At 54.4% G+C, this 57,671-nt stretch carries 49 protein-coding genes and 1 pseudogene (1 of these 50 running past the window's edge); 26 read left to right on the top strand and 24 right to left on the bottom strand.

What is annotated here, in order from left to right:
* On the top strand, positions 1–272 hold the 3' portion of the coding sequence (locus QWY30_RS12055) for an MFS transporter (protein WP_290241364.1). Its footprint begins 991 nt before the window's first position; only the last 272 of its 1,263 coding nucleotides appear in the window; the start codon falls outside the window, past its left edge; the stop codon is at positions 270–272.
* A gap of 73 nt (positions 273–345) precedes the next feature.
* Here QWY30_RS12055 and QWY30_RS12050 read toward each other — a convergent pair whose 3' ends face one another.
* Positions 346–639, bottom strand: coding sequence for a DUF1330 domain-containing protein (locus tag QWY30_RS12050; protein ID WP_290241487.1), 294 nt, complete (start codon positions 637–639; stop codon positions 346–348).
* A gap of 281 nt (positions 640–920) precedes the next feature.
* Here QWY30_RS12050 and QWY30_RS12045 point away from each other — a divergent pair, with 281 nt between their 5' ends.
* The 4 genes from QWY30_RS12045 to QWY30_RS12030 are packed head-to-tail and all read left to right on the top strand — an operon-like array spanning position 921 to position 7,862.
* Positions 921–2,183 (top strand): MFS transporter, encoded by a 1,263-nt coding sequence (locus QWY30_RS12045; protein ID WP_290241362.1) that lies wholly within the window; start codon positions 921–923, stop codon positions 2,181–2,183.
* Positions 2,184–2,227: 44 nt separating this feature from the next.
* On the top strand, positions 2,228–3,640 hold the full coding sequence (locus QWY30_RS12040; RefSeq protein WP_290241360.1) for an efflux transporter outer membrane subunit: 1,413 nt from the start codon (positions 2,228–2,230) through the stop codon (positions 3,638–3,640).
* Complete coding sequence (locus QWY30_RS12035) at positions 3,637–4,755, top strand: efflux RND transporter periplasmic adaptor subunit (protein WP_290241359.1); 1,119 nt, start codon at positions 3,637–3,639, stop codon at positions 4,753–4,755. The genes QWY30_RS12040 and QWY30_RS12035 overlap by 4 nt, the downstream gene beginning before the upstream one ends.
* A complete protein-coding gene (locus tag QWY30_RS12030) occupies positions 4,752–7,862 on the top strand; it encodes an efflux RND transporter permease subunit (protein ID WP_290241357.1) in 3,111 nt (1,036 codons plus the stop codon). Before QWY30_RS12035 ends, QWY30_RS12030 begins: the two co-directional genes overlap by 4 nt.
* Here QWY30_RS12030 and QWY30_RS12025 read toward each other — a convergent pair.
* Both QWY30_RS12025 and QWY30_RS12020 read right to left on the bottom strand, forming a co-directional pair.
* Complete coding sequence (locus QWY30_RS12025) at positions 7,859–9,439, bottom strand: ABC transporter substrate-binding protein (protein WP_290241355.1); 1,581 nt, start codon at positions 9,437–9,439, stop codon at positions 7,859–7,861. The genes QWY30_RS12030 and QWY30_RS12025 overlap by 4 nt on opposite strands.
* A gap of 35 nt (positions 9,440–9,474) precedes the next feature.
* A complete protein-coding gene (locus QWY30_RS12020; protein WP_290241352.1) occupies positions 9,475–11,160 on the bottom strand; it encodes an MBL fold metallo-hydrolase in 1,686 nt (561 codons plus the stop codon).
* A gap of 143 nt (positions 11,161–11,303) precedes the next feature.
* Between QWY30_RS12020 and phnD the strand changes: the two genes are divergently transcribed.
* The 4 genes from phnD to phnE (QWY30_RS12000) are packed head-to-tail and all read left to right on the top strand — an operon-like array spanning position 11,304 to position 14,701.
* Positions 11,304–12,269, top strand: coding sequence for a phosphate/phosphite/phosphonate ABC transporter substrate-binding protein (gene phnD, locus QWY30_RS12015; RefSeq protein WP_435433407.1), 966 nt, complete (start codon positions 11,304–11,306; stop codon positions 12,267–12,269).
* 4 nt (positions 12,270–12,273) lie between these two features.
* On the top strand, positions 12,274–13,044 hold the full coding sequence (gene phnC / locus QWY30_RS12010) for a phosphonate ABC transporter ATP-binding protein (RefSeq protein WP_290241350.1): 771 nt from the start codon (positions 12,274–12,276) through the stop codon (positions 13,042–13,044).
* Complete coding sequence (gene phnE / locus QWY30_RS12005) at positions 13,041–13,916, top strand: phosphonate ABC transporter, permease protein PhnE (protein ID WP_290241485.1); 876 nt, start codon at positions 13,041–13,043, stop codon at positions 13,914–13,916. Before phnC ends, phnE (QWY30_RS12005) begins: the two co-directional genes overlap by 4 nt.
* Complete coding sequence (gene phnE, locus QWY30_RS12000) at positions 13,913–14,701, top strand: phosphonate ABC transporter, permease protein PhnE (RefSeq protein ID WP_290241349.1); 789 nt, start codon at positions 13,913–13,915, stop codon at positions 14,699–14,701. The genes phnE (QWY30_RS12005) and phnE (QWY30_RS12000) overlap by 4 nt, the downstream gene beginning before the upstream one ends.
* Here the strand turns inward: phnE (QWY30_RS12000) and QWY30_RS11995 are convergent.
* Genes QWY30_RS11995 through QWY30_RS11985 form a run of 3 tightly spaced genes read right to left on the bottom strand, consistent with a single transcriptional unit; the run spans position 14,698 to position 16,036 of the window.
* A complete protein-coding gene (locus QWY30_RS11995) occupies positions 14,698–15,393 on the bottom strand; it encodes a nitrile hydratase subunit alpha (protein WP_290241348.1) in 696 nt (231 codons plus the stop codon). The genes phnE (QWY30_RS12000) and QWY30_RS11995 overlap by 4 nt on opposite strands.
* Entirely contained in the window at positions 15,390–15,713 is a 324-nt protein-coding gene (locus QWY30_RS11990; protein ID WP_290241346.1) for an SH3-like domain-containing protein, read from the bottom strand. The genes QWY30_RS11995 and QWY30_RS11990 overlap by 4 nt, the downstream gene beginning before the upstream one ends.
* A complete protein-coding gene (locus tag QWY30_RS11985; protein ID WP_290241344.1) occupies positions 15,710–16,036 on the bottom strand; it encodes an SH3-like domain-containing protein in 327 nt (108 codons plus the stop codon). The genes QWY30_RS11990 and QWY30_RS11985 overlap by 4 nt, the downstream gene beginning before the upstream one ends.
* 166 nt (positions 16,037–16,202) lie before the next feature.
* On the opposite strand from QWY30_RS11985, the gene QWY30_RS11980 reads away from it, so the two are divergent.
* Positions 16,203–16,832: a flavin reductase family protein gene (locus QWY30_RS11980; RefSeq protein ID WP_290241343.1), complete on the top strand. Its 630-nt coding sequence runs from the start codon at positions 16,203–16,205 to the stop codon at positions 16,830–16,832.
* 62 nt (positions 16,833–16,894) lie between these two features.
* Here QWY30_RS11980 and QWY30_RS11975 read toward each other — a convergent pair whose 3' ends face one another.
* On the bottom strand, positions 16,895–17,653 hold the full coding sequence (locus QWY30_RS11975) for a sulfite exporter TauE/SafE family protein (RefSeq protein WP_290241341.1): 759 nt from the start codon (positions 17,651–17,653) through the stop codon (positions 16,895–16,897).
* A gap of 89 nt (positions 17,654–17,742) precedes the next feature.
* Here QWY30_RS11975 and QWY30_RS11970 point away from each other — a divergent pair, with 89 nt between their 5' ends.
* Positions 17,743–18,798 carry a TauD/TfdA family dioxygenase gene (locus tag QWY30_RS11970; protein WP_290241339.1) on the top strand — a complete coding sequence of 352 codons (1,056 nt, stop codon included), beginning with the start codon at positions 17,743–17,745 and terminating at the stop codon, positions 18,796–18,798.
* Positions 18,799–18,808: 10 nt separating this feature from the next.
* Here the strand turns inward: QWY30_RS11970 and QWY30_RS11965 are convergent, their stop codons facing one another.
* Positions 18,809–19,576, bottom strand: coding sequence for a class II aldolase/adducin family protein (locus tag QWY30_RS11965; RefSeq protein ID WP_290241337.1), 768 nt, complete (start codon positions 19,574–19,576; stop codon positions 18,809–18,811).
* On the opposite strand from QWY30_RS11965, the gene QWY30_RS11960 reads away from it, so the two are divergent.
* Positions 19,575–20,924, top strand: coding sequence for a porin (locus tag QWY30_RS11960; RefSeq protein ID WP_290241335.1), 1,350 nt, complete (start codon positions 19,575–19,577; stop codon positions 20,922–20,924). The genes QWY30_RS11965 and QWY30_RS11960 overlap by 2 nt on opposite strands.
* Before the next feature lie 33 nt (positions 20,925–20,957).
* On the opposite strand, the gene QWY30_RS11955 is transcribed toward QWY30_RS11960, so the two are convergent.
* The 3 genes from QWY30_RS11955 to cuyA all read right to left on the bottom strand — a co-directional run bounded on the left by QWY30_RS11955 (position 20,958) and on the right by cuyA (position 24,312).
* Positions 20,958–22,217, bottom strand: a complete 1,260-nt coding sequence (locus tag QWY30_RS11955) for an MFS transporter (RefSeq protein WP_290241333.1) — start codon at positions 22,215–22,217, stop codon at positions 20,958–20,960.
* Positions 22,218–22,237: 20 nt separating this feature from the next.
* A complete protein-coding gene (locus QWY30_RS11950) occupies positions 22,238–23,203 on the bottom strand; it encodes a Bug family tripartite tricarboxylate transporter substrate binding protein (protein ID WP_290241332.1) in 966 nt (321 codons plus the stop codon).
* A gap of 92 nt (positions 23,204–23,295) precedes the next feature.
* Positions 23,296–24,312 (bottom strand): D-cysteate sulfo-lyase, encoded by a 1,017-nt coding sequence (gene cuyA, locus QWY30_RS11945; protein ID WP_290241329.1) that lies wholly within the window; start codon positions 24,310–24,312, stop codon positions 23,296–23,298.
* A 164-nt stretch (positions 24,313–24,476) separates the two neighbouring features.
* Between cuyA and QWY30_RS11940 the strand changes: the two genes are divergently transcribed.
* The 5 genes from QWY30_RS11940 to QWY30_RS11920 are packed head-to-tail and all read left to right on the top strand — an operon-like array spanning position 24,477 to position 31,318.
* Positions 24,477–25,418, top strand: coding sequence for an ABC transporter permease (locus QWY30_RS11940; protein ID WP_290241327.1), 942 nt, complete (start codon positions 24,477–24,479; stop codon positions 25,416–25,418).
* Positions 25,418–26,251 carry an ABC transporter permease gene (locus QWY30_RS11935; protein WP_290241325.1) on the top strand — a complete coding sequence of 278 codons (834 nt, stop codon included), beginning with the start codon at positions 25,418–25,420 and terminating at the stop codon, positions 26,249–26,251. The genes QWY30_RS11940 and QWY30_RS11935 overlap by 1 nt, the downstream gene beginning before the upstream one ends.
* A 1-nt stretch (position 26,252) precedes the next feature.
* Positions 26,253–28,148: a dipeptide ABC transporter ATP-binding protein gene (locus tag QWY30_RS11930; protein ID WP_290241323.1), complete on the top strand. Its 1,896-nt coding sequence runs from the start codon at positions 26,253–26,255 to the stop codon at positions 28,146–28,148.
* A gap of 24 nt (positions 28,149–28,172) precedes the next feature.
* The gene (locus QWY30_RS11925) at positions 28,173–29,771 is read left to right on the top strand and encodes an ABC transporter substrate-binding protein (RefSeq protein ID WP_290241320.1); all 1,599 of its coding nucleotides are present in this window, start codon (positions 28,173–28,175) and stop codon (positions 29,769–29,771) included.
* Between the two features lie 20 nt (positions 29,772–29,791).
* Positions 29,792–31,318 (top strand): M81 family metallopeptidase, encoded by a 1,527-nt coding sequence (locus QWY30_RS11920; protein ID WP_290241318.1) that lies wholly within the window; start codon positions 29,792–29,794, stop codon positions 31,316–31,318.
* Here QWY30_RS11920 and QWY30_RS11915 read toward each other — a convergent pair.
* Positions 31,315–32,859 (bottom strand): class I adenylate-forming enzyme family protein, encoded by a 1,545-nt coding sequence (locus tag QWY30_RS11915; protein ID WP_290241315.1) that lies wholly within the window; start codon positions 32,857–32,859, stop codon positions 31,315–31,317. The genes QWY30_RS11920 and QWY30_RS11915 overlap by 4 nt on opposite strands.
* An 85-nt stretch (positions 32,860–32,944) precedes the next feature.
* On the opposite strand from QWY30_RS11915, the gene QWY30_RS11910 reads away from it, so the two are divergent.
* The 6 genes from QWY30_RS11910 (at position 32,945) to QWY30_RS11885 (ending at position 38,895) form a co-directional block, all read left to right on the top strand.
* Positions 32,945–33,961: a Bug family tripartite tricarboxylate transporter substrate binding protein gene (locus QWY30_RS11910; protein ID WP_290241314.1), complete on the top strand. Its 1,017-nt coding sequence runs from the start codon at positions 32,945–32,947 to the stop codon at positions 33,959–33,961.
* A gap of 203 nt (positions 33,962–34,164) precedes the next feature.
* A complete protein-coding gene (locus tag QWY30_RS11905; protein WP_290241312.1) occupies positions 34,165–35,034 on the top strand; it encodes an FAD binding domain-containing protein in 870 nt (289 codons plus the stop codon).
* 3 nt (positions 35,035–35,037) lie between these two features.
* Positions 35,038–35,514 (top strand): (2Fe-2S)-binding protein, encoded by a 477-nt coding sequence (locus QWY30_RS11900; RefSeq protein ID WP_290241310.1) that lies wholly within the window; start codon positions 35,038–35,040, stop codon positions 35,512–35,514.
* Positions 35,515–35,516: 2 nt separating this feature from the next.
* Positions 35,517–37,793 carry a xanthine dehydrogenase family protein molybdopterin-binding subunit gene (locus QWY30_RS11895; RefSeq protein WP_290241308.1) on the top strand — a complete coding sequence of 759 codons (2,277 nt, stop codon included), beginning with the start codon at positions 35,517–35,519 and terminating at the stop codon, positions 37,791–37,793.
* Positions 37,783–38,076, top strand: coding sequence for a ubiquitin family protein (locus QWY30_RS11890; protein WP_290241306.1), 294 nt, complete (start codon positions 37,783–37,785; stop codon positions 38,074–38,076). Before QWY30_RS11895 ends, QWY30_RS11890 begins: the two co-directional genes overlap by 11 nt.
* Before the next feature lie 6 nt (positions 38,077–38,082).
* Complete coding sequence (locus tag QWY30_RS11885; protein WP_290241305.1) at positions 38,083–38,895, top strand: 2-keto-4-pentenoate hydratase; 813 nt, start codon at positions 38,083–38,085, stop codon at positions 38,893–38,895.
* A 37-nt stretch (positions 38,896–38,932) separates the two neighbouring features.
* Here the strand turns inward: QWY30_RS11885 and QWY30_RS11880 are convergent, their stop codons facing one another.
* The 7 genes and pseudogenes from QWY30_RS11880 to QWY30_RS11850 all read right to left on the bottom strand — a co-directional run bounded on the left by QWY30_RS11880 (position 38,933) and on the right by QWY30_RS11850 (position 50,282).
* Entirely contained in the window at positions 38,933–40,657 is a 1,725-nt protein-coding gene (locus tag QWY30_RS11880; RefSeq protein ID WP_290241303.1) for an N-acyl-D-amino-acid deacylase family protein, read from the bottom strand.
* A gap of 28 nt (positions 40,658–40,685) precedes the next feature.
* On the bottom strand, positions 40,686–42,155 hold the full coding sequence (locus tag QWY30_RS11875) for a M20/M25/M40 family metallo-hydrolase (RefSeq protein WP_290241301.1): 1,470 nt from the start codon (positions 42,153–42,155) through the stop codon (positions 40,686–40,688).
* The gene (locus tag QWY30_RS11870; protein WP_290241298.1) at positions 42,152–44,362 is read right to left on the bottom strand and encodes a malate synthase G; all 2,211 of its coding nucleotides are present in this window, start codon (positions 44,360–44,362) and stop codon (positions 42,152–42,154) included. The genes QWY30_RS11875 and QWY30_RS11870 overlap by 4 nt, the downstream gene beginning before the upstream one ends.
* Before the next feature lie 65 nt (positions 44,363–44,427).
* A pseudogene (locus QWY30_RS11865) lies at positions 44,428–46,590 on the bottom strand (cyanophycin synthetase); the annotation flags it as partial.
* Between the two features lie 106 nt (positions 46,591–46,696).
* Positions 46,697–47,716: an aldo/keto reductase gene (locus QWY30_RS11860; RefSeq protein WP_290241295.1), complete on the bottom strand. Its 1,020-nt coding sequence runs from the start codon at positions 47,714–47,716 to the stop codon at positions 46,697–46,699.
* A gap of 66 nt (positions 47,717–47,782) precedes the next feature.
* Positions 47,783–49,168: an MmgE/PrpD family protein gene (locus QWY30_RS11855; protein ID WP_290241293.1), complete on the bottom strand. Its 1,386-nt coding sequence runs from the start codon at positions 49,166–49,168 to the stop codon at positions 47,783–47,785.
* A gap of 130 nt (positions 49,169–49,298) precedes the next feature.
* Complete coding sequence (locus tag QWY30_RS11850; RefSeq protein WP_290241291.1) at positions 49,299–50,282, bottom strand: Bug family tripartite tricarboxylate transporter substrate binding protein; 984 nt, start codon at positions 50,280–50,282, stop codon at positions 49,299–49,301.
* Positions 50,283–50,432: 150 nt separating this feature from the next.
* On the opposite strand from QWY30_RS11850, the gene QWY30_RS11845 reads away from it, so the two are divergent.
* On the top strand, positions 50,433–51,641 hold the full coding sequence (locus QWY30_RS11845) for a pyridoxal phosphate-dependent aminotransferase (protein WP_290241289.1): 1,209 nt from the start codon (positions 50,433–50,435) through the stop codon (positions 51,639–51,641).
* A 29-nt stretch (positions 51,642–51,670) separates the two neighbouring features.
* Here the strand turns inward: QWY30_RS11845 and QWY30_RS11840 are convergent, their stop codons facing one another.
* On the bottom strand, positions 51,671–52,294 hold the full coding sequence (locus QWY30_RS11840) for an LON peptidase substrate-binding domain-containing protein (protein WP_290241287.1): 624 nt from the start codon (positions 52,292–52,294) through the stop codon (positions 51,671–51,673).
* Positions 52,291–52,695, bottom strand: coding sequence for an alternative ribosome rescue aminoacyl-tRNA hydrolase ArfB (arfB, locus tag QWY30_RS11835; RefSeq protein ID WP_290241285.1), 405 nt, complete (start codon positions 52,693–52,695; stop codon positions 52,291–52,293). The genes QWY30_RS11840 and arfB overlap by 4 nt, the downstream gene beginning before the upstream one ends.
* A gap of 60 nt (positions 52,696–52,755) precedes the next feature.
* Here arfB and QWY30_RS11830 point away from each other — a divergent pair, with 60 nt between their 5' ends.
* Complete coding sequence (locus QWY30_RS11830; RefSeq protein ID WP_290241283.1) at positions 52,756–52,905, top strand: hypothetical protein; 150 nt, start codon at positions 52,756–52,758, stop codon at positions 52,903–52,905.
* A 40-nt stretch (positions 52,906–52,945) separates the two neighbouring features.
* The gene (locus QWY30_RS11825; protein ID WP_290241281.1) at positions 52,946–55,006 is read left to right on the top strand and encodes an O-linked N-acetylglucosamine transferase, SPINDLY family protein; all 2,061 of its coding nucleotides are present in this window, start codon (positions 52,946–52,948) and stop codon (positions 55,004–55,006) included.
* Between the two features lie 6 nt (positions 55,007–55,012).
* Here QWY30_RS11825 and QWY30_RS11820 read toward each other — a convergent pair whose 3' ends face one another.
* The 3 genes from QWY30_RS11820 to QWY30_RS11810 form a co-directional block, all read right to left on the bottom strand.
* Positions 55,013–55,585, bottom strand: a complete 573-nt coding sequence (locus QWY30_RS11820) for a carboxymuconolactone decarboxylase family protein (protein ID WP_290241279.1) — start codon at positions 55,583–55,585, stop codon at positions 55,013–55,015.
* A gap of 72 nt (positions 55,586–55,657) precedes the next feature.
* Positions 55,658–56,632, bottom strand: coding sequence for a Bug family tripartite tricarboxylate transporter substrate binding protein (locus tag QWY30_RS11815; protein ID WP_290241277.1), 975 nt, complete (start codon positions 56,630–56,632; stop codon positions 55,658–55,660).
* 3 nt (positions 56,633–56,635) lie between these two features.
* Positions 56,636–57,544, bottom strand: coding sequence for a TauD/TfdA dioxygenase family protein (locus tag QWY30_RS11810; protein ID WP_290241274.1), 909 nt, complete (start codon positions 57,542–57,544; stop codon positions 56,636–56,638).
* Positions 57,545–57,671 lie beyond the last annotated feature (127 nt).

The raw sequence follows: 57,671 nt of genomic DNA, 5'->3' as shown, positions 1-57,671 counted from the left end.
TCGTGCAAAGTATTTGTCTTGTTCCGCTCGCTGCGGTGATGCTTCGCGCGATCGATCCTCAATACCGCGGCCGCGTCATGGGGCTACGTATTTTGGCAATCTGGGGTTTGCCAGTTGGCTTGTTGATCGCAGGCCCATTGATCGATACGATTGGCTTTGTCGCGACAACGCTTTTGTACTCGGGGCTGGGTCTTGCCGCAACGATTGGCATCGCCATCAAATGGCGCAACGCAATGTGGTGCAAGTCGGCGCCTGCCAACCAGCACGGTTAACGCACTGTTGGCTGACGCCGGGGTCTTCAGAAAGATATTGAAATGGGGTGAGTCAAAACACTTATCCGAATTCTTACACGCCTTCGACAATACGGATATCGCGTTCAACGGAACCCTTGCCGAGCGCGCGAACGGCTTCCTGGTAGGCCGGGCTGTTGTAGGCTGCAAGAGCGGCCTCCACGCTTTCAAACTCGATGAGCACGGTTCGTTGTTTGACACCGTCTTCCTTGACAGCAGCAGCTTCGTTGCGCGCCAGGAATTTTCCGCCCGCGGCGGTCAGTGCGGGCCCAGCAAGTTTGGCGTAGGCGGCTAGGGCCTCAGGGTTGGTGATAGAACGGTAGGCGCTGATCCAATATGCTTTTGCCACGATGACCTCTTTGAAGTTTGGGGGAGCAGACACTATATCAAGGGCCGTGCAAAGTACGGCGACCTTGAAGGCATTTTTCTTGCCCGTCCCTGCAAAAGATTTGTCTTTATGTTAGGGTTCATACTAATGCGGATCAATAATAAAAAAAGTTTGCAATGATCCGAGCTCAACAATAAAAGACTCAATGCTCAAGAATATTTAATGGTATTTGAGATTTAAGGCCGGAGACAAGTGGTGAAAAGTGTGGTGAGACAAATTTTCCAGCAAGCGGTATTGCGCGCATGAAGATTTTTTACGGTTGGAAAATGGTGTTCGCTGCGGCCTCGCTGCAGTTTATCCAGTCGATGATGCTGCATCAGGCTTTTGGTGCCTATGTGGCCGTGCTCATTCAGGACAAAGGGTGGAGCAAGACTTCAGTTTCAGGCGCCTCGGCCATGATGTCGATGGAAGCGGCAGTCATTGGTCCGATTTTGGGTTGGTTCCTCGATAAGTTCGGTTCCAGGGGTGTCATTAAAGTCGGTGTCGTGATGTTCGGTATCGGTTTTATGTTGTTGAGCCAAATCGATAGCTTGATGGGGTTTTACGGTGCGGTGATCGTCATTGCGATTGGGTCTTCCATGGCAGGATATTTCCCTCTCAACGTGGGTGTGATCCAGTGGTTTGAAAAAAAACGCGCCCGCGCCTTGTCGATGGTGGGACTGGGTTTGGCCCTTGGCGGGATGTTCGTTCCAATCGTGGCCTGGAGCATTGAAAGCATCGGTTGGCGGGAAACGGCTTTTGGTTGTGGTGTGGTCGCCATTGTGATCGGTTATCCGCTTGCCTGTGTATTTCGACGCCGTCCTGAAGATTTTGGCGAAACCGTCGATGGTGCGGGGGCGCAGAGAGGAACCGTTGACATCACAGGCACCCAAGCTTCGACTAAGCCTGAGCCCGAATTCACCGCCAAACAGGCGCTGCGCACCCAGGCTTTTTGGCTACTGTCAGCAGGTCATGGCGTCGCGCTGATTATCGTGACTGCAGTCAACACGCACGCGATCAATCACATGCGTATTTCTCTTGGTTACACCATTGCGCAGGCTTCTTTCTACATCACACTGATGACGGGCTTCCAGGTGATCGGGGTGTTGTTGGGGGGTGTGCTGGGTGACAAGTTGCAAAAGAATCGGGTGGCGGCGGTGTGCATGACGATGCACATGGTCGGGATGTTGATGCTGACCTACGCCCTGGGGCCCGTGATGCTGGTGCTTTTCGCGGTGTTTCACGGTTTGGCCTGGGGCATTCGCGGTCCCTTTATGCAGGCGATCCGGGCCGATTACTTCGGTCGAAAGTCCATCGGCATGATTCTCGGTCTCTCCGCCATGTTGACAGCCGTGGGGCAGATCTCCGGACCTTTGCTCGCCGGGATTATGGGGGATGCGACGGGTAACTACGATCTTGGTTTCACGGTTCTGGCTTTGATTGCCGGCGCCGGGACCTTTTTGTTCTGGTTTGCCAAGCCACCAAAGTTTCCAGGGGCACCCGCTGCGATGGCCCAAGCGGCATGAGGCGATGACAGCTTTTGCCAGTCGGGCTCTGTTAATCTTCGAGTATGACTTACTCAAGATTTTTAGTGTCTCCGCTGGTGCTACTGCTTTCGGCATGTATCACGCTCGGACCGGATTACGACCGTCAACAAGCCACGCAATGGGAAACTGAGCCTTCATCCTGGCAACAGCCCTTGCCTCATGAAGGTGATCCGGTTGAGCTGATCGCCTGGTGGTCCCAATTCAAGGATCCTGTTTTGCTCGAATTGGTCGAGCAGGCACAAAAGCAAAGCAACAATATGGCGCAAGCGGCCTTGCGCATTGCACAGGCGCGTGCCTTGCTGGTCACCGCTGATGCCGCTGCCGTTCCTGTGCTCAATGCCTCGGGTGGCGTGACGCGTGGCACATTCCAGCTGGGTGGTCCTGTGATCGTTGCCACGACTGCGCAGGCTCAGCTTCAGGCAGGTTGGGAAATAGACTTGTTTGGCGGCCTGGCCCGCGCGAGCGAAGCCGCGCGCGCACGGCTGGCCGCTCAGGTCGCAAACTGGCATGAGGCCCGAATCTCCGTGTCTGCCGACACAGCCAGTCTTTACACAAACTATCGCAGTTGTGAACAACTTGCCGAGCTCTCGAGTGCCGATGCGAAGTCACGCGCTCAAACTGCGCGACTGACCCAGGAGCTGGCACAGACTGGCTTTCAAGCGCCCGCGAACGCGGCGCTCGCGCGTGCAAGCGCTGCCGAAGGCCAAAGCCGAGCAGTTGCACAGCGCGCTGATTGTGACTTGTTGATTAAAGCGCTGGTATCCCTGACTGCAATCCCCGAACCAGAGCTCAGAAGCAGGCTCGCCCAAGGCTCGCGAGTCTTACCAAAGCCCGCATTGCCTGTCGTCAAGCGTGTTCCCGCGCAAGTTTTGCTCCAGCGCCCTGATGTCGCCGCTGCAGAGAGAGAGCTCGCAGCCGCGAGCGCTGATATTGGCGTGCGCGAGGCGGATCGCTATCCGAGACTATCTTTGCTGGGAAATATCGGCCCCTTGAGTTTTGAAAGTGGTGCGGGGTCCATCAGTGCGACCTCTTGGTCGATTGGACCATCGTTGAGTTTGCCGATTTTTGATGCGGGTCGACGAGCCGCTAACTTGGAGACGGCGAAAGTCGCATATGAGGTTGCCGCGACCCAGTACAGAACACAGGCTCGCCGCGCAGTCAGAGAAGTGGAAGAAGCGTTGGTGCGTCTCGACAGCCTGACTCAACGCGAAGCCGAAAGTCTGAAGGCTTCGAAAGGCTATCGGGAGTCGCTTCAGGCCGCTCAGGAGCGTTACAAGTTTGGTTTGGCCAGCATTCTGGACCTTGAAGAAACCAGACGCCTCTCTTTTAACGCAGACAATATTCTGGCGAATGTGCGTCGTGAGCGTGTCAACGCCTATATTGCGTTGTATCGTGCCGTCGGTGGCGGCTGGGACGCCAAGGATGAAACTAAATGAAACCAATGATTGATTCAACACGCGTCTCTTTGCTTGGCCTGACAATCATGTTGGCCGCTGCCACTGTTTGGCTGCCCACCCCTGTCTTTTCTGCTCAACCCGGCGCGGCTCGACCTGCTCTGACAGTTTCCGTCACCAAACCGGCGCTGACCGCGTTGCCCTCAACGATTCGCGCCAACGGGAATATTGCCGCGTGGCAAGAGGCGGCTGTGGGGGCGCAAGTGGGTGGTTTGCGAATCGCAGAAGTGCGCGTCAACGTCGGTGATCATGTCAAAAAAGGACAGGTACTCGCGGTCTTTGCCCAGGACACTGTATTGGCGGATCTGGCGGTTCAAAAAGCCCAAGAGTCCGAAGCGGTCGCCGCACTGGCCGACGCCGAAGCCAATGCGTCACGCGCGCGCAGTCTGAAAACCTCCGGAGCCTTGTCTGCCCAGCAGATTAATCAATATCTGACTGCGCAACAAACCGCCGCCGCCCGTGTTGAGGCGGCACGCGCACATCGTCAATCCCAGGAACTGCGCCTGAAATATACCGAGGTTCTTGCGCCTGACGATGGCGTGATTTCCGGGAGACAGGCGAGTGTGGGTGCGGTTGTACCGGTCGGTGCCGAGCTTTTTAAAATGCTGCGACAAAACCGTCTTGAGTGGCGCGCGGATGTGGTGTCCGAAGAGTTGAGTCGTATCAAGGCCGGTATGCCAGTGGATGTTTATCCCGCCAGCTTGCCCAAAGGTCAGCCTCCCGTCGTGGGCAAGGTTCGCGTGATTGGGCCGACGGTCGATTCGCAGGCGCGTACCGCCATTGTTTATGTCGATTTACCGATTAGTCAGAACGACGAGCCGCCTGTTCGCGCAGGCATGTTTGCGACTGGCACATTCAACCTTGGTGAGAGTCAAGGGCTGACGGTCCCGCAAGAGTCTGTGGTCATGCGCGATGGCTTTAGCTATGTGTTCAAACTTTTGGCAGATCAGCGCGTTGAGCAAGTCCGAGTGCAAATCGGTCGGCGGGTCGGTGCACGCGTCGAAGTGTTGTCTGGTCTGGAAGCGTCGGACACGATTGTCGAGTCCGGGGCCGGCTTCTTGACTAATGGCGACCTCGTTTCGGTTGAGCGGTCATGAACTTTTCCGCATTTTCCATCCGTCACCCGATACCGGCGATCCTGCTGTTCGTGTTGTTGTCGATCGCGGGAATTTTGTCTTTCCGCGCCATCGGTGTGCAGGATTTTCCGGATATCGAATTGCCGATGGTGACGGTCGAGGCATCGTTGCCCGGCGCGGCGCCGGCAACACTCGAGACTGAAGTCGCCCGAAAACTTGAGAATTCGATTGCGACCCTCCAGGGTATCAAGAATATGTACACCAAGATTCTTGAGGGCACGGTGGTTATCAACGTTGAATTCGTGCTTGAGAAAAACGCCATGGAGGCGGTGAACGATGTCAGGGACGCGGTCACGCGTGTTCGGGCTGATTTGCCTGCTGATGTGCGTGAACCCACGATTTTGCGGGCGACGACCGCGGGCCGTCCGTTGATGACGTATGCAATCACTTCGCCACGCATGGATCAGGAAGCGCTTTCCTGGTTCATCGACAACACGGTTGCAAAACAATTACTGACGGTCAACGGTGTCGGTCGAGTCAAGCGAATGGGTGGCTTGAATCGTGAGATCCGCGTGGAGCTCGATCCCGCGAGAATGGCCGCTCTGGGTGTGACGGCTGCGGATGTGTCTCGCCGTTTGAGATTGATCCAGCAAGAGGCGCCGGGTGGACGCGGGGATATCGGGGGCGCCGAGCAAGCGGTCCGTACAATCGCTACGGCTGAAACTGCGCAGGACTTGGGGAAAATCGACTTGTCTTTGCAAGACGGACGGCGCGTGCGTCTGGATCAGATCGCAACCATCACCGATACGACTGCCGAGCGTCGTTCCCTTGCACTGGTCAATGGTCAGCCCGTCGTGGCCTTTGAGATCATGCGCAGCAAAGGCGCCAACGAGGTCACGGTCGCGCGTGATGTCAGACAAGTCATCGATGGTCTTCAGGCTGCGAACAAAGATGTCGCTTTTACCGAGCAGATCGACAACGTCGCGATGACTGAGGAAAATTTTGACGCCTCCATGCAGCTTCTCTATGAAGGTGCGATTCTGGCTGTGTTGGTGGTCTGGTATTTTTTGCGGGACTGGAGAGCCACAATCGTATCGGCTGCTGCCTTGCCCTTGTCAATCTTGCCGGCATTTCTCGGGATTTACTTGTTTGGTTTCACTCTGAATATGGTGACGCTCACTTCCCTGGCGTTGGTGGTGGGGATATTGGTCGATGATGCGATTGTCGAGGTTGAAAACATCGCGCGACATTTGCAGATGGGAAAAACACCTTTCCAGGCGGCAATGGATGCAGCGGATGAAATCGGCATGGCGGTGATCGCGACGACCTTTGCGCTGGTCGCCGTCTTTTTACCCACCGCTTTCATGGATGGCGTGCCGGGAAAGTTTTTTAAACAGTTCGGTTGGACGGCCGTGCTCGCAATCCTGGCTTCATTGTTGGTCGCGCGTTTGTTGACCCCGATGATGTCGGCCTATTTGATGAAACCTTTAGGCGGCAAGCATGCTGAACCCAAACCCGATAGCTGGGTGATGCGTCACTATTTGAAGCTGGTGACTTGGTGCTTGAGTCATCGCCTGGCCACGATTGTGTTCGCGTTTGTTTTTTTTGTGGGATCACTCGCCTTGGTGCCCTTACTGCCCAAGGGGTTTGTGCCGCCTGCCGACCGCGGGCAAACCATGGTCAATATCGAACGCGCGCCTGGTAGTACGCTCGAGGACACGTTGCGCGCTGCGGAGCTGGCCAAGGAGAAACTGTCTCAGATTCCGGAAGTACGCAGCGTATTTAGCTCGGTGGGTGCGGGCGTTTCAGGTGATGTGTTCGCGCGTGGAAGCGCTGCCGAAGTCCGCAAAGCCAGTTTGACTGTGACCTTGAATCACCGCTCGGATCGCAGCAAGACTCAGCAAGAGGTTGAAGCGGATATTCGAAAAGTCTTGGCGCAGGAACCTGGTGTGCGGATTACTGTCGGCGCTCAGGATGTCGGTGTCAAAATGCAAATCGTGTTGCAGAGTGAGGATCCTGTTGCCTTGGGTAAAGCGGCTCAGGCGGCTGAGCGTGATTTGCGCACGCTGAAGGGGATTGGAGGCGTCACCTCTTCGGCAAGTCTGGTGCGACCCGAGTTGATTGTGCGTCCTGATTTCGCGCGTGCGGCGGACTTAGGCGTGACGGCGCAAAGTATCGCGGAGACTCTGCGGGTCGCAACGAGTGGTGACTACGATGTGGGATTGGCGAAGCTTAATTTGGCAGAAAGACAGATTCCGATTCGTGTCAAATTGCCGGATGCCACACGAATGGATATTGCCGCACTGGAGAGATTGACCGTTCCGGGGCGTTACGGTCCCACGATGCTTGGTAATGTCGTGACCTTTACGATGGATAGTGGACCTGCACAGATCGATCGATTGAATCGTAGCCGCAACGTCATACTGGATGTCGAGTTGGGTGGCCGACCCCTGGGCGAAGTTTTTGCCGAGGCGATGGCTTTGCCGAGCCTGAGCAGTTTGCCGCCAGGCGTCAGGCTCGCGGAGTTGGGCGATACCAAGGAAATGCAGGCGCTGTTTGCAAGCTTTGGCCTGGCAATGCTGATCGGTCTGTTGTGCATCTACATGATTCTTGTTCTGCTGTTTCACGACTTTCTGCAACCCATCACGATTCTGGGCGCGTTGCCCTTGTCAATTGGGGGCGCCTTTGTCGGTTTGCTTCTGACGGGTAAAAGTTTTTCCATGCCATCATTGATCGGCCTGCTGATGTTGATGGGTGTGGTCACTAAGAATTCGATCTTGCTTGTTGAATATGCCATCACAGCCAGACGCCATGGCATGCTTCGCACTGAGGCTTTGATTGACGCATGTCACAAGCGCGCGCGTCCGATCGTGATGACAACGATCGCGATGACGGCCGGGATGATACCGATCGCGATAGGCTGGGGTTCGGATCCGAGCTTTCGTTCGCCGATGGCCATTGCGGTGATTGGCGGTTTGATGACCTCTACGTTGCTGAGCTTGCTGGTGATTCCCGCCGTATTTACCTACGTCGACGACCTGGAGCAATGGTTGCATCGAACCAGAAAGAGATGGTTCGGAGCCGAGGAGACTCGTCAGATTCAGGATGCGCCTTCGGAGCGCTCTTAAACCGATCGTGTCGTGTAGAACACGGGGCCTTGTGACTGAAAGTTTTGCCAGTTTTTTCTGATCGCGCTTAAGTTGTAATTCGCTCCGAGCGGGATGTAAGGAACCTGATTGAATACCTCGAGTTGAATCTCGCGACAGACAGCTTGTCGCTCCTGAAGCGTTTCTGCAAAAAACCATTCAAGTCTGAGGGCCTCGAGCTTTTCATTGGTCGGCCAACCAAACCAGCCCTGCGTTCCCGTGCCACGGATGCCCAGATTGGATGCCGGATCGAGGTTACTGGTGCCTGTCAAGGCGGTGAACGCAACGTTCCAGCCACCCGCCTCAGGGGATGCTTGATTGTTGCGGCGTTGCAGGTAGGTGCCCCAGTTCATGGGACGTAATTCTGTTTTCAAGCCGAGTTGTTTGAACAAATCCTCGGTGACGAGTGCGCAAGCATGATAAGGCGCAGCATCGACAGGGTCCAGAATGACGATGGGTTCGCCTGTGTAGCCCGCCTCTTTGATGAGTTTGCGCGCGCGTCCCATATCCCGTTTGCTATTGAGCTTTTCCATGCCAGCGTCTGTGGCCATCGGCGTACCCGGGGCGAAGACGCCGCATTTGTCATTCCAGTACTCGGGAAAATCCGCCCCGTTGGCCGCCATCATGTAATCGGACTGACTAATGACCAATAAGACAGCCCGACGCATCCGCACGTCATTAAACGGCGCATGCAGATGATTAAAACGCATGATGAAAATCGAGGGCAGGGCACCTTTAATCAGCGAGATACGCGAATTTTTGCGTAGCATCGGAATAAAGTCATTGTCCACAAGTTCGATGCCGTCGACTTCATTATTTTGCAGGGCCGCGACGGCTGTGGCGCGATCGGGAATGATGAGCCATTTGAGAGAATCGATATTGGCGATTTTTGGACCTGCTGTGTTGCTCGCAATCCCCTCAGTCCGCGCAACGTAGTCATTGGACTTGGCGTATTCAACTTTGGAGCCTGACACCCATTGATCGGGTAGAAACTTGAAGGGACCGCTGCCTATCATTTCTTTGATCGGGACATTGTCTGGGGTGTTTGCCAAACGTTCTGGCATGATAGATGCCGCTGCCGAGGCCAGTGTGTAAGGTAGCAGCGAGAACGGTCGACTGACAGTGATCGTCAGAGTCGCGCGATCAACCACGGAAATGTCGGTGACCAGATTAAAAAGTGTCTGTCCAAGCAGATTGCGCTTGCCGAAACGTTTCAGACTTACGACGACATCTTGAGCGGTCACAGGTGTGCCATCGTGAAAACGTAAATCCGGTCTTAAAACGAGTGTCCAGCGTCGCTTGTCCTGGTCAAGCGTATGACGCTCGACCATTTGTGGGTGAGGTTGGTATTGCGCATCCAGTCCAAAGAGCGTGTCAAAAACCTGCAAAGCGTGACATGCAGTGATGGCAGCCGTTGTAAAAACGGGATCCAACACTGACAAGTCTGTTGAAGGTACCCAGCGAAAGGTCACTTTGGACGGTTGCGCCGCGAGTTTAAAAGGCGAGGTCAACAGGCCGGCTGTCGTACCCGTAGTCGTGAGAAAAGTGCGGCGATCCATAGGAGACTCTACTAGAATTGAACGACGGCAGTCAGTTAGGCAGTGGCGCTCAAGCTCCAGAGATCGCCATTCAGGACGGCTCGCGCTTCTTTGCGTAATTTTTCCAGATGGGCAAGCAGGGATTTTTGCGCCACGACGTGCAAACGTTCAGGTGTATCGTTGTAGGCAAGTTTGACCAGTGACTCAATGTTCGCGGGTTGACCGGCTTTTTTCAAGGCAGCAACGACTTTATTTTCCCGTTCTTGGCGGTGAATCAAAATACGCTCGACATTTTCGGCCGGGTTATCCATTAAAAAGCCATGGCCTGGGGCAAGATGATCGATTGTTTCGTCAAGCAACAAACGAAGCGAGTCCAGGTATTCGATCATGTCGCCATCCGGTGGACTGATGACGACTGTTGAGCCCTGCATAATATGGTCACCCGTGAACAAGAGATTTTGCGATTCAAGTAAAAAACACACTTGATTGGATGCGTGACCGGGTGTGTGGATCACTCGCAAAACAGTCCCTGCGATCTCCAGTCTTTCGTGGTGCGAGACGACGTGATCAGGTTTGAACGTCTGGTCTTGATTCGGAAAGTCCGGAGGAGCCATACCCAACACAGTCGCCCCTGTTTTTTCCTTGAGCACTGCGGCGGCGGGTGAGTGATCCAGATGCGTGTGTGTGCACAAGATCCAGCGGATCGGACCTGGGGCGGCCGCGATCAAGTTGTCGAGATGCCCTTCAAGCACAGGTCCCGGATCGATCACCGCGACGCCTTCATCAGCGTTCCCGATCAAATAACTGTTTGTCCCCGGACCGGTCATCATGCCAGGATTGGCAGCGGTCACACGCAGAACTCCCGGACCGATCTCGACGGGTCGACCTGGCTCGATAAAAGAAAAACAGTCCCCTTTGTTTTCAGGGTCGAGTTTTTTGACTTCAGCATACGCAAAGTCGCCTGGAATCAGGGTGTGAGATTCACCCGTGCGGGTGATCCCGGTGACGGGTGCCATCACCTGTTTGGGACGCGGCTTGCGGGCATACTCCAAGAGCTCCTCGACATGCTTGAACGGCGCGAGACTCTCGAGGGTTTTGATCGTTGGAAACATCAGATTGAGCGTGCCCGAGCGATGCAAATCGATCGCCTGATCGGGACGAACCCAGATTTGACCAACGGTCTCATGGTTATCCTCTAGAGCGATTTGACCCTCAGGAGCTTGTGCGACAAAAAAACGCGTGTCGTAGCGGCGGGGACGACCTGCCTGAGTCACCCAGTGGCTGTAATAGGCGATGCGATCGGTCGCAGCTTTGAGTCGTTCACGCAGCAAAATATCCACAAACGAAAGTTTGTTTTGCGCCATGTCCTGGCGCAGCGCGGACAGGCGATCCGCCTCGTCGGCAGCCAGCTCAAGGAGTTGGTCTCCTTCCCGGTATCCGAGCAACAGACCCGACTCCTCGAAACACTCTCTGATCGCAGCCACCCAGTAGGCAAGGCCGCCTTGCTCAATCCCCAGAGTCTGACTCGCGACCCTGTCGTCAAGACCCACGCACAGCGAGGCGATGTCTGGATGATGGTCTGTGCGATCCAAGGCACCGCCGGGAAAAACATGCATGCCCTTGGCGAACTCGACAGCCGTTGTGCGTTCCATCATAAAGACTTCGATCCCATCGCTGACGTTACGAGCAAGTATGACAGTCGCGGCTGGGCGGGGAACGGCGGGTGTTGAATTCGTAGTCATAAAGGAAAACGAGGAGTTACAGTGAGGGTGATTACGGTATATATTCGATCAACACTTTATCACTGTGCAACGCAGTTCAAGCGTTTTGGAGACTAATAATGAAATTATCCCTGTTGTTTTCTGCGGGTCTGGCCGCTCTGACGATGGGCATGGCTAGTGCCAGCTTTGCTCAAGCCTGCCCGAACCGGGGTGATCTGGATTCGCTGTACTGTGATGCCAACAAAGACATGGTCGCGGATACACCCACCGACAAATCCAAGCTTAAAACACCTTCCACGCTCGTGTTTACTTACACGCCCGTCGAAGACCCTGCGGTGTACGAAGAAATCTTTACGCCTTTCACCAAGCACCTGGCTCAGTGCACAGGCAAACGTGTCGTTTTTTATCAGGTGCAGAGCAATGCGGCTGAAATCGAGGCGATGCGCTCGGGTCGACTTCATGTGGGTGGCTTTTCGACTGGTCCAACGGCCTTCGCAGTCAACATCGCAGGAGCGGTACCCTTTGCTGTGAAAGGTACGGCCGATGGTTTTCAGGGTTACAACCTGATTTTGATTGTGAAAAAAGACAGCCCGTTTCAAAAAATGTCTGACCTGAAGGGTAAAAAGGTTGCTCATACGGCACCTTCTTCAAACTCGGGCCATATGGCCCCTATGGCCTTGTTTCCCAAAGAGGGTTTGACACCTGAGAAAGATTACAAAATCCTGTTTTCAGGCAAACATGATCAATCCGTCATGGGCGTAAAGTCTGGTGATTACGATGCGGCTGCCGTGGCTTCCGACGTGTTTTATCGTATGGCAGGGCGTGGACAGATCAATAAGGATGATTTCCGCATCATTTATACCAGTCCAAAGTTTCCGACCTCATCTTTCGCCTATGCGCATGATCTGGAACCAGGATTCCGCGACAAGATGCTGGCGTGTTTCTATGACTATCGCTATCCGGCCGCCATGCAAAAAGCCTTTGATGGTGCGGACCGCTTCTATCCTGTGACCTACGAAAAAGACTGGGCGATCGTGCGTGAAGTCGCCGAGGCCGGCGGAGAAAAGTTCAACCGCGCTGCTTATGACCGTGAGGCTGAAAAAGCAAAAGCAAAAGCGAAGGCCAAATAGTTTTATGGCTTCTGCGCTGAGCATCAAAGGGTTGGTCAAGTCTTACCGGGCGGGCCACCCTGTTCTGAAGGGTATCAACCTCGATATATCCGGCCAGGAGGTGACCGCGATCATCGGTCCCTCGGGCACGGGAAAAAGCACGTTGCTGCGCTGCATCAACAGGTTGGTCGAGCCTTCGGATGGACAAATCACCTTGAATACTTCTCAAGGCACGGTGGATTTGACCCGTGTCCGAGGCGCGGCATTGCGTCATGCGCGTCGTCATATCGGCATGGTGTTCCAGGAATACAACCTCGTGGAACGTCTGACGGTGATGGAAAACCTGTTGACCGGGCGGCTGGGATATTTGCCGGCCTGGAAAGCCTGGTTTCGGAGTTTCAAACCAGAAGACATTGAACAAGCCTACCGCTACTTGGATACGGTGGGGTTGGGTGATTTCGCAAGCCAGCGCGCCGATGCGCTCTCAGGCGGGCAGAGGCAGCGTGTCGGCATCGCGCGTGCCTTGATGCAGGCTCCAGCTATTTTGCTGGCGGACGAACCAACTTCTTCACTGGATCCCAAGACCTCTGTGGAGATTATGGAGCTGCTTACTGCGCAGGCGCAGGCCCAACAAATTCCTGTCGTCATCAACATGCACGATGTTGAGTTGGCCAAGCGTTATGCGACGCGCCTGATTGGTATGTCGGGAGGAGAAGTGGTCTATGACGGTCCGGCTTCGGGGCTGGATCATGGCATGCTCAAAAGGATTTACGGCGGCGAGTCTTGGATCGTATGACGGCGTCCACCCCATCCTCTGGCGCACGTCGCGCGCATAGCAAGCCTTTCACGATGTCGCTCAAGGCAAAGGCAGGCGTGTTGCTTGCCGTCCTGTATGTCATTTATGCGAGCGCGCAGCTTGATGTCACACTGGCACGTTTTATTGCCGGTCTCGGACATGCCGCGACCTTTTTAGACCGGATGTTTCCACCGAATTTCGAGCGTTACACCCTGTTGATCAAGGGCTTGTCAGAAAGTCTTGAGATCGCGGTGTTGGCGTCGACGCTTGGCATCTTTCTGGCATTGCCTCTTGGGCTGTTGGGCGCCCGCAATCTCATGCCGGGCTGGGCCTCTTGGCCCGCGCGCACGATTGTGGCGTTTTGCCGGGCCTTGCATCCTGTGATTGTCGCGATCTTGTTTGTGAAGGCAGTGGGTTTTGGTGCGTTGGCGGGTATTCTGGCCTTGACGGTCGCTTCGATCGGCTTCATCGGCAAGCTGTTCACAGAGTCAATCGAAGAGATCTCTCTCAAGCAGGTCGAAGCGGTGCGTGCGACTGGCGCCTCGTTTGCCAATGTCATTATTTTTTCTGTCTTGCCTCAGGTGTTTCCTCGATTTATCGGCTTTTGCACATACCAGTTTGACTCCAATCTGCGCAACTCGACCATGGTCGGGATCGTGGGAGCGGGCGGCATTGGCGGGACATTGTTCTCCGCCTTCCAACGATTCGATTACGACTATGTCTGCACGATCTTGATCAGTATCATCACGCTCATCATGTTGGGCGAGCTGTTGGCCAATGTGATTCGGCGCGTGTTTCTTGACAATCTGACCATCGCAGAGTTGTTCAAAGGCAAACCTTCATCCATGCCGGCTCCCAAGGTGGCGTCATGAATAGGGTCTGGGAGCGTTATTCGCTGAGCCAAAGGCTCGTGCGCTTTGGTTTTTATTTTTTGTTTGTCGCCGCTGTTGTTCAATCGATTCGCAGTGTTGAGGTGATCCCCGAATTTTTGCTCGACGCTCCTGAGCAAATGGCGGATTTGTTCTCACGGATGTGGCCTGTTGACTGGGCGCATTACTCCGGTTCGGTGCATGACGCATTGATTGAAACCATTCATATCGCCACACTGGGGACGATCATCTCGGTATTGCTTGCGGTGCCGATTGGTCTTCTTGCGGCGAACAATCTCACACCGAATCGTTTGATTAATACACTCGCGCGCCTGATTCTCGTCTCCAGTCGTTCGGTCAATTCCTTGGTCTGGGCACTTTTGTTCATCGCGATTTTTGGTCCGGGTCCGTTGGCGGGCACCATGGCCATTGCGTTTCGTTCAATTGGTTTCGTGGGCAAGCTGGTTGGAGAGAGTGTCGAAGAGGCGCAGCGTGGCTCGATTGAAGCGTTGACCTCTGTCGGGGCGAGCACAGGCGCACTGATCCAATATGGTTACTGGCCACAAATCAAACCGGCCTTTTGGTCGATTGTGTTGTTGCGCTGGGATATCAACGTCAGGGAGTCCGCCGTGCTTGGTTTGGTCGGCGCAGGCGGTATCGGCATGGCATTGGATACCGCACTTAATCTCTTTCAGTGGGATCGCGTAGCGGTGATCCTGATTTCGATTTTCGTGATTGTGATTCTTGCCGAAATCCTGATCACCCGCATACGCCAAAAAATCCTCTAAGTTTTTTTCGGGCTCAATGGCAAAGACGTGCCAATCATTGAGTCCCGAGTGACCAGTTCGGCAAGTTCTGCTTCACTCATGGCCTCGGTACCCGCAGGACGATTAGGCAAAACCAGGAACCTCAGGTCTGCTGTGCTGTCGGAAACGCGGACCTCGACATCATCGGGTAAGTGCGTTCCAAACTCTGCAAGCACTTTGCGGGGCTCGACGACGACACGCGAGCGATAATCGATCGACTTGTACCATGCAGGCGGAATACCCAGCAGCATGCGCGGGTAGCAGGAACATAGCGTGCATACCACCACGTTGTGCACCTTGGGAGTATTTTCCAGTACGACTAGATCGAGTGGTGTGGTGATATCGAGCTCAAAAGACGCATTGATTGTCTTGAGCGGTTCGGCCAACAGTTTCTTTTTAAACTCCGGGTCAACCCAAGCCTTGGCAACGATCTTGCCTCCGATCGCAGGCGTCAGACTGTCCTGGTAGTCAATCTGTCTGTGTAATTCCTCTGCAGTGATAATGCCCTTTTCGTCCAGTAATTCACGAATGGCGGTCTGCAACAAGACTTCGTAGCGGTCGTAGTGATCGTCATCGTCCGGCGCCGGAGGGGAGTGTGGATGCGCGTGCGGATGTCCATGGTCGTGATCATGGTCATGATCGTGGTCGTGATGATGGCCGTGGGACGTACTCATGCTTTTTCTGCTCCGGTGATTGGATCGATCCAGTGTTCATAAATATCTGCGACGACTGTGTCGTGAGGGCTGCCGGTATAGTTCGGCCAGACGTCTTTTTGTTTGAAGCGCACGCGATACAGCACACGCATCGGCAGACCCGGTTTATGAAAGGCCAGTAGGGAAGGATCGCGGTAGCAACCTCTTACTTCAGCGATTTCACCGCGCGCACCTCGCAAATAAAACGGCGTTCGGCAATGCGCTTCAGGAGGCTGTCTGCGCACAACGACTGGAGTACCGGCAGGCAGTGCCTGCCCGGGACGGGGAGCAATCGCGGTCATAGCGTTCCCTTTTGTTTGTAGCGTTCGCGCAGGAGCTCAATGCGGTCATCGATTTCTTTCGCGGTGAGCAACTGCTGCTCGATCACCAGATCGCGAACTGCGCGGATCCACTTGTCGTAATACAACATGTTCTTGTAGTCCTCTTCGGTGTTGGACTCGATGGCGCGTCGCATGGCATCCGAGGTAAACGCCTGCAGTTTGCTTCCCGTCAATAACTTCTGCAAGGCATCCACGCGTTTTTCATGCAGCGTGCTGGGATGCTCGTCCAAACAGACCGGTCCGGCCGGCTGTCCACCTAGATCGTTCACTTTTCTTTCAGTCATACAGGACTCTCATGTCATCTGTGTCGAAGTAGAGCCTATTTTTACACCCATTTTGACTCGGCTGTCTTGTCGTTTCAGCCGCGTGGCAGAAAATATTTATGCTAAAAGATCACAGCGAGTACCTGATATTCTGTGCATTGCGACTTCACTTTTCAAGGATTCATCCGTGAGCGACTATTTTTACGAACCCAGCAAAGGCCATGGCCTGCCGCATAACCCCTTCAAAGCGATTGTGGCGCCGCGTCCGATCGGCTGGATCTCCAGCATCGATCTGCAGGGTCGGGTCAATCTTGCCCCTTACAGTTTTTTCAATGCCTTTGCCGAGACGCCACCTGTCATTGGTTTTTGCACAAGCCACGTCCGTAAAGACAGCGTCAACAATATTGATGCGACTGGCGAGTTCGTGGCGAACTTCTGTGGTGCGGAGCTGGCGCAGGAAATGAACATCAGTTCGGCATCAGTCGCCCCGGGTGTTGACGAGATGAAGCTAGCCGGCCTCGAAGCCGCCGCTTCGACGCTTGTCAAGCCTCCTCGTATCGCCCGTGCGATTGCGGCGCTTGAATGCAAGTTGATCAGTACGACTCAGCTCAAAAACGCAAAAGGCGATCTCATCGATACTTGGCTCACGCTTGGCGAGGTGGTCGGCGTTCATATCAACGACGAGTTTCTGAAAGACGGTATTTTTGACACGGCTGCGGCACGGCCCTTGGGACGTTGTGGCTACAAAGGTGACTATGTCGAGGTCAACACTCTGTTTGAAATGATTCGTCCCAAAGAGTACGTTCCCGCCAAGTAAAAAGCTCTTTTCAAGAAGGTCTCGCTCTGATGCGTTGATACTCAGGTTCGCATCAAGCGGGGCTAGCTCCAGATCAGGCTGAGCGCTCGAAATGAAGTGTAGGAACCCAGAAATAACAAGCTGAAAAAGAAGTAGCGGCGAAACTTTTCCTGGGGAATTCTTTTTCTAAGCGCTTGGCCCAAGAACATGCCAATCAAAGCCGGGATCAGTGCCAGCAAAGATGTTGTGGCGATTTCCATTTCGAACTCACCCGTGACAAGTAAGCCGATCGCCAACGCCACGGAGGCGACCGTGAAAGATAGGCCCAGTGCCTGAATCAAATCATCTCTTTTGAGTTCGAGCGCCGTATAGTAGGGTGCAGCGGGCAGGGCGGCAATGCCTGTCGCGCCAGACAATATGCCCGTCACAAAACCGATGAGAGGTGAGGCTCGGGATTCGGAGCGTTTCGAGACATTCAAGCGTGCCTGGGATAAGCCGTAGAGGCCATAGGCCATCAACACGAAGCCTAAACCCGCCGTCACAATCGCTGTTTGACCACTGACAATAAAGCTCACGCCAAAAGGTGTACCCAAACAGATACCGATAAGCAGGGTTTTGAATCTTTTGAATAATATCCAGAAGCTTGGACCGGATATCAGTTGCCAGATGTTGGTGATGAGTGAGGGCAGTACAAGCATCGCCGCAGCCTCGACGGGCGCGATGACTAGTCCAAGCAAGCCGATCGCGATCGTCGGTAGACCCATGCCAATCACGCCCTTGACGAGTCCGGCGAGCACGAAAATAGAGAAAACCAGGGCGAGTGAGGTATAAGAATCAGTCATTATAATTTCTTCAATCTTCGCTAACGATAGCACCTACGGGCGCTTTCATGTGCGCAATGGACCTCTCTATAAAATTTCTCAGGAAAAATATGCGTATCGATGACTTGCCGCCGGAGATTGTTGGCCCGACTGCCTGGTTGGGACCGGAGGTCTGTGCTTCCGACACTTGGATTCACAGACTCACGGATATCGAACTGTCCGAGCTGGAGCAGGCGGCACGTGAGGCGTTGAGACGTCACCCGGACATCGCGTCGATTCGTCGGGAGAGTTTCGTATTGCCAACGTTGGGACCGAGACTCGCACGTTTGCATGATGAGTTGATTCACGGCAAAGGATTCGCCTTGGTGCGTGCCCTGCCGGTCAATGAATGGCCACGCGAGATTACGGCGGCTGCCTTTTTTGGCTTGGGTTGTCATTTGGGGCATCCGCGTCCCCAAAATGCAAAAGGCCATGTGCTGGGTCATGTGATCGACATGGGACTGAATGCGGACGATCCCAAGGTCAGAATCTATCAGACGCACGAAAGACAGACGTTCCATACGGACTCGAGCGACATTGTCGGGCTGGTGTGTTTGCAGCAGGCCAAATCCGGTGGGGATTCGGCACTCGTTTCCTCCAACACGATTTACAACGTGATGCGGCGTGATTATCCTGAGCTGGCCGCCGCACTGTTTGATCCGATCGCGACGGATCGTCGTGGCGATGTGGCCGAGGGACAACTCCCGTATTTTGAAATTCCGGTGTTCACTTGGCATGCTCAAATGATGTCGACGATTTATCAGCGTCAATACATCGATTCGGCGCAGCGTTTTGACGGGGCGATGCGTTTGACCCCCTTGCATGTCGAAGCCCTGGACTGTTTTGATGCCTTGGCAAACGACACACGTCTTAATTTTTTGATGCGGCTTGAGCCTGGTGATTTGCAGTTTGTGCACAATCACACGCTATTACATGATCGGACTGCGTTCGAAGACTGGCAAGAGCCGGGACGTAAGCGTCATTTGCTGAGACTGTGGTTGTCCTCGCCTCAGGCGCGTCCCTTGCCGCCCGTTTGGGCTCAGCGATATGGCTCAATTGAGCCGGGTGTGCGCGGCGGGGTGATGGTGCCCGCCGCCGCCTGGATCGCGCCTCTCAAGCCTGAGTAGTGATCCCTGTTTAGTCTGCGTAGCCGGGAAGTTCCCGGTCAAGCACGCGCATCATCGCTTCGAAGTAGAGATTATCGCGACCTGCGCGCGTGTGACGATCGTCAACAGGTGGTTTCTGAACCGCGGCGATCACCTCCTCAGAGAGTATCTGGATAGGCTTGCCGGTACTCATCGCCAGCACTTGGGCACGACAGACGCGTTCAAGTTTATACAGGCGTTTATAGGCTTGTGCCACGGTGTCGCCAACCACCAAAACGCCATGATTCTTCATGAACAGGATTTTCTTGTCGCCAATCGCGTGAGCGAGTCGTTCGCCCTCGGAAAGAAAGTCGGCAGTCCCCGTATAGGTATCGTCATACGCGATCAGTCCATGGAAAAAAGCCGCAGTCTGGCTTGCGGGCAGCAAGCGGTTGTCTTGGAGCATGTTGAGCGTGACGGCCCAGTTCTGATGTGTATGCAATACGACATTGGCACCGGTGATGCGATGGACCGGCGCGTGGATGCATTGAGCTGAAAGCTCGACAATGCCATCACCTTCGAGTGTCTCGCCTTTTTCGTTAAATACAATCATGTCGCTCGCACGTGCTTCTGACCAATGCAAGCCGAACGGAAGAATCAAATAACGGTCCTTCGTGCCGGGCACTGCCATCGTAAAGTGGTTGTCGATACCCTCATGCAAATCATCCAGTACGGCAAGTCGGTTGGCGGCGGCAAGGTGAATTTTGGCCTGTTGAATCGCGTCGACCTGAGGCTTGGTTTTTAGATTGTGCACAGACATGGCGAACCTTTTAAAATGGGAAAGTTGGAACGAATCAAAACAAGACGAATCCGGACAAGATTACTCCCCTTCAACTGACGCTGCAACATCTTCAAAAGGCTTCTTTGTGGCTCTTCGACCCTCACTTAAACATGCACGGCAATACCTGGTCAGGACATTGATCACGAGCTTGGGGATGCTGGGTGCTGGCGCTGCGGCGCAGCAAAGCTCTGTGACGCTCTACGGCATTATCGATCTCGGACTTGAGTACGATCATGTTCGCCAGAATGCGATTTCCGGAGTCGTGCCACAAGAGGCGACGAATCAGAGCTTTTTTGGAATGAGCAACGGTGTTCAGTCAGGATCTCGCTGGGGCCTGCGGGGTCTTGAGGATCTTGGCGGCGGGCTGGGTGTCAATTTCGTTCTTGAAGCAGGTTTCAATCCTGCCCAAGGTACCTCTGCTCAAGGCGGGCGCTTGTTCGGTCGCCAGTCGACGGTTGGGATGACGTTGCGTGAAGCGGGACGCGTGGATATTGGTCGTCAGATCAATCTTGCCTCCAATTACTTTTTATCCATCGACCCGTTTCAGGAGGGGTTTGGTCAAGCCAACATTGGATCCTCTTTTGGCTCAACCAATACCGCGCGCTACTCCAATATGTTGCTGCTGCAGGCAACACCAGCTGCTGGGCTGACGCTCGGAGCGGGGTATTCATTTTCCACTGAACTCTCCGCGATTTATGCGGGGGAGCAAAGTTGCATCAGCACACAGTCCTGCCCTGAAAAACCAGGTCGCTACAACTTTATTTCCACTCACAATATGCGCGCACTGACGCTTGGAGCCCAATATAGTCGGGGTCCTCTTGATCTGGCTGTCGGATACGACAGGCTGTATGGGGACGCCTCTCAAGAAGCGAGTAGCCCCAGCCCTTCCTTTTGGGTGCTCGGTGGTGCCTATGATTTCAAGACGATCAAGCTTTCCTTCGCGGCGGGTCTTGCAAGGGATGGTTTTGCCAATGGCCAGACGCAGGGTACGGGTGCCGCTTCATCGTCAGGGCTTTTTTCAGCCTCCTGGACGCCGGGCGCCGTATTGTTTTTACCCGGTGCACAGGCAAGCTCATATTTATTTGGAGTGACTTCACCATTGACTTCACAAGTCACTCTTTTGGCCTCCTGGCAGATGATGCAGCCTCAGGGAGTGTTGTCGGGTGACGCGCAGTTCAAATCGCAGCAAATATTCAGTGCGGCGTTGACACATCAACTCTCGGCGCGAACCAATCTCTACACCTACGCCTCATATGCCCAAAATTTCGCAATGATCAATACTGCAGACAGTTTTGTCTTTGGTGTGGGAATGCGTCACAAGTTCTGAGTGTCCGGACACGGCGCATGGATCATGCGTCCATCATGCCGGAACCGAGCGGTAGCGTTCTTTTTCTTTTGTCATGTCTGGCAAGAACCAGGCCACGACACCTAGTACAGGTAAGAATGAGCAAATCTTATAGACGACTGCAATGCCATAGACATCCGCTAACCCGCCCATGATTGCGGCACCCAGCCCGCCCAGACCAAAGGCGAAACCGAAGAACATTCCGGATACGAGGCCCACACGTCCAGGCATCACTTCATGCGCGTATACGAGCACGGCGGGAAAGGCTGACGCCGTGATCAAACCAATAATGATCGTCAGCACGCCAGTCCAGAAAAGGTCTGCATAGGGCATGGCCATGGTGAAGGGCAGTACACCCAGAATCGAAATCCAGATCATGGGTCTGCGACCGATTCGGTCCGTGAGCGCGCCTCCCAAGAGTGTGCCCACCGCGATGGCAGTCATGAAAATGAACAGCTGCACTTGCGCAGCCTGAACGGGTAAGTCAAAGCGCTCGATGAGATAAAAAGTAAAAAAGGAGGTGAGACTGGATGTGTAGACATTCTTGGAAAAGAGCAACACCATCAATATTGTGATGAGAAAAAGTACGCGTGCGCGGGGCAGGCCAGACTCTTTTGAATCGGCTGAGGCGTGACCTGATTTTTTAGCGGGTTTGAGATTGGCACCGTACCAGATTCCGACGCGTGTTAAAAACGCCATGGCCACCAGGGCGGCCATCGACACCCAGGCAATCGCTCCTTGTCCATGTGGCAGCACGATGAAAGCAGCAAGCAAGGGACCAATCGCTTGACCCGCGTTTCCTCCCACTTGAAACAATGCCTGTGCCGTGCCGTAGCGACCACCGGAGGCCATGCGCGCGACACGCGAGGCCTCGGGATGAAAGATCGCGGAGCCCGTACCCACTAACGCCGCAGCGATCAACACAACGGTGTAACTGCCTGCCACGGAGAGCAGCAATAAACCAATCAGTGTGGAACCCATGCCAATGGCCAGTGAGAAAGGCTGCGGTCGTTTGTCCGTATAGAAACCAACCGTGGGTTGCAGCAAGGAAGCCGTGAGTTGAAATGCGAGCGTGATGAGACCAATCTGCGCGAAGTCGAGATTGAATTCTGTTTTGAGCAGTGGGTAGAGCGCGGGAATGAGTGATTGAATGAGATCGTTGAGCAGATGACAAAAACTCAAGGACAACAGAATCGGCATAGTCGCCGCTTGCGCGCTCACAGTGTTGTTCGTTGTGAGGGGAACTTCAGTGCTGGCGGCGACGGATTTGTTCATGACAAAAAAGCAAAGCTGATTTATTGGACAGTGACTTTAGCGGTTTTGATGACGGAACCCCATTTTTCGACTTCGGTCGCTAAGAATTTTCCTGTTTCCGCGGGGTTCAAGCCCATCGGCACGATGCCGAGTTCGGTAAAGCGCGCCACGATTTCAGGTGATTTCACCGCTTCGTTGACAGCTTTAGATAACTTGTCCACGATCGCTGCAGGTGTTCCGGGTGGGGCAAAAAACATCACCCAGCTGGACGATTCAATAGAGGGGCCGCCAGATTGCTTGATGGTGGGCACATCCGGTGCGCTGGGCAGTCGCTCATTTGAGAACATTGCAAGCGCATTGACTTTGCCGCCTTTGACGTGAGGCATCATCGAGCTCGGCACATCCACAAGCATTTGAATATTGTTTGCCATCAAATCCGCGAGCGCCGGTGCCGTGCCTTTGTATGGCACGTGAATCATGTTCACGCCTGCGGTGGTTTGCAACAGTTCAGAAGTGAGATGCGCGGCCGATCCCACGCCAGAAGACCCATAGGCCAGTTTGCCCGGGTTGGCTTTGGCATAAGCAATCAGTTCGCTGACATTCTTGGCAGGAAATTGTTTGCTGGTGGTCAAAATCAGTGGCGAAATCGCGACCAGTGAAACGGGAGCAAGCGATTTGTGGTCAAAAGGCAATTTACCTTCGTAAAGCGTCGCGTTCGCTGCATGGGCGGTAATGACGGTGAGGATGGTGTAACCATCCGGGGCCGCCTTGGCCACAAAGTCCGCACCGATGATCGAGTTGGCGCCAGGCTTGTTTTCAATGATGATAGGTTGACCAAGAATGGTTTGCAGTTTTGCAGTCACCATGCGGGTCACGTTGTCCGTGAAGCCTCCGGGTGTGTAGGGTACGACCCAGCGAATAGGTTTGGAGGGATAGTTTTGCGCGAGGGCATTCCCCGAAAGGGTCGCAAGCGCAGCTGCAATGATGCCGGCTTTCAGAATGTTCATGTCTCCACCTATTGTTGGTTGGATGGTGATTGATTTTTATTGATGCCAGCGACGATACTACTCGGACGTCGCTGGCGCAAATGCGATCAAAGTTATTTTGCGTCGGCTGGATCGCCAAGAATGGTGGATTCGTAGGCATGCAGTGCAGTCGCACCGCCTGTATGCAGGAACAAAACATTATCGGTCGGCTTGAAATAGCCCTGGCGGCTCAGACCAATCAGGCCTGCCATGATTTTGCCTGTGTAGACCGGGTCTAGCAAAATGGCCTCCGTGCGCGCGAGCAATTGAACGGCTTCGACCATGGCCGGATTGGGGACCGAGTACTTTGGACGCCACCAGTCTCCAAAGGAGACAACGGCCTCGGCGGGTACTTGGATGCCTGTGCCCAGCAGATCCATGATGGCTTGGGCCTCCTTGTGAACTAGGGGATTTTGATCTTGAGGATCCCGGCTCACGCCGATACCCACGAGCGGGATCTTGATGTTGTTACCCAGAAAGCCTGCGACCAGACCACCGTGCGTCCCTGAACTGCCAGAACCGACCACCACATAATCCATCGGCTGGCCCATCTCGAAAAGTTGCTGCTGAATTTCTTGTGCACATGCAACATAGCCCAGCCCGCCGATCGCGTTCGATCCACCGCCCGGGATGATGTAGGGCTTGCGACCTTGGGCGCGCGCCTCTTGCGCGACGGCTTCCATGGCTTGCGCCATGTTGGAGCCTCCGGGCACCACGGTGATGCTTTCGACGCCCAGCAGGCGGTACATAAAGTTATTGCCGCTCGCCTCGGGGTTATAGCTGCCAGGCACACGTTCTTCGATCACGAAGCGACATTTGAGTCCTTCTTTGACGGCAGCGGACAATGTGATTCTGCAATGATTGGACTGAGGAGCACCGCATGTAATCAAAGTGTCCGCGCCTTTCGCGAGCGCATCGCCCATCAAGAATTCGAGTTTGCGTGTCTTGTTACCACCCGGTGCGAGACCCAGCATGTCGTCTCGCTTGATCCATACTTTCGGGCCACCGAGTGCTTTGGTGAAGTTAGGTAAGAACTCGATAGGTGACGCACCAATTGTGTACTGCCTGCGTGCGAAGCGACTCAAATCCATGCATGACTCCTGTTTATTTGAATAATTTCAATATTTGGACATTGTGTGGCGATCAATGTACGCCTGCCGCCGCATGTTGCCAAGTCCAAAATAATGAGTTGACGGACTGGACTTCAGTCGATAGGATCGCTGCATACTCAGGTTTTTCAGGGCGCGTGATCTAGATGTTTTCTTACACTATCCGCCGTTTGCTCATGACACTTCCTGTCATGCTGGTTGTCGCATTGTTCGTGTATGGCCTGCTTGATCTGGCGCCGGGAGATCCCGCGGTGTTCCTGGCTGGAGAAGAAGCTTCTCTCGAGGATATCGCGCGCATCCGGCAAACACTCGGGTTGGATCAACCCTTTTATCATCGTTTCACCCTCTGGTTGTTCAACGTCCTGCAAGGCGACCTGGGCCAGTCCCTGTTTACTGGTGTGCCTGTCTCAGAAATGATTGTGCAGCGCATGCCTCCGACCTTCACCCTTATGGTGATGACACTTTGCGTATCGGTCATGATCGCCATCCCTCTTGGCGCGCTTGCAGCGTGGCGTCACAACAGCACGTACGACCGTGGCGTCATGGTGATCGCAGTGTTGAGTTTTTCACTGCCAACATTTGTGGTGGGCTATATGCTTGCCTGGGCGCTCGGCATTGAAATGCAGTGGCTCCCCGTGCAAGGTTATGTTCCGCTGTCACAGGGATTCTGGAACTCGATCAAGACTCTGATCTTGCCAACGCTCGCGCTGAGCAGCGTGTATGTGGCGCTGATCACCCGCATCACGCGCGCCACATTGCTCGAAACCCTCTCGCAGGATTACATCAGAACCGCGCGTTCGAAAGGTGTCGGCAATCAGGATATCCTGTTCAGACACGCACTCAAGAACGCCGCGATCCCCGTGATCACCGTCATCGGTAGTGGTGTCGCTTTACTGATCAGTGGTGCAGTGGTGACTGAGACAGTGTTTTCAATCCCCGGACTCGGCAGACTAACGGTCGATGCCATCCTCAGGCGAGATTACCCGATCATTCAGGGTGTGATTTTGCTTTTCAGCTTTATGTATGTGCTGGTCAATCTTGTGATCGACTTGCTCTATCGTGTCTTTGACCCGAGGATTAAATACTGATGTCGCGAGCCTTTCGATTCCTCAGGCGATACCCGACCATCGCAGTCGGCGGGACGTTGCTTTTTTTGCTGATACTGATGGCGATTTTTGCGCCATGGATTGCTGACAAAGATCCGATGGCGCTTTCACCCGTACACCGCGCGCGCGTACCGAGTGAAAGGTTTTGGTTCGGCACAGATTTATTGGGTCGGGACGTTTACGCCCGCGTGGTCTATGGGGCGCGCGTCTCCCTTGTCGTCGGCTTCACTGTGGCGATCTTGTCCGCCGTGATCGGGACGATTATTGGGTTGACCTCTGGTTTTGTGCGATGGATCGATGCGATCGTGATGCGCGTCATGGACGGTTTGATGTCCATCCCCACCATTTTGCTGGCCATCGCGCTGATCGCGCTGACTCGTGCTTCGCTTCAGAACGTGATTATCGCGATCACAATCGCCGAGGTCCCTCGAGTGGTGCGCCTGGTGCGAGGTTTGGCACTCTCATTGCGCGAGCAACCCTATGTCGAGGCGGCAATCGCTGCCGGAGCCTCGCCTGTCAGAGTGGTATTCAAGCACATTTTTCCAAACACGATCGCAGCGCTGACTGTGCAAACCACTTACATCTGTGGCTTGGCGATTCTTGCTGAAGCGAGTCTCTCCTTTATCGGGGCCGGTGTGCCACCTTCGATTCCTTCCTGGGGCAATATCATGGCAGAGGGACGCGCACTTTGGCAGATCAAGCCCCACATGATCGCGTTTCCCGCATTGTTTTTGTCTGTGACTATTCTTTCAATCAATATGCTTGGCGATGGTTTGCGCGATGCAATCGATCCGCGCATGGCCAAGAGAATCTGACATGACAAGCACACATCAACAAGCCATAGAGCAAGCGCGCCGGGTATTGGACGTCAAAGGTCTCTCGGTTGTCTTTGGGACAGGTCCAAACCAGGTTCAGGCTGTCAAATCATTGGATCTGCATGTTGACCGGGGAGAGACGCTTGCAATCGTTGGCGAGTCGGGCTCGGGTAAGTCAGTCACCTCGCTGGCGTTGATGCGCTTGATTGAGTTTGGTGGCGGTACGATCACGCATGGCGAGATGCACTTCCATCGTGCGCAGGGACAGACTGTCGATTTGCGGCGCGCGTCCGAAGAGGTCATGCGAAGCATGCGGGGCGCAGACCTCAGCATGATCTTTCAAGAGCCTATGACCTCATTGAATCCGGTGTTCACTGTGGGTTCGCAGATCACCGAAGCGATTTTGCTCCATCAGCCTGGTGATATGGCGCAGGCGACTGCCGCGGCCATCCGTATTCTGGATCAAGTGCGCATTCCCGACGCGGCGGCGATGATGAAACGCTATCCGCATGAGCTCTCCGGCGGGATGAGGCAGCGTGTGATGATCGCCATGGCCCTGTCCTGCAAGCCCTCTGTCCTGATCGCGGACGAGCCCACGACCGCACTGGATGTCACCATTCAGGCGCAGATCCTGCAGCTGATCGCCGAGCTCCAAAAAGAAATGGATATGGGCGTGATTTTCATCACGCACGACATGGGGGTTGTGGCAGAAATCGCCGATCGTGTGATGGTGATGCGCCGTGGGGAAGTCGTTGAACAAAACGATGTATTCAGCTTGTTTGCGGAACCACGCCACATCTATACCAAGACACTGCTTGCAGCGGTGCCCAAGCTTGGTTCGATGCGCGGCATTCACGAGCCTACACGCTTTGACTTGCCGCTCCAGGAAAATCAGGATCAGGCAAGAGTATCGGCGCAAAGGTCTGTTAAGCACGGTTCCCGTTTGGCGGATGGCTCGCATGACAGTCCGGTGATTTTGGGTGTGAGGGATCTCGTCACACGGTTTGATGTCCGGGGTGGCATTTTCTCCAGAGTGCAAAGGCGCGTGCATGCTGTCGAGCGTGTCTCCTTTGATTTGCACGAAGGTGAGACACTTTCTTTGGTGGGCGAGTCGGGTTGTGGCAAGACCACGACGGGTCGTTCCCTGATGGGACTGACCAAGGTCACCGGCGGACAAGTGACGTTTGGCGGTACGGCTGTTGATCTTGCAAACGCGCGATCATTACGCAGCTTGCGACGCAATATGCAGTTTGTTTTTCAGGACCCTTTTGCCTCGCTGAATCCAAGGATGCGTGTCGGGGAGTGCATCGGTGAGCCGATGATCATTCAAGGGCTCGCCAGCGGTGATCAGGCGGCCCGACGCGTTGCTGAGTTGATGGAGCGCGTAGGACTGGACCCCTCCACGGTCAATCGATGGCCGCATGAGTTCTCTGGCGGACAACGCCAGCGTATTTGTATTGCCCGGGCGTTGTCAGTCAATCCTAAAGTGTTGATCGCAGACGAAGCTGTTTCAGCCTTGGATGTCTCGATCCGCGCTCAGATTGTCAACTTGCTGATCGATTTGCAGGATGATCTGGGGATATCGTACTTATTCATTTCCCATGACATGGCGGTGGTCGAACGAGTCAGTCATCGTGTGGCTGTCATGTATCTCGGTCAGATTGTCGAGATTGGTCCTCGCAGTGCGATTTTTGAAAATCCCCAGCATCCTTATACAAAAAAACTCATGGCTGCTGTCCCCATCGCGGATCCGCTGGCGCGACGCACCCACAAGCTCGAAATTTCCGAAATACCCAGTCCTGTCAGAGGCGTGGGTGATGATCCCCTGGTTTCACCGCTGGTTCGGGTGGGCGAGGGCCACTATGTCGCGACGCATAAGGTGGGCGGCATGTATTGAAGTTGAGTAATTGGGAGAGTAAAGATGGATCGCAGAAAGTTCTTAGTGACGTCTTCAGCTACCGCAGCGGCCTTGTGTTTGCCCGCGGCATTTAAAGTCCATGCAGCAGCGCCCGCCAAGCTGTTTCGCTGGGTCCCTCATGCGGATCTGACCATCCTGGACCCGATGTTCAGCACAGTGTTCATCACGAATATCCACTCGCAATTAATCTTTGACACGCTCTATGGTCTGGATAATCAGTATCAGCCCCATCCTCAAATGGCCTCTGGGCACGAGGTAGACGCATCGGAGCTCGTCTGGACGATCAAGCTGCGCGATGGCTTGAAGTTCCATGATGGCTCTCCTGTCCGCGCGCAAGATGCTGTGGCAAGCTTGAATCGCTGGTCCAAAAAAGATTTGATGGGCCGCTCGTTGATGGACGCGACCGAATCATTGACTGCACTGGATGATAAGACGCTTCAGTTCAAGCTCAAGAAACCGTTTCCACTGATTCTGCATGCGATCGCACGTCCGACAGGCAGCATGGCCTGCATCATGCCGGAAAAATTGGCGTTGACACCTGACAACGTTCAGGTCAAGGTGATGAATGGTTCTGGCCCCTTTAGATTCGTCCACGACCAGTGGGTGTCAGGTTCTCAGGCTGTGTATCAGAAGTTCAATGACTATGTCCCGAGCAGCAATAAACTCAAGCCAGAGTTCACTTCCGGACCCAAAATTGCTTATATTGAACAAGTGAAGTGGCAGATTATTCCTGATAGCGCGACGGCCGTGGCCGCGCTGAGAAATAATGAGGTCGATGGCGTCGAGCATATCGACGCCGACTTTTTGCCGAGCTTGAAAAAAGATCGCAACATTACCCTGATCAAAAGAACGCTTCCTTCGATATCGCTGATGCGCTTCAACCATTTGCATGCGCCTTTCAACAACAAGCTGATGAGACAGGCGATTTTGTCAGTGGTCAATCAGACCGAATACATGATGGCGATGAATGGACCGGATTTCCCGGAGTTCTGGAACGACAAGTGCGGTGTGTTTGTGCCCGATTCGCCGATGAGCAGTGATGGCGGCATGGAAAAATTACTCGGCAAGCGGGATATGAACAAAGCTCGAGCGATGATCAAAGAGGCCGGCTACAAAGGGGAGACCGTTGTCATCCTCGATCCTGTCGACTATCCCGCCTTTCACACTGCCGCTCTGGTGACGGCCGACCTGTTCAAACAACTCGGGATCAAGACCGATGTGCAGGCGATGAACTGGGGCACGTTGATGCAGCGTCGCAACAGCCAGGAGCCACCTTCTGCAGGTGGCTGGAATATTGCCTTTACTGCCACCACAGGACCGAACAATCTCGACCCCGCCGGCCACCTCGCGATTCGGGGCACAGGTCTCAAAGGATGGTTTGGCTGGCCCACCAGTGAGCGCATTGAGCAACTGCGCACGGACTGGTTCAACGCTAAAACTCTCGATGAACAAAAACGCATTTGCCGTGAGCTGCAGATACAAGTGTTTGAAGATGTGCCGTATATCCCGCTCGGTGCGACCTATCCGGTTTCGGCCATCCGCAAAGAATGGGTGGATTTCCAACCACAGATGCCTTTGTTCTATACCTTGCGTAAAGCCTAATCCACGGAGTCGCACTGAGGATGAAAAAGAACCCCAAAATCGCGATCACAGGTTTTGCGCTGGAGGCCAATAGCTTCTCACCGGTTTCTACACGGGAGGATTTTGAAAAATCCTGTTGGCACGAAGGTGCCATTATTACGGAGCTGGCTCGGCAAGTCAGTAATTTGCCTGCCGAGGTCACGGGCTTTTATGCGCGCATGGATGAGCATGGTCCATGGACTCCCGCACCGACCATTGTGATCGGTGCACCTCCCGGGGGACCCGTCGTGCGTGAAGTGTGGACTGAATTCATGCAAAAGCTTGAAAACAGTCTGCGCGCCGCGTTGCCCGTTGACGCGGTGTACATCGCTAATCATGGTGCTTCAAGCGCCGAGCATTTGGACGATACCGAGGGGGACATGATGAGCATGATTCGTGCCATCGTGGGACCTGACGTGCCTGTCGTGGCGACACACGATTTGCACTGCAATGTGTCTGAGCGTACGGTCGATGCGCTCGATGCGCTGATCAGTTACCGCACCAATCCTCACGTCGATCAGAGAGAGCGTGCGGCCGAGGCGGCGGACTTGTTGGTTGAAATGTTCAACGGCATGAAAACAAAAAAGGCATTCATACGTATGCCGATCACTCCGCCATCTGTGACTTTGCTGACAGCGCGAGGACCTTACGCTGATCTAGTCAAGATGGGCACTGCGATGATGCAATCGCCTGCCGAAGGACCGATAGCCAATGTTTCTGTATCGGCAGGGTTTGTCTTTTCGGATCTGCCTAAATGCGGCATTACGATTTCAGTGACTTCCCGAGGTGATTTGGCGGCTGCTCAGCGATGCGCAATCAAGCTCGCGCGTGCAGCATGGGCGGATCGCGCACGTTATGTTCCGGATATGCTCGAGATTCCCGAGGCGATACGGAAAGCTCAAGCGACAAAAATTCCTCTGTTGTTCGCGGATGTCGCGGATAACCCGGGCGGCGGCGGGCGAGGCAACACATCATGGATGCTCGCCGCTTTCAACGATGCCAAGATCCCTGGTGTTTTACTGGGTGTTTTTATCGATCCGGAACTCGCGCAGCAGGCGCATGCGGCGGGCGAGGGGGGTGTTTTTGACGCCGTCTTCAATGCGACTGAAAGTCAGTTTTCCAAGCGTTATCGCGCGCGAGCTAAAGTCCTCAAGCTCACCGATGGAGAGGGTTTAGGGCGCAGAGGTATTTTGCGTGGGAAAAAGTTTTCGCTTGGACCTTCCGCGCTGATCGAGCTAGTCGATACAGGCACACGCGTCGTGGTGGGCAGTCTGCGGCGACAGCTGTGCGACCCTGCCATGCTTGAAATGCACGGGATCGATATCTCGAAAGTGCGCATCTTGATTGTTAAGAGTCGGGGGCATTACAGAGCGGGCTTTGACGAGTTCTTTCCTGAATCGCAAATTTTCGATGTGGATAGTCCCGGGCTGACCACGCCGAATCTCAAGAACGTTGATTTCAAACGCTTGCCCAGGCCTGTCTTTCCAATTGATCCCGATGCGACATGGACCGAGCCAGCGTGGGCTTAGGGCTTGGTCGAGAGTGAGGGGTAGGGGCCGTCGGTCAGCACGTGAGATTCCAACACCATCTTGCTGACCTGGCGGCGGCTGATTTTTCCTTGCGGATTGCGAGGAAGCGAGGCCGCACCGACATAGAGTCGAGGGCGTTTGTGTTTGGACATGCCCGAGACGAGACGCTCGCATTCCTCTTGCCAACCTGGCTGAGCATGTTCAGCCACTGCGATGATGATCTCGCCCCAATAATCGGACACCAGCGATGTGACACAGATTTGTCCGCATCGAGCATTCGATGCCAGTTCGGCCTCGATCTCATCAGGGTTAACCCGGTAGCCGCCCGTTTTAATCACATCGGCCACACGCCCAGTTAAAACGAGACGACCCGCTGTATCGACATAACCAAGGTCTCCGGTGTCATGCCATCCGTCAGGCGTGTGTGCTCGAAAACCGTTGGCGTCGATGAGGCCCGCTGACATGTGAGGCGAACGCAGCCAAACTTCACCATGTGGCTCGTCTTCCGAGCTCGGAGCTTCGATTTTGATTTCGACTCCGGTGGCGGGCCAGCCGACACAAGCGCCTGGCGGGATCTCAGACTGAGAAAAATATGCATGCGTGTCTGCGCGGTCCAGAATCGTGATCGGATTGACGCATTCCGATTTTCCAAAAGTGATCCTGACCTTGGGCCCAAACATCGCGTGGGCGCGTTGATAGAGCGCGGGCGTGAGTGGCTGTGTGCCCGTGAAAATACATTGCACAGCAGGATACTGTTTTGGGGCGAGAGCACCCGTGATTTTTGCGAGTACGGTGGGTGGTGCAAAAATCGCATCGAGTGAATCCGTGTCAAGCAAGGGTGCGATTTTTTCGATATTCACACCATCATGCAAAACGATGGTACCTCCGTGATCAAGCCAGGCATAGGTCAGCAGGGATGAGCCATGGACAAAGGGTGTCATGAGCAAGATGCGTGCGCCCCGCCGAGGTACGAAAGGTAATGATGCCTTGAGTAGCTGTTCACCTTGCCAGCGTGCGGCATGCGTATACATGACACCCTTGGGTTTTCCAGTCGTGCCGGAGGTGAAAAGAATGCGGCCTGCCAGATCGCCCGAGATGGCGGGGAGCACACTCGGGTCGCCGTGAGCCGAGCGGTCGCGGATCTTGGCGGCATCGATTAAGGTAAAGCCAAGTGCCGCGATGTCTGGCTCGCGGGCACTCAGGGAAATAATGTGTTTGAACTTTGCAAGCTGTGCGCACCAGGCAATTTCGTCTTGCGTGTAGCTCCAGCTCAAGGGAGTTTCACAAGCACCCGCCAGACGCACGCCATAAGACACCCAAACGGCATCGACACTGTTGGGCATCAGCGTGGCGACAGGATCGCCAGGCCGATAGCCCAGCGCAAGCAACTCCGTGGCCAGAGCGTGCGCCCGGAGACTAAGCTCAGTAAAGGTCAAGGTCTGGTTCTGTCCATCAATTGCCGCACTGTCGCGACCAAATTTTTTAGCTAAAGTTTGCAGGCTGCTGGACCAAGAAATTGGCATGCTGGTAGGAGCGTTCATGAATCTCTGTTATTTTTTGATTGTGTGCTGAATATACCCAAGGTTATCATCCAGCATTGTTATTACTTTAGTCAAAGGGGTCAGGATGAAAAATAATGAACATAACCGTACGCGTCGCTCGTTGTTGGGCGTTGCAGGTGCCTCCCTTGTGGGTGGCGCGCTAGGCTGGTCACCCGCAGCGTTTTCCCAAGCGGCGTACCCAAACCGGCCCATCAAGATCGTGATTCCCTGGCCTCCAGGTCAAGCCACTGATTTGGCAGGTCGTGCCATGGCCGCTGGATTGACGAAATTACTGGGCCAGACAGTCGTCGCGGACAACAAGGCTGGCGCGGGCGGCATGATTGGCACTGACAGTGTGGCCAAGTCCACACCTGACGGTTACACATTGTTGGCGGGTTCTGCTGGACCGTTTTCAATTGCGCCGCTGTTGCAAAAAACACCTTACGATACTCAAAAGGACTTTATTCCTATCGCCATGGCGGGCTTGTCCCCTTACGTCTTGGTGGTAAACCCCAAATTTCCAGCGAAGGACATCAAAGAATTTATCGCGCTGGTCAAGGCAAGCCCTGATAAGTTCACGTTCGCTTCCTCTGGTACGGGTGCGACGGCACACTTGGTTGCTGAAGCTTTCAATGCGGCTCTGGGTTTGAAAGCTGTTCACGTCCCTTACAAGGGCTCATCACCCGCACTTTCCGATATTTTGGCTGGTCGAGTCGACTATTGCCTGGAGACCGCTGCGGCGACCATGCCTTTCGTGCGTGATGGCAGATTGAGGGCTCTTGGTGTTTCTCTTGAAAAAGGAAGCTCAGTGACCCCTGGCGTGCCAGCGATTGCGACCACCGCCAACCTTCCTGGATTTAATCTGGGTGCCTGGATTGGTTTGGTTGGACCTGCCGGCTTGCCGAAGAATGTGGTGGACACGCTCGAAAAAGCCATGCGCCAGATTATGAGCGCACCTGAAACACGTGAAGTGTTCGATCGTATCGCGCTTGAGGTTGACTTCCGAGAGGGTCCCGACTTCTTGAAGTACCTCGAAAGCAGCCGAGTCCAGTTCATTGATGTGATTAAGCGCAACAACATCAAAATCGAACCTGTGAGCTAATCATATCCGGATGTTTTTATTAATAATCCTGCCGGCTTTTGTGTCGGCAGGATTTTTTTTTGCGCCGCAACATCTCTGTTTTATATCAAGGGTTTCCCGGCGTATTGTCAGGGTAAGTGCCCGCACAAAAAGTAGTGTGGATAGAATAGAATGAGTCCACTAAATGATTGAAAAAGGTTCAGACAAATGACCGGGGAAGCGAGATGATTGAAATGCGTTTTGAACAGCCCAAAACGGCTGAGGCTGCTGCCGCTCTGTTAGCCGGCACGCAAGGTTTGGCTAAAGTGCTGTCCGGCGGAACAGATCTGATGATTCACATGCGTAATGGCAACGTGAAACCAGAGCTGGTCCTCGATGTTAAGGGTATTGCTGAAATGAATACGATCGCCGTTGAAGACGGCGGTTATCGTTTTGGGGCGGCAGTTTCCTGTATGCAGCTGCTCGAGAACACGGCTTTCGCGCAAACATGGCCTGGCGTCATTGATGGCGCGAATCTGGTTGGCTCGATTCAGGTTCGGGGTCGCGCGACAGTGGCGGGTAATTTATGCAATGCATCACCTGCAGCGGACACAGTTCCAGCGATGATAGCCGCTGGCGCGATTGCCCGAGTGGTGGGGCCAAACGGTCGTCGTGAGGTCCCGGTTGAGGAAATTCCTGCGGGTCCTGGCAAGACGACCCTCGCAAAAGGCGAGCTCATTGTGTCGTTTTTCTTGCCCAAACGTCCACCTCGTTCTGGCGACGCTTATTTGCGTTTTACGCCTCGGTCGGAAATGGATATCGCCGTTGTGGGTGTCGGCTTGAACTTGACGCTCGACGAGAGCGGCACTTGCACGCATGCGCGCGTCAGTCTGGGTGCTGTAGCTGAGCGTGCCTTGTTGGTGCCTGAAGCCGCCGCGGCCTTGATCGGCACTAAAGTCGACGAGGCTGCCCTGGCAAAGCTCGCCGCGGCTGCAAGCGCGGCGGCAAGACCGATTGACGACAAGCGCGGAACAAAAGTGTTTCGTATCAAATTAGCAGGTGTACTGGCTCGCCGTGCGGCAGAGAAAGCACTCAGCAGAGCGAAGGGGAATTAAGTAATGTCTAAGCAACACGTAACAACCGTCATTAACGGTGATCCAGTCGAGTTTCTGTGCGCGACTAATCAATCGCTTCTTGATGTGCTCCGTAATGACTTGAATATGACGGGAACCAAAGAAGGCTGCGGGACTGGCGACTGCGGAGCATGCAGTGTGACTCTGGATGGTCGTCTGGTTTGCTCCTGTCTAGTGCTGGGCGTCGAAGCGCAGGGCAAGTCCATTCAGACAATCGAGGGCATGGCCAACGGTGAACATCTGCATGTGCTGCAGCAAAAGTTTCTCGAGCATGCCGCTTTGCAATGCGGTATTTGTACGCCTGGCTTTCTGGTGGCTGCGCGCTCTTTGCTCGAACGCAATCCCGATCCCACAGAAGAAGAAGTGCGCTTCTGGCTCGCCGGTAATCTTTGCCGCTGCACGGGTTACAACAAAATCATCGAAGCGGTGCTAGATGCCGCTCGCGAATTGCGCGGAGCCTGAATATGTTGACGAATACAAAAAACACAGAGCAAGCCTTTAAATCCGTTGGTACGAGTCCGATCCGACCCGATGGCGTGCCAAAGGTCACTGGCATCGCTCAGTATGGCGCAGACTATTCTTTGCCAGGGATGTTGTGGGCCAAGATTTTGCGCTCACCCCACGCGCATGCGCGCATCCGTTCCATCAACACTTCCAAGGCTGAGGCTTTGCCTGGCGTCAAAGCTGTGTTGACTGCAGCGGATCTGCCGAATCAGCCTTTCGATTACGTGGGTCCTGAGCGTGTGGCAGTGAATTACTGGCACATGACCCGCAATATTCTGGCGCGTGAGAAGGCTTTATACGAAGGTCACGCGATCGCGGCCGTTGCTGCCACGACTGCTGCCATCGCTGCCGAAGCGATCAGCCTGATCGAAGTCGATTATGAAATCCTGCCTCATGTGATTGATGTCGATGAGGCCATGAAGCCCGATGCCCCGTTATTGTTTGAGGACATGATAACGCGTGGTATCGAGCCCGCACCGACCAAGCCGTCTAACATCACCAAGCGGCTCGAGTTTAAAGTAGGCGATCTCGATGCGGGGTTTGCATCGGCTGACGAAGTCGTTGAAATGAGTTTCAAGACTGCACCCGTCCACCAAGGCTACATCGAGCCCCATTCTTGTCTCGCGCGCTTTGGAGCGGATGGTCAGTGCGAACTGTGGTCATCCAGTCAGGGCCACTTTGTAGTGCGCGCCTACACGGCAAAACTTCTGGGCATGGAAATTGGTAATTTGGTCGTGCATCCCGCGGAGATTGGTGGCGGCTTTGGTGGCAAGACCGTCGTCTACGTTGAACCCATCGCGGTCGCACTCTCCCGCAAGACCGGCCATCCTGTCAAGATCATGATGAGCCGCGAAGATGTGTTCAAGGCCACCGGACCAACTTCGGGCGCTTCGATGACCGTCAAGATTGGCGTCAAAAAAGATGGCACGATTGTGGCAGCTGACGGTTTGTTCAAGTTCCAGGCGGGCGCTTTCCCGGGCTCTCCGGTGATGAATGCGACGATGTGCGCGTTCGCACCCTACGTCATCCCGAATGTCCGCTCAGTTGGTTTCGATGTGGTGTGCAATCGTCCGAAGTCTGCCGCTTACCGCGCGCCAGGTTCGCCGATTTCTGCCTTTGCGGTTGAAAGCGTGCTGGACGTGCTGGCTCAGAAAATCGGCATGGATCCTTTGAAGCTGCGTTTGAAAAACGCAGTAAAAGCCGGGTCTCCCACAGCCTGGGGTCCCAAGCATTCGCATGATGGCTACGCAGAGACAATACAGGCGCTGCTCAACCATCCTGAATACAACAAGCCACTTGGTAAAAATCAGGGGCGCGGTGTGGCCTCCGGTTTCTGGTTCAATGGTGGTGGCGAATCGACGGCTTCGATTCACATCAACGAAGACGGCACTGTTGTTCTGGCGACAGGCAGTATGGACGTTGGTGGTTCACGTGCCTCGATGGCTTTGATGGCCGCCGAGACCTTGGGGGTGCCCTACGAGTCGGTGCGTTCAACCGTGGCCGATACAGCTTCAATTGGATACAACCACGTGACTGGCGGTTCGCGCGTGACCTACGCGACAGGACTTGCTGTCGTCGAAGCTTGTAACAAAATCATTGAACAGCTGCGCCTACGCGCATCCATCATGTGGGATGTCGATGTCAAAGGTGTTGTGTGGGAAGATGGTTTCGCCAAGCCAGCTGACAAGAGCGTGGGTGATTTTGAACCCCTGTCTCTCAAAGCGATCGCGGCCAAGCGCGCGGTGACAGGTGGACCGATCGTGACCGAAGCAGCCGTCAATGCGGGTGGACAGGCGCCAGGTTTCTCGACACAGTTTTGCGATGTCGAAGTCGATCCAGAAACAGGCGCTGTCAAAATCTTGCGTTTTGTTGCAGCACAAGACGTCGGGCGTGCGATTCATCCCAAATATTGTGAAGGCCAGATCCATGGTGGTGTGGTGCAGGGCATTGGCTGGGCGCTCAACGAGGAATATATCTACGACAAGCAAGGTCGTTTGGCCAATGCGGGTTTCTTGGATTACCGCATTCCGGTTGCCTCTGATTTGCCGATGATCGAGGCGATCTTGGTCGAGGTTCCGAACCCGAATCACCCTTATGGTGTGAAAGGCGTCGGCGAAGCCAACATCGTGCCACCGATGGCGGCAGTGGCCAATGCGATTCAGCGTGCGACCGGAAAACGTCTCACTGAATTGCCGATGTCCCCTCCAAAAGTATTGGCGGCAATTGATGCAGGCTAAGTCTGAATCAGACTCGCAATCTTCAGCAGCTCAAACCGTCCGGGTCATGTTGACCGGCGGTTTCAGCCGGCGCTATACGGATGGTGTGCGCGAGTTTGAGGTTGAGGCCAGGACGGTGCGTGGCGTCATTAGCGCCATGGACCGTCTCTATCCTGGACTGGGTGAACACCTCGAGGAAGAAACTTCCTTGGCGGTTGACGGGGTCATTCACGAAGTCGTTTATACGCAGGTGATTCCTGCGGGTGCTGAAGTTTTTTTCATTCCTCGTATCGAGGGCGGTTAATTCCCCATGAAAGCAGAGCAAATCAATCAGGCCGTGGCGCAACTGCTGCCTGCCTGGAACACCCATGCCCGCATCGAGGGTTTGGCACCCCAACATCGTCCAAGCACCCGTGCTGAGGGTTATCAGATTCAACGCGCTTTGTTTGACGCAACCGGTGATCATGCCCTCGGATGGAAGATCGCCGCGACGAGTCAGGCGGGTCAGCAACATATTGGTGTGAGCGGACCTTTGGCTGGACGTTTGTCCGCGAGTCGTTGTCTGGCCGATAACAGTGAATTGTCACTTTCCCATCATCACATGTCCGTCATCGAGGCGGAGTTCGCGTTTTTAATGGGACGCGATGTCGGTCGCGAGCTTGCTGCGGGTGCTGGACGCCAGGATGCGCCCCTGACCATGTCTCAAGTGATGGATTGTGTGTCCGGTTTGCACGTTGCGATTGAAGTCCCTAATTCGCGGTATGTTGATTTCGTGGGGGCTGGGGAAGCGCAACTCATCGCGGATTTTGCCTGCGCATGCCACGTAGTGCTGGGACCGCGTGCGCCCGATGATTGGCGTCTCATCGATTTGAGCCAACACACTGTCAACGTGCGAAGAGGGCAGGAGACTGTGGCGACTGGCACCGGTGCCAACGTCCTAGGTGATCCGCGCATCGGGCTGACTTGGCTGGCCAATGAGTTGTTGTCTCAAGGTCAACAACTCAAGGCAGGCGAGATCGTGATGACGGGAACGTGTGTGGTGCCCGTACCCGTTTCTGCCGGCGACGCGATGACGGCAGATTTTGGTGCTTTCGGTCAGGTTCGCGCACGCTTCAAAGCCTGAGACTTGAACGCCTGGCGTTAGAGTCTCCCGGCGCGACTCAAACCATCGCAGGTGCTTTTTGGGCGCCCCTGATGAGCTTGCCAGGGAGTTTTCCAGTCGGTGTGCCATCGTTGTAAGTGACAACCCCTGAAACGATTGTGGCGTGAAAGCCTTCGGCCGCTTGTCCCAAGCGTCGACCACCAGCGGGAAGGTCATATACGATCTTGGGTGCGTGCAGCTTGAGCCTCTCAAAATCGATGATGTTGACATCCGCTTTGTAGCCTGGACGTAAAACACCACGGTCATTGAGTCCGACTGTCGCCGCCGTGTCCTGTGTCTGCCATTTCACCAGCATTTCAAGCGGAATCTTCTCTCCGCGATTGCGGTCGCGCGCCCAGTGAGTCAACAAATAAGTTGGAAAGCTCGCATCGCAAATGAAACCATAGTGCGCGCCGCCGTCGCTCAAACCAGGCACGGTATCGCGATCCATCAGCATTTCACGCAAAACTTCATGATCCCGGTCGGCGTAGTTGTAAAGCGGCCGATAAAGCATCGCCGTGCCTTCATTTTCCAGCAGATAGTCGTAGGCGAAGGCTGCAGGATCCACACCCGCGCGTGCTGCACGGGCGGCGATGCTGTCCTCTGGCTTGGGTTCATAATCGGGCGGGTCACCGAGCGGATAGAGATTGTCAAAGTTCGCTACCCGACGCTTATACATTGCCTCGGTATGTTCTTCGGACAGAATCTTCGCACGAACAGCCGGGTCGCGAAGTTTTTTAAGGCGCTCCTCAGGGCTGAGGCCGCGCAGGGCTTCAAAGCTTGGCAGTTGTGTGAACGGGCATAACGACAGCGCAAAGCTCAGGATCAATGCGACCGGACGGGCGCCGACTTGCGCTTTCATTTTCAAGCCTGCATTGGTGGCGGCATGCATGTGTTCCATCACGCGTCGCCAGCGATTCGGCAAGTGCTCGTGTTGTAGCAGTGTCAGTGAAAGCGGACGGCCAGAGGCTTCGACAATTCTGCGTAACATCGCGAACTCTTCATCGACGTCATCAAAATCAGTGACGAGTTGGAGGACCCCCATACCTGCCTCACCCAGGCCTTTGGCAATCGCGGTGAGCTCGCCTTCTGCCGCGCCCAGGGAAGGTGTAGGATTGCCATCGCTACTGCGATGCAAGATTGTTCGGGAAGTCGAAAAACCTAAAGCGCCTGCTTTGACCGCTTCGACGGCGAGTGCCGCCATTTGCGCGCGATCTTCATCTGTCGAGGGTTCGCGCATGGCGCCACGATCACCCATGACATTGATGCGCAAGGGCGCGTGACCGATCTGGGTCGCGACGTCGATATCAAACTGGCGCGCCTCGAGTGCGTCCAGATACTCAGGGAAAGTACTCCAGTTCCAGGGCAGACCCTCGTCGAGAACGACGCCAGGAATATCCTCGACACCCTCCATGAGTTTCATGGTGATGTCGCGGTGCTCTTGTTTGCATGGGGCGAAACCGACACCGCAGTTTCCCATCACGACCGTGGTCACGCCAAGCTGCGAAGACGACGCGACGTGATTACTCCAGGTGACTTGGCCATCGTAGTGCGTGTGAATATCGACAAACCCTGGTGTGACCAGCATACCCTTCGCATCGATTTCCTGATCGGCTGTGCCGGAGATTTGACCGACTTCTTTGATCAGGCCGTCGACGATTTTGAGATCACCGACAAAAGGTTTTGCGCCAGTGCCATCGACGATGGTGCCGTGACGGATAATGAGGGAGCCAGAATGTGCCATGTGAGCGTGTATGCGTTAAGAAGAGTGACTAGGAATGTTCAGGTACTTGAGCGATGACTTGCGCGACGGCTGCGGTGAGTTTCTTGGCGTAGGGGACATGCAAAAACTCGTTGGGACCATGCGCATTGGATTGCGGTCCGAGCACGCCACACACCATCATTTGCGCCTTGGGAAAGCCTGTGCTGAGCAGCTTCATCAGCGGAATCGTTCCACCTTGACCAATGAACCCAACTGGAGCGTTAAAGTGCGACATGCTGGCGTGATTCAGTGCCTGCTCAAACCACGGGGCGGTGCTGGGCGCATTCCATCCACTGGAGGAGCTTTCGGCGTGGAAAGTGACCTTGGCTTGATAGGGGGCGTTATCTTCGAGCAGTTTTTTAAGCTCGGCAACAGCGGCCGCGGCATCGATGAGCGGGGGCAATCTCAGGCTAAGCTTAAAAGCGGTATAGGGACGCAATACATTGCCCGCGTCTTTGAGCGCAGGAAAACCTTCTGCACCCGTGACACTCAGGGTCGGTTTCCAAGTCCGTCGAATCAAGGCCTCTACCGGATCAAGCGTGGTAGGCAGGGCAACCAGACTCGAGCCACCACAATCATGATGAGCCCACGGAAAGCGCTTGTAGATGGCATCGCCTAAAATTTCAGCAGTCGCCTGAGCCTGAGCGAGTCGCTCGGCAGGGATTTCACAATGAAAACTTTTGGGCAGCAGCCTGCCTGTTTCACTGTCTTCGAGACGATCCAGCACGTGTCGCATGATGCGAAAACTCGAAGGTACCAAACCCGAGGCATCTCCGGAATGCACGCCCTCGGTCAAGATTTCGACTTTCAGAACACCAGCAGCCATGCCGCGCAGGCTTGTTGTGAGCCAGAGCTGATCGTAGTTGCCGGCACCACTGTCCAGACAGATCACCAGACCGACATCACCAAGACGCGTCTTCAAGACATCAATGTAAGGCAGTAAGTCTGGAGAGCCGCTTTCTTCGCAGGTCTCGATCAGGCCAACGATGCGCGGATGAGGAACCTTTTGTTCTTTGAGTGCCTGTATGGCTGTGATGGCTGCGTAGGCGGCATAACCATCGTCCGCACCCCCGCGACCGTAGAGCTTGCCATCGAGATATTTTGGCGTCCAGGGACCGAGTCCATTGCGCCAGCCATCAAACTCAGGCTGTTTGTCCAGGTGTCCGTACATCAAAACGGTCTGACAGCTCGCGCTTTGCGCGCGTGTCGAGGCCACTTCGAAAAACAGCACAGGTGTGCGGCCAGGCAATCGAATGATTTCGAGGGTCAGACCCGCAACCTTTTGTGCTTCGATCCATGCTGCAGTACGTTCGACGACCTGATTCAGATAACCTGCTTGCGCCCAGTTCGCATCGAAAGCGGGGGACTTGGCAGGAATTTCGATGTATTCACTGAGCTGTCCGACAAGATCATCGTCCCAGGCGCGCGTGACCGAGGACAGGACCTGCGCCGTATCGAGCATCGGGACGGGAGCGTTCATTGTTTTTCCTTGACCTTCAGACGCCAAGCGTGCAGCAGGGGCTCTGTGTAGCCGCTTGGCTGTTCAAGACCTTTGAATACCAAGTCGCGGGCGGCGCGATAAGCATAGGACGCTTCAAAATTCGGTGCCATGGGTTGATAGAGGGGATCGCCTGCGTTTTGACCGTCGACGACTTTGGCCATGCGTTGCAGGGTTTCATTCACTTGTGCTTCGGTCACGATCCCGTGCAGAAGCCAGTTGGCGATGTGCTGACTGGAGATACGCAGTGTTGCGCGATCTTCCATGAGTCCGACGTTATGAATATCGGGTACTTTTGAACAACCAACGCCCTGATCGATCCAGCGCACAACGTAGCCCAGAATACCCTGAGCGTTGTTGTCGAGCTCTTGCTGAATCTCGGCTGCGCTCCAGTTAGGCTTGACGGCCACGGGAACTTGCAAGATGTCATTGAGGAGTCGATCGATTTCGACTGGCGCATCGACTTTTTCAAGCTCGGTTTGTATCTCGCCCACGTTCACCTGATGGTAATGCAAGGCATGCAGGGTCGCGGCAGTCGGGGAGGGCACCCATGCTGTATTTGCACCAGCTTTTGGATGTGCGATCTTTTGCTCGAGCATCGCGGCCATCAGGTCTGGCATGGCCCACATGCCCTTGCCGATCTGGGCGCGACCGCGCAAGCCGCAAGCCAAACCCGTTAATACATTGCTGCGCTCATAAGCCGAGAGCCAAGCGCTTGACTTCATATCGCCCTTGCGGATCATCGGACCGGCATGCATGGCGGTATGCATTTCGTCGCCAGTGCGATCCAGAAAGCCTGTGTTGATAAAGGCTACGCGAGCAGGGGCTTCATTGATACACGCTTTGAGGTTGACGCTGGTGCGACGCTCCTCGTCCATGATGCCGAGCTTGACCGTATTGGGCGCCAGTCCAAGCATGGCCTCTACGCGACCAAAAAGTTGGTTGGCAAAGGCGACCTCAGCCGGTCCATGCATTTTCGGTTTCACGATGTAAACCGAGCCTGTGCGTGAGTTACCGAATTTGTGTGCCTGATCGCGTTTCAGATCATGCAGCGCGATCGTGACGGTGACGACAGCATCCAGAATACCTTCGAAAATTTCCTGCCCATGACCATCAAGGATGGCGGGGTTCGTCATCAGGTGACCGACGTTACGCAGGAAAAGAAGCGAGCGGCCATGCAACGTGACGACACCGTCCTTGGCTTGCTTGGCGCCTGCGGCTGCGGTGTAGCGGCGATCCTGATTCAAAGTCCGGTTAAAGGTCTGCCCACCTTTGGTGACGCTCTCAACAAGCGTGCCTTTGAGAATGCCCAACCAGTTGCGATAGGCGAGAACCTTATCGTCGGCATCCACGACAGCGACCGAGTCTTCGAGGTCCAGGATCGTGGAGAGTGCAGCCTCGAGTACGATGTCGTTGACTCCAGCTGGATCGTCTTTGCCAATTCCCTTGGTTTGATCAATCTGGATATCGATATGCAAACCATTATTGACGAGCAAGATTGAAGACGGACGGTGGGCATCGCCCTGATAGCCTACAAACTTTTCGGGAGCAGCCAAACCTGTGACTGAGCCGTCTTTTAACGTCACCACAAGGTGTCCGTCTTTGACGGTGTAAGACTTGGCATCTGCATGAGAGCCACGCGCGAGCTTGGCGGACTGGTCGAGAAACTGTCGGCCAAAGGCAATGACTTTGGCGCCACGCGTCGGGTTGTAACCACCGGAGCGTGTCGCGTCATCAGTTTCAGGAATCGCATCGGTCCCATACAGCGCATCGTACAAAGAGCCCCAGCGCGCGTTCGCAGCGTTCAGCGCGTAGCGTGCGTTGAGCACAGGCACCACAAGTTGCGGACCCGCCTGAAGAGCCAGCTCTGCATCGACATTTGTCGTCGTGGCGCGGGCCTGGGCGGGTACAGGAGCGAGGTAACCGATTTCTGTCAGAAAAGCCCGATAAGCCTTCATGTCCTGAATGGGACCGGGATGGTTGCGATGCCAAGTGTCCATCGCAGTCTGTATGCGGTCTCGTTCAGCGAGCAAAGCCTTGTTCGTGGGCGTCAGATCATGCACGAGTGCATCGAATCCTTTCCAGAAGCTCGCGCTATCGACCCCGGAGCCGGGAAGAACCTCTTTCTCGATAAATTGATAGAGAGGTGATGCGACTTGAAGACGATGGCAAGCTGTGCGAGCAGTCATGGTGGCTGTACCCAAAAGTTGTTCGAATAGTGAAATTGACGACGTAGTTTACCGACTTCTTAGTGAAAAGATCGTAAAGCGCCCTTGATACGCTCTGGTGAAATTCCGAGTGCCCAGGCCGCTCCGATGGCGGCTAGAACATGTTGAATTGACTCTTGAGTCAGACCCAGTCCCGAGGCTCTCAGTTCAGAGAGGGCGATGATTTTTTGTTGCGACGCACCATCGGCGGTGACCAGGTGATCTCCCTGGACAAATACCACCCGTTTGCCTTCGGCGTGATGCGCGGCGATGACGGGGGAGTCGGCCTGAGCGCTAAAAAATGTAATGGCGCCATCACAATATTGCGCCAACGAAACAACATTTGGATCGTCGGCGTTCAACACGCCCGCGCCATCAGGCCAGACCACATCGACTTGTGTCCGATAAACTTTGACCAGGTCTTGGGCCGTTTCGAAAGCGTGATAGGCCACTTCAGGTCGTTTAAAAGAATCGGAATAAGCGATATCCGTGACAATGCCCACGGTGCAGCGATCGTAGGACAGTCCTTTGGTGAGGATCTCCATCCCGTCATTTTCGATCACGGCCGCCTCAACCTCGCGATTGAGCAACAAACGTCGAGCCTGATCCCAATTTGCCGCATCTCCAGCAAAAAGCTGTCGATCGCCAACATATAAGCCTTGTGCGCTGGCAAGCCCCGTTCTCCAGCCATGCGCATTGAGGAGGTGGGCGGTCAGGCCTGCGATTTGACTCGTTCCATGACTACCTGTCACACCCACGATCGGAATGCTTCCATTTTCATTGCCAGGGAAAATGTGCTCGATGATGGCGTGACCAACAGGTCTGGATTGACCCTCGGCTGGCTTAAGGTGCATCAGCAAGCCAGGACCCGCGTTGACTTCAACGATTGCTCCACCTTGTGCATGCAGAGGTTTGGAGATGTCCTCGGCGACGAGATCAATACCAGCGATATCGAGTCCGACCGCTTTGGCAGCCAGGGCAGCCATCGCGACGACATCCGGGTGCACATCGTCGGTGCAGTCAAAAGCGACATTGCCATTTCGTTGAATCAACACCTCACGACCTTCGGGGATGACGCTGTCAGCGTCAAAACCCTGGCGTGTCAGCTCCAGTCGCGCTGCTGAGTCGATTCTCACTGGATTGAGTGGCTGGTCTTCGCCTCGACCACGTCGAGGATCGGAGTTGATCTGGCTGGCGATCAGCTCCCGCACGGTCTGCTTGCCATCCCCCACCACGCTAGCGGTCTGACCCTTGGCCGCGGCCGCGAGTTTGCCACCGACGATCAACAGGCGATGCTCGTTTCCGCGGATAAAGCGTTCGACCAGAACGCCGGAGCCTTCATCGACAGCCACGCCGTACGCAGCCTCGATTTCGGCGCGTGTCTCGAGATTGATGAATACACCACGGCCATGATTACCATCAACAGGTTTGACCACAACTGGTAGGCCTAGGTCCTGAGCGGCCTCCCAGGCGTCCGCGGCGCTATCGACGGCTCTCCCACTGGGAATAGGCACACCGCAGGTTTGCAGAAGCTCTTTGGTCAGGCCTTTGTCGCGTGAAATTGTTTCCGCGATGGCACTTGTTTGATCGGTTTCCGCGGTCCAGATCCTTCGCTGCTTCGCGCCGTATCCAAATTGAACAAGGTTGCCTTCGCTCAGGCGAATGGCGGGTATCGTACGTTCATCGGCCGCCAGCACCATGGAGGCTGTGCTGGGACCGAGGCATAGATCTTGAGCGAGATCGCGGAGCTTTTCAAGTTCGCCCTCTAGATCATAGGGCTTGTCATCAATGGCGGCCATGACCAGATCTCGACCCATGTAGAGCGCCGCGAGCGTCACTTTCTCTTCCCAGCCGCTCACCATGACTTTATAAACGCCGCGCTCTTCTGTCTCACGCGCGCGACCAAAACCGTAGCCCGGAACGCCCGCCAGGTCTTGAAGCGCAAGCGTGACATGCTCAAGTATGTGACATGGCCAAGTGCCTTCTTTGAGTCGCATTAAAAAGCCACCGTGCACGCCGGGGCTGCAGCGATGCTCGACCAGGCTTGGCAGCCAGGTCGTTAGGCGTTCGTACAGGCCAGGGACGGTATTGGAGGGGCTGTCTTCGAGGTCGCCGATATCGACGACTGCTTCGATAATGGCGCAATAAGTCCAGATGTTCGGACCGCGTAAATAAGTCGTGCTTTTGATAACGATGTCGCGCGTGTTCATGTGCTCAAATCATGGATGACTGAGCGCTTATTATCACCGCAAAACAGTCGGCAAAGTCGTGCTGTCGCCTCCTGTCTGGCGGTGCCTTGGGGTGTCGTGCGTTCGTTTAACGGGATTTTCGGCCTTTGATTGGATATTGCGGGTCTACAAATCCATGCGTGGAGGCGTAGCCGGGCGGAACAAGTTTGTCGACAAGCGCTTCGTCTTCTGGCAAAAGCTTGACCTCGAGCGCCGCGACGTAGTCTTTCCACTGGTCCAGCGTGCGTGGACCTCCGATGACACCACTGACCAGACGGTTATTGAGCGCCCAGGCGATTGCAAACTGAGTAGGGCTTAAGCCCCGGCTTTGAGCATGCGATTTCAGTTCATTCGCGATTTCGAGCGATTCTGTTCGAAACTCTGTCTGGTGCATGCGTCGGTCACCCCGTTCGGCGCGGCTATTGGGGTCGGGCTGAATGTTGGGGTCGTATTTTCCGGTTAAGACACCGCGCGCCAAAGGACTGTAGGCAACGACACCCACGCCATAATGCGCGCAAGCTGGAATGACCTCAGTCTCAATCAGTCGCGTGACAGCGCTGTATGGGGGCTGACAGACGATGGGTTGTGGAATGCCCATCTTGCGAGCGGTCTCTACCATACGCGCGACTCGCCATCCGCGAAAATTTGAAATCCCGTAATAGCGGATCTTGCCCATTTCGATCAGTCGGGCAAAACTGGAAAGCGTTTCTTCGATGGGTGTGGTTTCATCATCTTTGTGCATGTAATACACGTCGATCCAATCCGTGTTCAGGCGTTTGAGACTATTGTCAATCTCTTGCATGACCCAACGACGTGACAGCCCCTTGTCATTGGGCTCTTTGCCAATCGGGTTGGCGACTTTGGTCGCAAGTACCCAGCGGGCACGGTCTTGGGCGATGAGTTTACCGACGATACGCTCAGATTCACCTCCGGCGTAGTTGTCGGCGCTGTCGATCGCGTTCAGGCCAGCGTCGCGTGTGACTGCGACCATTTCTCGCGCGACGCTTTCGTCAGTCTGGTCGCCAAACATCATGGAGCCTAGCCAAAGTCGCGGCACTAATAAGCCACTATTGCCAAGAGGGCTGTATTCAGGAGTGTTGTTTGCCATCAGGTTGTCACCGTTTTGTTTTGAAATTGAAAAAAGAAAGTTGAATGCGTCGGTCAGGGGAGGGTTTTAGGCAGGGTCCATGAGCGCTGTGATCTGCCGGATATCTTTCACATTTTCCAGATTTTGTAATGCGTCAAAAAGAGGTTTGACTTGTGATGGCGTCATGGACCTTTGCGCACAATCAGAAAACTTTTCCCAGAGCTCGTCCGCCGAGAGAGGGTGATCACCGCCTCGTCCAATGAGGCTGTTGACGCGACGCGAAAGGGTGATCCCAGAGTTGAGCGTGATGATCACTTCAGCCCCAAATTGTTCGGGCGAGTCATCTGGCATGTCGGGATGTTCGCGCGCAATGGTCTTAGCCATGAGGCTACGGATATCCGGATCGAAGTGAGACGTTCCTTCAAAATCTTTCAGTTTGGGTGCCCCTTTTAACAGGGACAAACACACTGCGTATTGAACGGAAAATTTGGCTGCAAGCGGAGTCTGCGGATCAGGATTATTGGTGTGTGGCAGACGCCGTCTGTGCGGCATGATCTCCACCTTTGCAATGTCTTCGATCGCAAACGACTCTTCTTTTCTTAACTGTAATGCCATGGCGACGGCCGGGATTGCGCTCCCGCAGCAGGGAAATTGTTTAAGACCCATGGTTGGACTCAGTACTTCTAGTGGGTTCGCCCAATTTTCGAAAATCAACGCTGCATTGAAATGACCAGGCCCGTTGAAGGCATTGAAAAAACCTTGTTTGTGTTCAAGCGCTGCAGCATTGGCGTCGTAACCTGCTTGGGCCATGAGGGTGGCAAGTAAACCATTGCGCGCGCATTGTCCCACGTGTAGCGGCTTGACCATCGTGCCAAAGTTGGCCTTAAGCCCGGACGCGAATGACGCGGCAATCGCCAACGCTGTCGTAGTTTGTGCTGGATTCAAACCAAGAAGATGCGCACTTGCAGCCGCCGCACCGAAGACACCCAGCGTGGCGGTGGGGTGCCAGCCTTTGTCATAGTGGTAGAAATTGACCGCACGTGCGAGGCGGATTTCGGCCTCGATGCCGACAATGTAGGATTGCAAGAGTGCTAAACCTGAAAGCCCTCGCTCTTGCGCGAGTGCCACAAGAGGCGCGACCAGTGGGGCGGATTGATGACCTCCCATTGGTTGACTGAAGTCGTCATAATCCAGTGCATGGGAGGCCGTGCCATTGATAAACGCCGCATCCAGCGCCGAAGTCTGACGGCGCATGCCCAGCAGAGAGCATTGACCAGGAGCGGTTGCGACACCTGGGGTGTCTAATAAAAGCGTTGTGCATGGTTCCGAGGCCCCCGCAATCGTCACCCCCAACGTGTCAATGATGGCCGTCCGTGCCAAACGATATGCCTCGGGAGGAATAGCCTGCAAGTCAAAGCCGCATATTTTGTTGGCTAATTGCTCAAGAACTGTCTGTTGAGACCCTGCATTCATCACAAATTCCTTAGTCTTTTCAGCTTGCATGGTGGGAGCCATACGTTGAAACGCCCCAGACCTTGCAATAAGTGTCTGAGGCGCAGTCGTGCTGAGAAGTGTTGCAGCTTAGAGGGGTGAGCGCAAGAGATTAAAGTTCAATCTTTGCTGTTTTGGCCACAGCACCCCATTTTTCGATTTCAGCGCGCACATACTTCTGGAATTCTTCAGGCGTGCTGCCAACAGGAATGGCGCCCATGCTTTCCAGTTGCTTGCGAACTTCGGGTGATTTGAGAATTTCTATCGAAGCCTTCGCAATGGTTTGGATAACATCTGGCGGCGTGCCTTTGGGTGCAAATAAACCGCTCCAGGAACTGACCTCGAAATCCTTGAAGCCGAGTTCTGCAAGTGTCGGCACATCCGGCAGTTGGGGTAGGCGAGTGTTGCTGGCGATGGCGATCGCTCTGAGGCGACCAGCCTGAATCGTGCTGGTCACACCGGAGGCAGTCTTAAAACCCATCGACACGGTGCCGCCCATGACATCGTTCATCGCAGGGGCCGCCCCTTTGTAAGGAACATGCAGGGCATCGATGCCCGCGCGCTGCTTGAGCATTTCACCTGCAAGGTGGGGAGAGCCGCCTGCGCCCGAGGAGGCATAACTGAGTTTGCCGGGGTTGGCTTTGGCATACGCGATCAGTTCTGCAAGGGTCTTAACGGGAAGGTCATTGTTGACCACCAACACGCTAGGGGAGGAGACGAGTTGAGTGATCGGGATGAAGTCGCGCTCAGTGTTGTAGTTCAAGTTCTTGTAGATCGACATGTTGGTCGCATTGGCGATCGTGCCGAGAAAAAGCGTGTAGCCATCGGGTTTGGCCCGAGCCGCTTCTGCTGACGCGATATTTGAACCACCACCGGGCTTGTTTTCAACAATGACAGGTTGTCCCAGCACTTTTTCAAGCCGGCTGCCAATCAGTCGCGCGACGATATCGGTCGGGCCGCCTGCGGCGAAGCCCACCAGAATCTTGATCGGCTTGTCAGGATATTTGGCCTGTGCGAGAGCGGTCATGCCCAAACCCGTTGACAAAACCAGGGCTCCGAGTAAGGCGCGGCGGGTACGTTGCAATGTGAAAACCATGTCATTTTCCTCCTGAATTTTTTCGCACGATACCATGCAGAACCTCGTCTTTGGAACTATTGACGACCCTGCCTTGGGTTATATTTATTCGGTTATGCACACCCCTCTCAGGTGTAGCCATTCGGTCTCGATCAATTTCTGGAGAAATAAATGAGTGCAGCGTTACTCTCGCCCCGTATGTCTTTGGTCAAACCTTCGCCGACACTGGCGATCACGGATAACGCAAAGGCGATGAAAGCGCGTGGCATGGATGTGATCGCACTCGCCCAGGGCGAGCCCGACATGGATACGCCCGCCAATATTTGCGAAGCCGCGATCAAAGCGATCAAAGGCGGACAAACCCGTTACACCGCAGTCAATGGAACCGCCGAACTCAAACGCGCGATCGCCAGAAAATTTTTGCGTGACCATGCGATGACCATCAATCCAGATGATGTGATTGTCTGCACTGGCGGCAAGCAGGTATTGTTCAATGCGCTGGTCTCCACAATCGGCGAGGGCGACGAAGTATTGATCCCGGCTCCATATTGGGTGAGTTACCCCGACATGGTTGTATTGGCTGGTGGCAAGGCCGTGTCCGTTGAGTGTGATGCATCGGTTGGTTTCAAACTGACGCCAGAGCTTCTGAAAAAAGCCATCACACCGCGTACGAAATGGTTGATTCTGAACTCACCCTCCAACCCAACCGGTTCGGTATACACCGAAGCCGACTTGAAGGCTTTGGGGCAGGTGTTGAAAGCCCATCCAAACGTACTGGTCATGGTCGACGATATGTACGAAAAGCTTCTGTTCGATGGCGCGAAGTTTGCCACGCTCGCCCAGGTTGTACCTGAGATCGCGGATCGCGTGTTGACGGTCAATGGAGTGTCGAAAGCCTATTGCATGACAGGGTGGCGGATTGGTTATGGCCATGGTCCAAGCTGGTTGATTGGTGCGATGTCCGCGATCCAGTCCCAGTCCACTTCCAACCCTTCCTCAATCAGCCAGGCCGCCGCGCTCGAGGCATTAGACGGCCCCCAAGATTTTATCGCCGCGCATAACGTGATTTTCCAGCGCCGTCGCGACATGGTTGTCAGCATGCTCAACGAGTGCGCAGGAATCACTTGCATGAAACCCCAGGGGGCTTTTTATGTCTATCCAAGTTGCGCGGGTGTTCTGGGGAAAACCACTCCCAAGGGCGTCAAAATCAACAACGATTTTGATTTCGCCAATGCCCTGCTAGATGAAAAATTGGTCGCAGTCGTACCTGGCTCGGCATTCGGTCTCGCACCTTATTTCAGGATTTCGTACGCCACATCGGACGATATCTTGAAAGACGCTTGTCAGCGCATCAAGGATTTTTGCGCATCGCTGAGATAATTAGTCTCGACTCAGACTGTAGAGCAAGGTTATGCGCGTGGGGGCTTGAAGGCCCCCATTTCTTCGAGCATCTCCTGGATTAAATCCAGACGCAGACGAGGATGTTCCATCGTCAGGAGGTGCTGTTTTTGAGGAGCGGGAATATTCAGAAGTTCGGCCCACCGGTTTGCGACCCAGCCACAATCATTGAAATGGTAAGGGGTCAAAAAAGGGCGTTCCGAAGGATCAATGCCTTGCTCTTCGAAAGATTCAATGAGTCGCGCAAGAGCCTGGGAAGTCGGTGTCAGCTCAGGGGGTACCTCAATCTGAGGATCATCATCGATCAGTTCAATCTCGGCAGACCAGGCGCCGTTGGGGGCAAGCGAACGTTCCAATATCCTGAATCGTTTGCCTCCTTGACAGCGCAGCATGAACAAACTCGGTTGAACAGCATCGAACTCAATCATGTGCGCCAGTGTTCCAATTTCAGCAAACTCGACCTCTTTGCCAGGTATGCGAACCTCGGGTCCTTGCGTCAATGTCACGACGCCAAAGGGGCTTTGCTGTTTGAAACACGTTTTAGTCATATCCAGGTAGCGCACTTCGAAAATCTTCAGTGCAAGAAGGCCATCCGGAAATAATGTTGAGCCGAGCGGAAAAAGAGGGATGTTCATATGTGTCGATTCCCGCGTAGGGCCTTGGTTTCTGAGTGTTTGCGCTTTGATTCCAGGCGTCTTTGCCGGGAGCCAAACGTCGGATTTGTGGCATGGCGAGTTTTTGGGGGACGAGCCACACTGTTGACGAGTTCGTTGAGACGAGCAAAGGCTTCGGTCCGGTTCAGTTCCTGACTGCGGTGAGACTGGGCTTTGATGACGATCGCGCCGTCCCTGTTGATTCGGGAGTCCCTGAGCGCGAGCAGTCGAACTTTCACATCGGCAGGCAGACTGGAATGAGGAATATGAAAACGCAAATGGATTGCGCTGGAAACTTTGTTGACATTTTGCCCGCCGGCGCCCTGCGCCCGCATCGCGGAAATCTCAACTTCTGACTCAGGAACTTGAATAGTGGGGAGCATTGGGTTTTTTTGCCGATAGACCTGTACACTAGTTTATCGTTTATTTATCGGGGAATTATCGTGGCAAAAGGTCAACAAAAATCCAACAAAGAAACAAAGAAGCCTAAAAAGGACACTTCCACGCCCAAGCCTGCCTCAGGTTTAAGCGAGCCTGTGCGCGCAACAGTCGTCAATACGGTCTTTACCAAGATCAAGCAAAAAGATCGTTGATACCAGCGCGAAGGATTCGTTTGAATCGGAGTCAGATGTGGTGAGAAATATTGCGTCAGCGGGTCGCCCCGTATCCCCAGGCGATGCGATGAAAGCGCACAGCAGGTTTCAGGAGGGCTTCGCTCTGCATCAGCAGGGTGATATCAACGCGGCACGTGTCCTTTACGAACGCGCGCTCAAGTGGCATCCGAGCCATTTCGATGCGTTGCACATGCTTGCGACAATCGCCTATCAAGCGGGTCAGCTTGATAAGGCTGAAGCATTATTCCTCAAAGCGCTCAAGATCGATCCCGATGCCGTCTATGCGCTCAATAATTTTGGGAATCTTCTTCAGGACCTGAAAAAATACAAGACAGCGCTTGCGCACTACGATCGGGCGCTTTCGCTCGATCCAAACTACGTCGATGCCCATAACAACCGTGGCGATTTGTTGCAACAGATGGGGCGCTGGACAGAAGCCTTGGAGAGTTACGAGCGGGCGATCGCTTTATCGCCGAATTATGCGGCTGCGCACTACAACCGAGGCAATGCGCTGGGGATGATGGGGCGGTTTGAGGAGGCTGTTGCGAGCTATGATCTTGCGCTAGGTCTCGTACCCGACTACGCGCAAGCCCACATGAATCGTGGCAACGCACTCAACGAGCTTGGCCGTCACGCTGACGCGGTCGATAGCTTCGACCGTGCCATTGAATATGCTCCAGACATTCCATACCTGCTGGGCACCCGCTTGCACGTCAATATGCAGATGTGTGACTGGCGCCATTATCGCGAGCGTCTCGACGCGGTCTTGGATGCGGTCAAGAGCAATCAGCCCGCGAGCCTGCCTTTTCCGCTTCTGGCGCTGACCTCTGATCCGGCCCTGCAACTACGTGCCGCCCAAACCTGGATCACGGCGACTTACCCGGCTGCTAAACAAGCGCACCGATTTAGCAAGCGCGCCAATAAAACGCGTCTTCGTATAGGTTATTTTTCTGCCGATTTTCGTCAGCATCCTGTTGCCCAGCTGATTGCAGGCCTATTTGAAGCGCATGATCGATCCAGATTCGAGATCTATGCTTTTTCTTCCGGTCCAGACACGCGTGACGAGATGCGCTTACGTTTGGAAAGTGGTTTTGAACACTTCATCGATGTGAGAGAGGAAAGCGATGCGCAGTTGATTGCCCGCGCACGCGAGCTTGAGCTCGATATTGCCGTGGACTTGAGTGGATTGACCACAGGCTGCAGACCTGCCGTGTTCGCCGCACGCGTCGCACCCGTTCAAATTAATTATCTCGGGTACCCCGGTACGATGGGTGCAACCTACATGGACTACATCCTTGCGGATGAAACGTTGATCCCTCCAGAGAGTGAGAGGTTTTATACCGAGAAAGTGATCTATTTGCCTCATAGCTATCAGCCCAATGATCGCAAACGGGCAGTCGCATCGCACCCCTTGACGCGCAAGGAGCTTGCCCTACCTCAAGAGGCTTTTGTCTTTTGTTGTTTCAATAATAATTACAAAATTACGCCTGAGACTTTCGACCGATGGATGGCGATTTTGCGAGCGGTACCCGACAGCGTGTTGTGGCTGTTGCAGGCGAGTGAACATACGGCTAACAATCTACGCCGAGAAGCTCATAACAGGGGTGTGAGTCCGGATCGTTTGTTTTTTGCGCCTAAACTGCCCGTGGATCAGCATCTGGCGCGTCAGAAATGCGCGGATTTGTTCATTGACTCACTTCCATATAACGCCCACACCACCACCAGCGATGCACTCTGGGTCGGTTTGCCTGTCTTGACTTGTCTGGGAGAGGGTTTTGCCAGTCGTGTGGCTGCGAGTTTGCTGCGGGCAGTTCATTTGCCTGAGTTGGTCACTGAAAATGCCGAGGCCTTCGTGGCGCGGGCCATCGAGCTGGCCAGAGACCGCGGTCAACTCGAGGCCATTCGACAGAAACTCGAAACGAATCGGCTGACCGCTCCCTTATTCGACATCGAGCGTCTGGCACGTGCGATTGAGTGTGCGTTCATTGAGGTGGATGAACGCCGACAGGCAGGTCTGCCGCCCGTGTCCATCCACATCGCCGAGCCGCTGCCGCTCACTGACCGAGCGAGCAAGCGATAGATGTGACTAAATTGCTTCCGGGAAGGGGAGTGTTTTGCCTTCGGGAATAGGTTCCTCTCCCAGACTTAACAGCATGGCGATCGTGACATAGGTGCCGCTCACTGCGATGAGATCGACGAGTTGTTGTTCACCCAGTACTTTTTTGGCGTGTTGAAACAGCTCTTCACTGATCTTGTGATTTTTGCTCATGTTCATACATACGTCATAGACCGCTTCTTCATCGGGTTGCATGTTGCGAGGACGGATATTTTGCTTGAGATCATCGGCGACATGTGCAGGCAAGTCGTTGCGCAACGCGATTGGGTAGTGCGCCACCCACTCGACCTGAGAACTCCATAAGCGCGCCTGGATCAAAATGGCAAACTCACTTAAGCGCATGGGTAGTGAATTATTGAAACGTAAATAATCGAGCAAGCGTTTCATTCTGTCTGCAAAAATGGGACTCCGCAGCATGACGTTGTAGGGACCTGCTAGCCCAAGGCTGGAGATATCCAGAATTTCTTGCGCCAGTCCGCGAGACTCTTGGGGCAACGTTTCGAGGGTGACTTGTGGAAATCTTTTTTGTTTTGCGTTTGACATAGAAGGTCCGTGTGGGATTGATCGTGTGTAATGGATGAAGTCAACAAACCTAGCTGGTTTTATAGCCTAGATTCATCGGATAGACGTCTGGGTGCGTTGCAGCAATTCTTTGTACTGTGTGTGATCGGTTTCCAGTCTGGCTCTGAATTCAGCAGGGGTGGATGTTTGAACTTCCATGCCCTGAGCCGCGAGTTTCTCGTAAAACTTAGGATTCGCCGCAACCTTTTTAATGGCTGAGTTGAGTCGATCTATGACGGCAGGTGGAGTATTTGCTGGAGCAATGACACCTTGCCACGTATAGGCGGTAAAGCCTGGCAAAGTTTGTCCAACTGTTGGGACGTCCGGTGTGGCGGCACCACGCTTGGAGCCGGAGGTCGCGATCAGCTCGAGCCTGCCCTCCTTGATGTGCTCTGTATTGCCAACGAGCGAGGTGAACATCATGTCGACGCGGCCGGCTAACAGGTCTACCAAGGCAGGGCCGGCACCTTTATAGGGGACATGGACCAAATCGATTCCAGCTGCCACGCGGAAAGACTCTCCTGCCAAATGTTGAGCAGAGCCATTACCAGAAGAGGCGAAGTTCAATTTGCCCGGATTCTTTCTGGCGTAGTCGATCAACTGTTCAACTGTTTTGATTTTCAGGCCGGGTGTTACCAGCAAGCCAAGCGGCTGGATGGTAGTGAGCGAAACAGGTGAAAAGTCTTTAACAGGGTCGTAGGTGGGGCCCGCGTGCAGCAAGGGTGTGATCACGAAGGCATTCGTGCCAAACAATAGATTGTAGCCATCGGGATTCGCCCGCTTGATGGAGTCCGTGCCGACCAGTGTGCCACCACCTGCGCGATTTTCAACAATCACCGACTGTCCCATGATGGGGGTCAGTTCCTGTGCCAGCATGCGCGCCACAATATCAGTGGCGCCTCCCGGAGCGTATCCGACAATCAATCGAATAGGCTTATCAGGATAAGCTTGATTTCCTTGAGCGCTTGCGCTTGCACTCAGCAGGCATGCGAGGGATAACAGGCACGATAGGAGTTGTCTCAATTTCATTTTTTATGTCCTTGCGTGAAAAATAATCGGTTCCTGCGTGCCACCTGGTCCGAACAGTCGATCTGCCATCACCTGGCAACGTTGCATGTAACGGTGTTCGTCGGGACCATAGTCCGCAACTGCATTGTGTGTCGTGCCGATGTTGTCCCACATGAGAACCGAGTCTTGACTCCATTTGTGCGAGTAAAGATACTTGTCTTGTAGTTGAAGCTCAAACAATTGCTCAAGGATCGCATCACTCTGCGCTTTGGGCAGACCGTTGATCGCGATGGCGTAGCCAGGGTTGGCATACAGGACCTTTCTACCTGTCAATGGATGCGTCAGAAAAGCGGGATGACTGACTGGCGGACGTGCTTTTCTCTCTGTCTCGCTTAATGGTGGACGCGTGCTGCCAGGACGAGCGCGCATCATGTCCCAAAATTTGTTGAAATCGTGCGTGATGGTTTTATCTGCAAGCCTTTGTTTCAGATCTTCAGGAAGGTCCTCGTAAACGGCATGCATGTTTCTGAATTGTGTATCACCCAGAGGTTTTCCATCGCGGTGCGGAATAGTTGTGCCATACAAAATATTTGCCAGAGCGATGACGGGTGCATACGACATATCAGTATGCCAGGACTGGCCGGCATCTTTCAGTCCGAGCGGCTGACCATTGACCACCATATTAGAGAGAATCATGACTTCCGGAAAACCGGGTGCTTGCGCGCGTCCTCCCGGACTGATGTAGAGCGAACCAAACTCTTGGCTAAAATTTTTGAGTTGAGCCGTCGTGAGGGACTGGTTCGGAAACTCGAGTACCCCGTACCGGCCCAGCGCCAATAACAGCGCATCTGTTTGCGCACCCATCAATGGCAGAGATAAATCAATCTCTTGAACACGGGCGCCAAGCGTCCCGGGCATCGGAATGATTTTCATTTTTGTCTTATATGGACGCCTCCCGGTTTGGCAAGAAATATTTGATTTCGACAGTTAAGGTGGTTGCAGTCTTATATCCGGTCTGTTTGTGCAGACGCGAAGCCTGCTGACCCTGATGGAATTCGCC

Source organism: Zwartia panacis, assembly GCF_030410395.1.
In the GTDB taxonomy this organism is placed as follows: Bacteria; Pseudomonadota; Gammaproteobacteria; order Burkholderiales; family Burkholderiaceae_B; genus Zwartia; species Zwartia panacis.
Note: the sequence above shows the minus strand (reverse complement) of the source record. Positions and strands in the feature narration are given on the sequence as shown.

Bases quoted from the DNA above. Each gene is read 5' to 3' on its own strand.
- QWY30_RS12045 (WP_290241362.1), top strand. From the start codon at position 921: ATGAAGATTTTTTACGGTTGGAAAATGGTGTTCGCTGCGGCCTCGCTG.
- QWY30_RS12040 (WP_290241360.1), top strand. From the start codon at position 2,228: ATGACTTACTCAAGATTTTTAGTGTCTCCGCTGGTGCTACTGCTTTCG.
- QWY30_RS12035 (WP_290241359.1), top strand. From the start codon at position 3,637: ATGAAACCAATGATTGATTCAACACGCGTCTCTTTGCTTGGCCTGACA.
- QWY30_RS12030 (WP_290241357.1), top strand. From the start codon at position 4,752: ATGAACTTTTCCGCATTTTCCATCCGTCACCCGATACCGGCGATCCTG.
- QWY30_RS12025 (WP_290241355.1), bottom strand. From the start codon at position 9,439: ATGGATCGCCGCACTTTTCTCACGACTACGGGTACGACAGCCGGCCTG.
- QWY30_RS12020 (WP_290241352.1), bottom strand. From the start codon at position 11,160: ATGACTACGAATTCAACACCCGCCGTTCCCCGCCCAGCCGCGACTGTC.
- phnD (WP_435433407.1), top strand. From the start codon at position 11,304: ATGGGCATGGCTAGTGCCAGCTTTGCTCAAGCCTGCCCGAACCGGGGT.
- phnC (WP_290241350.1), top strand. From the start codon at position 12,274: ATGGCTTCTGCGCTGAGCATCAAAGGGTTGGTCAAGTCTTACCGGGCG.
- phnE (WP_290241485.1), top strand. From the start codon at position 13,041: ATGACGGCGTCCACCCCATCCTCTGGCGCACGTCGCGCGCATAGCAAG.
- phnE (WP_290241349.1), top strand. From the start codon at position 13,913: ATGAATAGGGTCTGGGAGCGTTATTCGCTGAGCCAAAGGCTCGTGCGC.
- QWY30_RS11995 (WP_290241348.1), bottom strand. From the start codon at position 15,393: ATGAGTACGTCCCACGGCCATCATCACGACCACGATCATGACCATGAT.
- QWY30_RS11990 (WP_290241346.1), bottom strand. From the start codon at position 15,713: ATGACCGCGATTGCTCCCCGTCCCGGGCAGGCACTGCCTGCCGGTACT.
- QWY30_RS11985 (WP_290241344.1), bottom strand. From the start codon at position 16,036: ATGACTGAAAGAAAAGTGAACGATCTAGGTGGACAGCCGGCCGGACCG.
- QWY30_RS11975 (WP_290241341.1), bottom strand. From the start codon at position 17,653: ATGACTGATTCTTATACCTCACTCGCCCTGGTTTTCTCTATTTTCGTG.
- QWY30_RS11970 (WP_290241339.1), top strand. From the start codon at position 17,743: ATGCGTATCGATGACTTGCCGCCGGAGATTGTTGGCCCGACTGCCTGG.
- QWY30_RS11960 (WP_290241335.1), top strand. From the start codon at position 19,575: ATGGCGAACCTTTTAAAATGGGAAAGTTGGAACGAATCAAAACAAGAC.
- QWY30_RS11965 (WP_290241337.1), bottom strand. From the start codon at position 19,576: ATGTCTGTGCACAATCTAAAAACCAAGCCTCAGGTCGACGCGATTCAA.
- QWY30_RS11955 (WP_290241333.1), bottom strand. From the start codon at position 22,217: ATGAACAAATCCGTCGCCGCCAGCACTGAAGTTCCCCTCACAACGAAC.
- QWY30_RS11950 (WP_290241332.1), bottom strand. From the start codon at position 23,203: ATGAACATTCTGAAAGCCGGCATCATTGCAGCTGCGCTTGCGACCCTT.
- cuyA (WP_290241329.1), bottom strand. From the start codon at position 24,312: ATGGATTTGAGTCGCTTCGCACGCAGGCAGTACACAATTGGTGCGTCA.
- QWY30_RS11940 (WP_290241327.1), top strand. From the start codon at position 24,477: ATGTTTTCTTACACTATCCGCCGTTTGCTCATGACACTTCCTGTCATG.
- QWY30_RS11935 (WP_290241325.1), top strand. From the start codon at position 25,418: ATGTCGCGAGCCTTTCGATTCCTCAGGCGATACCCGACCATCGCAGTC.
- QWY30_RS11930 (WP_290241323.1), top strand. From the start codon at position 26,253: ATGACAAGCACACATCAACAAGCCATAGAGCAAGCGCGCCGGGTATTG.
- QWY30_RS11925 (WP_290241320.1), top strand. From the start codon at position 28,173: ATGGATCGCAGAAAGTTCTTAGTGACGTCTTCAGCTACCGCAGCGGCC.
- QWY30_RS11920 (WP_290241318.1), top strand. From the start codon at position 29,792: ATGAAAAAGAACCCCAAAATCGCGATCACAGGTTTTGCGCTGGAGGCC.
- QWY30_RS11915 (WP_290241315.1), bottom strand. From the start codon at position 32,859: ATGAACGCTCCTACCAGCATGCCAATTTCTTGGTCCAGCAGCCTGCAA.
- QWY30_RS11910 (WP_290241314.1), top strand. From the start codon at position 32,945: ATGAAAAATAATGAACATAACCGTACGCGTCGCTCGTTGTTGGGCGTT.
- QWY30_RS11905 (WP_290241312.1), top strand. From the start codon at position 34,165: ATGATTGAAATGCGTTTTGAACAGCCCAAAACGGCTGAGGCTGCTGCC.
- QWY30_RS11900 (WP_290241310.1), top strand. From the start codon at position 35,038: ATGTCTAAGCAACACGTAACAACCGTCATTAACGGTGATCCAGTCGAG.
- QWY30_RS11895 (WP_290241308.1), top strand. From the start codon at position 35,517: ATGTTGACGAATACAAAAAACACAGAGCAAGCCTTTAAATCCGTTGGT.
- QWY30_RS11890 (WP_290241306.1), top strand. From the start codon at position 37,783: ATGCAGGCTAAGTCTGAATCAGACTCGCAATCTTCAGCAGCTCAAACC.
- QWY30_RS11885 (WP_290241305.1), top strand. From the start codon at position 38,083: ATGAAAGCAGAGCAAATCAATCAGGCCGTGGCGCAACTGCTGCCTGCC.
- QWY30_RS11880 (WP_290241303.1), bottom strand. From the start codon at position 40,657: ATGGCACATTCTGGCTCCCTCATTATCCGTCACGGCACCATCGTCGAT.
- QWY30_RS11875 (WP_290241301.1), bottom strand. From the start codon at position 42,155: ATGAACGCTCCCGTCCCGATGCTCGATACGGCGCAGGTCCTGTCCTCG.
- QWY30_RS11870 (WP_290241298.1), bottom strand. From the start codon at position 44,362: ATGACTGCTCGCACAGCTTGCCATCGTCTTCAAGTCGCATCACCTCTC.
- QWY30_RS11860 (WP_290241295.1), bottom strand. From the start codon at position 47,716: ATGGCAAACAACACTCCTGAATACAGCCCTCTTGGCAATAGTGGCTTA.
- QWY30_RS11855 (WP_290241293.1), bottom strand. From the start codon at position 49,168: ATGAATGCAGGGTCTCAACAGACAGTTCTTGAGCAATTAGCCAACAAA.
- QWY30_RS11850 (WP_290241291.1), bottom strand. From the start codon at position 50,282: ATGGTTTTCACATTGCAACGTACCCGCCGCGCCTTACTCGGAGCCCTG.
- QWY30_RS11845 (WP_290241289.1), top strand. From the start codon at position 50,433: ATGAGTGCAGCGTTACTCTCGCCCCGTATGTCTTTGGTCAAACCTTCG.
- QWY30_RS11840 (WP_290241287.1), bottom strand. From the start codon at position 52,294: ATGAACATCCCTCTTTTTCCGCTCGGCTCAACATTATTTCCGGATGGC.
- arfB (WP_290241285.1), bottom strand. From the start codon at position 52,695: ATGCTCCCCACTATTCAAGTTCCTGAGTCAGAAGTTGAGATTTCCGCG.
- QWY30_RS11820 (WP_290241279.1), bottom strand. From the start codon at position 55,585: ATGTCAAACGCAAAACAAAAAAGATTTCCACAAGTCACCCTCGAAACG.
- QWY30_RS11815 (WP_290241277.1), bottom strand. From the start codon at position 56,632: ATGAAATTGAGACAACTCCTATCGTGCCTGTTATCCCTCGCATGCCTG.
- QWY30_RS11810 (WP_290241274.1), bottom strand. From the start codon at position 57,544: ATGAAAATCATTCCGATGCCCGGGACGCTTGGCGCCCGTGTTCAAGAG.